Source organism: Streptosporangium oxazolinicum (assembly GCF_039537505.1).
Lineage (GTDB): Bacteria > Actinomycetota > Actinomycetes > Streptosporangiales > Streptosporangiaceae > Streptosporangium > Streptosporangium oxazolinicum.
The window spans coordinates 344,870-387,254 of the sequence record NZ_BAABAQ010000008.1; the positions used below are offsets into that span (position 1 = coordinate 344,870).

Genomic DNA, 42,385 nt, shown 5'->3' on the forward strand with positions numbered 1-42,385 from the left:
GCGAGCGAGATCGCTCCCAGCGCCCACCACCTGCGGGTGTCCGTCATTCCCCGTCCTCTACGTTGTACTTATACGTCGTACATGTACGGTGCACAGTGGAACCCGTACGGCGTATAGTTGTCAAGTGTGATGGGGAAACTGACGCGCGAGGCGGTCGTCGAGCAGGCGCTGGAGATCGGCGACGCCGAGGGGCTGCAGGCGGTGACCATCCGGAGGCTCGCCCAGGAGCTGGGCGTCACCCCGATGGCGCTCTACTGGCATTTCAAGAACAAGGAGCAGCTGACCGTAGGCATGGCCGACCACCTGGTCGAGGGCTTCGTGATCGAGGGAGGCTACGCGGGCCCGTGGCAGGAAGGGCTCCGCGAGCTCGTCGCGGGCCTGGTCAGGGTGCTCAGGCGCCACCCGTGCGCGGTGGATGTGCTGGTCGAGGTGGACCAGCTGGAGGTGCCCGCCTTCCTGCGGGTGTGGGACACGGCCCTCGGCCTGGCCAAGCGCGGCGGGTTCGCCCAGGAGGAGATCTGCATGATCTCCCAGTACCTGCTGCAGGGCGCGATCGCGCTGGCCGGGGGGCCGACGAAGCACCGCACCCCCGGGCTCTCCGAGCGGGACGCGGCCGAGCGGAGGCGTCTCAAGCGGGTCAGGCTCCAGTCGGTGCCGCCGGATGTCTATCCGCACATCGTGGAGATGGCCGTCCCCCTCACCGAGGGCAGCCCTCCCGATCTCTACGACACCTTCGGCGTCGACCTCCTCATCACGGGCATCGAGACGCTGTCCGCCCGCTCAGGGGGTCACTGACGCTGTTCCGGGGTCGCGGGCGGGGCGGGCGAGGGCGGCCGTCAGGGCGCCGGTGAGCGCGACGGCGAACAGGACGGCGTAGGTCCGCTGGAAGCCGGTCATCAGATGCTCGACGGCGACGGGGGAGACGCGCGACAGCGTGCCCGCGTACACCTGCCCGCGCAGCTCGGCGCTGACCGAGCCGGTCAGGACGCTGAGCGTGAGGGCGACGCTCAGCACGATCCCGACGTTCATGATCATGAGCCGGAAGCCGTTCACCACGCCCAGGCTCCCCGGGGGCAGGGCGGACATGACCTGGGTCGTGTTGCCGGTCATGAAGGTGCCGCTGCCACAGCCGCACAGGAACAGGCCCACCCCGATGATCCAGTACGGCGTGGCGGGGTCGGTGTTCAGGAGCAGGACGCCCAGCCCGGCCGCGCTCATCAGGGCGCCGCCCACCGACAGCGCGTACGGCCTGACGCGGCGGCCGAGGGCGCCGGTGATCGGGGAGGCGAGGCCCATGCCGATCGGGACGGGGAGCACGCCCAGGGCCGCGGTGACGGCGTCGACGCCCCTGGCGGCCTGGAAGTAGAGGGCGACCAGCAGGATCAGCGCGGAGCGCGCCAGCGCGTTGCAGAAGGAGGCGAGGTTGGCGAAGGCCAGCGTGCGCTCGCCGAACAGCCGCACGTCGAGTACCGGATGCGACGCCCGGCGCTCCACCACGACCAGTACCGGCACCAGCGCCGCCGCGACCGCCGCGCCGACGACCACCACGGGGCTCGACAGGCCGCGCGATCCCGCCTCGGACAGTGCGATCAGGGCCGCGGACAGGGCGGCGAACACGATCAGGTTGCCGAGCGCGTCCACCGGCCGGCGCGCTCCCCGCGAGACGCGGCGCAGCGTGAACGCCCCCCAGGTGAGGCCGACCAGCCCCGCGGGCACGTTGATCCAGAAGATCCACTGCCAGCCGGCCGTCTCGGCGATGAGGCCGCCCAGGGTGGGACCGGCGAGCTGGGCGATCGAAAGGGTGCCGATGTAGACGCCCATGCCCTGGCTGAGCCGGTCGGGAGGGAAGGCGTCGGTGATGATCACGGTTCCGTTGGCGAGGATCATCGCGGCGCCGACCGCCTGCACCGCGCGCATCGCGATCAGGAACCAGATGCCCGGCGAGAGCCCGGCCAGCAGCGATCCCGCGGTGAACAGGACGAACCCCGCCAGATAGATCTCCCGGCGTCCGAGCAGGTCGGCCACCCGGCCGAAGAACACCAGCGTCGCGGTGTTGACGAGCAGGAAGGCGAGCAGGACCCAGCCCGCGGAGAAGGCGTCGGCGTGGAAGTGCCTGATCACACTGGGAAGCGCCACGTTCAGGGTGCTGCCGGATATGCCGATCAGGACCAGACCGAGGCTGGTGACCGAGCAGACCCGCCACGCGTAGCGGAGTTTGGATAGGTATTCGGGGGATCCGGGTAGGTCTTGGGGGACTGCGACCATGACTCCCAGTTTGACGCACTTTGTACGTCGACCGTGATCCAACTCCACCCGGAGCGCGCGCGTCCGCTGCCGTATCCCGCGTCCGCGTTCCCCCTCGCGTCCCGCGCCCGTCCGCGTTCCCCCTCGCGTCCCGCGCGTGCCGCGTCCGCGTTCATCACCGCGTCCCGCGTCCGTCCGCGCCTCGCGCGTCCGCGTTCATCACCGCGTCCACCCACGCGTCCCGCGCTCACCTGGCGTCCGGCGTCCGGTATCCGGTGTGCGGCACCCACGTCCCGCGTTCGTCCCCGCGTGCCGAGGGCGTGCCTTCCCTTCGCGGGCAGGCACGCCCCTCCGCCGGTCGTGCGGCACGCCCTCAGCGGGCCCGTTTGCGCAGGCCCTCCATGTCGTGGATGATCACGCGGCGCCGGCCCGTCTCGATCAGCCCGCGATCGCGCAGGGAGCGCAGCGCCTTGCTGACCGCCTCGCGGGAGGCCCCGGTCCAGCCGGCCAGCTCGTCCTGGGAGAGGGGCAGCGCCACCCGCACCCCGCCGTTGTCCGGCTCGCCGTACCGCTCGGCCAGCTCGACCAGCCGGGTGGCCACCCGGCCCGTGGTGTCGAACGCGCCGTACTCGATGCGCTTGCGGTCGGAGTCGCGCATCTTGCCGGTCACCATCTGCATCAGCAGTACGGCGACTCTCCCATTGGCCTGCAGGTACGAGGAGAAGTCGCGGACCGTGATCCCTTCCACCGGTTCGAGGGCGGTGACCGTGGCGGACCTGGGCAGCCCGTCGATCGCCGCGAACTCGCCGAGCAACGCCCCCGGTCCTCGCACCGCGAGGACCACCTCGCTGCCGACCGCGGTGTGCGAGGACACCTTGACGCGGCCGGAGGTCAGGATGAGCACCCAGTCGCTCACGTCGCCCTCGGTGAACATCGTGGCGCCCCTGTCCCAGCGCCGGGGGCGCCCGATGGCGTACAGGGCTTTTACCTCGTCATCTGTAAGCAATGTGATGAATTCGCCCGGTTCGGGGGAAGAAGTCATGACCACCTCCTGGCGATCTCGATTGTGTTCGTTCGGTTCCCGCGGCGAAAGGTACTTTTACGAGAGTCCAGACAGTACGTGGGCATAGACGGGCTGTTCCCTCCCCTTGAGGTTGAGCGGGCCAAGGGGCCGGGTCTCGGCTTGGGGGCCGATCAGGTCGAGGGTGCTCTGGCCGATCACGACGCTGCCGGGCTCGGCGATCCCCTCGAGCCGGGCGGCCACGTTGACGCAGTCGCCCATCGCGTTGAACCCGCGCAACTCGGGGCTGCCGATGTTCCCGACCAGCGCCTCACCGGTGTTGACGCCGATTCTGAAGCGAGGATATCCAGGTGCTCCCGCCGCGATCTCCTCGGCCGCCTCCTGCATCGCGAGGGCCGCCCGCACCGCGGCGAGGGCGTGGTCCTCCTGCCGGGCGGGGGCGTTGAACAGCGCGAGCAGCGCGTCCCCCACGAACTGCACGATCGTGCCGCCGTTGCCGAGCACGATGGGCACGGCCGCGGTGTGGTAGCGGTTCAGCATCTCGACGATCTCGCCGGGCGCCACCCGCTCGGAGAAGCTCGTGAAGCCCTTCAGGTCGGCGAAGAGCGCGGTCAGCTCCACCAGCTCGCCGCCGAGCGCCGCGGTCTGCGGGTCGGCGAGCAGCGACTGGGCCACGTCCGGCGACATGTACTGCCGGAAGAGGGTCTCCAGCTCGCTGTAGAGCCGGGCGTTCTCCAGGGAGATGGACATCTGGCCGGCCAGGGTGGCGGCGAGCGCCTCGTCCTGCGGTGTCCTGCCGATCGGCACCTCCAGCGCCCCGGCGAGCCTGCCCTTCACCGTCAGCGGGTGCAGGACCTTCCCCTCCAGCCGGATCGGCCGGTCCTCGGGGAAGTCGCGCTGGCCGTACTCCTTGGAGTTCACGGTGACCCGGCCGTTGTCGACCAGCTTGATCCGGACGTCCCCGTACGCCTGCCGCACCCGGTCGAGGCCCTGGGCCAGCATCTCCTTCTCCGGCAGGCCCACGCGGGCCTGTCTGCCGATGTCGACCAGCGCCGCGAGCCGGTCGCTCAGCTCCCGCTCGTTGGCCAGCGCCTCGCCCGCCCGGTCGAGCACCGCCACCTGCGACTCGGTGAGCCCAAACTTGCCCGCCAGCCTGTTCGCGATCGGGACCCTGCTCTCCTCCCGGCGCCGCAGGTGGCCGACGAGTTCCTCCAGGGCGGCCTCGTAGTCGGCCCTGATCCTGCGGACCGTCGCCGACAGCGCCACCGAGTCGAACAGCCCCGTGCTCGTGCCCTCCCGCCGGAACTGCAGGTAGGCGCTGTAGGCGACGAAGACGAACGCCGTGGTCAGCAGCACGTGCCACAGCCACCACGACAGGTGCCAGTTGCGGGGGAACAGCCCCGCGATCAACGCCTCGGCGAGCAGCGCGTACGCGGTGACCAGGCTGATCAGCACGACCGCCGGACGCCTGCGGTGCAGCTGGAACATCATCGCCGACGCCGCCGTGAAGAGGGCCACCCCGATCCACTCCAGGCCGCCCAGGCCCGTCTCCTCGGGGGGTGAGCCGCTGAGCGGGGTGAGGCCGGGCACCAGGCAGGCCACCCCCCACAGGGTGATCACAGCCGCGAGACCGCTGCGCAGCCACAGCTGGTTCCTCAGCACGGCCTGGGCGGCCCGCTCACCCAGAGGCAGCGCCGACGCGAACGCGAACACCGAGGCCACGAGAAGACCGACGGGGTGGGAGAGGTCGAAGCCGTAGCTCGTCTTGTCCAGGATGACCGTCGGCGTGGTCAGCCCGTGCACCAGGAACGATCCCGCGCCGCTCAGGAAGACCAGCGAGACCAGCAGCAGCCGGGCGTCCGCCCGGCGGGCCGACGCCTCGCCGACCATGAGACCCAGGACCAGGTTGATCCCGGCCACGGTGATGATCAACCAGAAATGGCTGGGATTGTCATGTAAGACGATGTTCAGGTCGGGTTCGGCCAGCAGAAGCCAGAGGCCGAGCAGCGGCATCGCCAGATGCAGCACCCACACCACGGTGCGGATCGGCTGGGTCGCCGGTGGAAGGTACGGTTCCCGCCGGGCACGGTCTTCCGCGACCGCGTCTGTCGGGTTGATGGTCGGCACGGTGGCCTCCGCGTCTGGAGAACCCTGTTGGTTCCCTGTCTTGTTCGTCCACGCCCAGCGGGCGGGTTCCCCCGAACGGGTCTGATTATCCCGTACGCGACCGGTGTCGGCAGGCGAGATAACCGCCGCGTTCCGACGCCGAAGCGTGATGTTCCAGCTGCCAACCGCTGGAACGTTTGAAACGTGTACTACATGTATCTCTCCCATCACACCAGGCTCTGGTGTCGCAGAAAGGAAGCCCAGTGGCTGTCAAGTTGCCGGGCGGACGCACGCTCGCCGTCATGACCGTCGGCGTGCCTGCCGGAACGTCGTTCACCGCGAGCGGCAGCGCCGTCGCCTCGCCGGCGGCCGGGGAGGGAGCCAGAGTGTGAGCTGTGGTTCCGGCAAGGTCGCCACGGGCGGCGGCTTCAGTGGCAGTGCTTCCGGTCAGATCCACACGAGCGCGCCCACCGGCTCCCCCCCCCCGACCGGCTGGACCGTGAGCGGCAAGAACACCAGCGGCACCGTATACGCGATCTGCACGCAGTCCTGATCCCGGATCGGGCGCGGAACGCCGAACACGAGACCGGCAGAAGGCGTCCCCGCCGGTCAAGGGGTGGGAACGACAGCAGGACCCGGGGTGTCGTGCACATGACCCGCATGACGCCCCGGCCGTCTCGGTCATCAGACCCGTTCGCGGAAGGTGACGGAGGCGCGGCGGAGACCCGCCGCGTCTTCCGGACGCCGACCGTGTGATCCATATAGATCGGTCAGGCCCCTCACCGTCGCGCGACGGTGAGGGGCCTGAACCATGAGTGTGCCCCGTACGGAAGACGATCAGCCGAAGATGCCCGGCAGGGTGGACGTGTGGGTCTCCCGCAGTTCGGTGACCGGGATGTCCAGGACACCCTCCACCTTCAGGGAGTCGCCGCCGGTGGTGCCCAGGCCGTAGCAGGGCACCTCGCGGGCCGCGCACAGCTCCGCGAAGGCGTCGAACGACTCCGGCCGGACGGTCACCAGCGCGCGGGCCGACGACTCGCTGAACAGGTCGACGAACGCGTCGCCGCCCGGCAGGGAGACCTCGCAGCCGACGCCCTGGGCCATGCACGCCTCGGCGAGGGCGATCGCCAGCCCGCCGTCCGACAGGTCGTGGGAACCGGTCAGCAGCCCCCGCGAGGCGGCCTCGGCCAGCACGAGGGCCAGGTCGCGCTCCGACTCCAGCCGTGCCACGGGCGGCAGGCCGCCGAGGTGGCCGTGGGCCACGTGCGCCCACTCCGAGCCGCCGAACTCCTCCTCGGTCTCGCCGAGCAGGACGACCCTGTCGCCGTCGCCGGTGAAGCCGGTCCGCACGCGGATGGCCACGTCGTCGATGACGCCCAGCACGCCGACGATCGGCGTCGGGTTGATCGGGACGGATCCCGTCTGGTTGTAGAACGAGACGTTGCCGCCGGTGACCGGGACACCGAGGGTCTTGCAGGCGTCGGCGAGGCCGCGCACGGCCTCGGCGAACTGCCACATGACCTCGGGGTCCTCGGGAGAGCCGAAGTTGAGGCAGTTGGTCACCGCGAGCGGCGTCGCGCCGGTCACGGCCACGTTCCGGTACGCCTCGGCGAGGGCGAGCTGGGCCCCCGCGTACGGGTCGAGGCGGGCGTACCGGCCGTTGCCGTCGGTGGCCAGCGCGATGCCCCGGGTCGTCTCCTCGGCGCCGGGCATCGCCTCGCTGACGCGCAGCACGCCCGCGTCGGCGGGCTGGGCCAGCACGGTGTTGCCGCGGACGTACCGGTCGTACTGGGAGGTGACCCACTCCTTGGACGCCAGGTTCGGTGAGCCGAGGAGCTCCAGCAGTGCCGCGCGCAGGTCGGCGGGGCGGTCGAGGCGGCCGGGGTCGTCGCCGTTCAGCGCGACCTGGCCGGCGGGCTCGTGGAACGGCCGCTCGTAGACCGGGCCCTCGTCGGCCGCGGTGCCCGGCGGGATGTCGACGATGGTCTCGCCGTGCCAGGTCATCACGAGACGGTTGGAGTCGGTGACCTCGCCGATCACGGTCGCGGGGATGTCCCACTTCGCGCAGATCGCCATGAAGGCATCGATGTCGTCGGGGGCGACGACCGCCATCATGCGCTCCTGCGACTCGCTCATCAGGATCTCCTCGGGCCGCAGCGACGGATCGCGCAGCGGGACGAGGTCGAGCCTGACGTCCATGCCGCCGGTGCCCTTGGCCGCCAGCTCGGTGGTCGCGCAGGAGACGCCCGCGGCGCCGAGGTCCTGGATGCCGACGACCACGTTCGCCTGGTACAGCTCCAGGCAGCACTCGATCAGCAGCTTCTCCATGAAGGGGTCGCCGACCTGGACGCTGGGGCGCTTGGCCTGGGACTCGTCCTCGAAGGTGGCCGAGGCGAGCACGGACGCGCCGCCGATGCCGTCGGGGCCGGTGAGGGCGCCGAACAGGACGACCTTGTTGCCCGGTCCCGGAGCCACCGCGAGCTTGATCTGGTCCTTGCGCAGCAGGCCCACGCACAGGGCGTTGACCAGCGGGTTGCCGATGTAGCAGGGGTCGAAGACGACCTCGCCGCCGATGTTGGGCAGCCCCAGGCAGTTGCCGTAGTGGCTGATGCCCTCGACCACGCCGGGCAGCACCCGCCGGGTGTCGTGGGCGTCGGCCGCGCCGAAGCGGAGCGCGTCCATCACCGCGATCGGCCGGGCGCCCATCGACATGATGTCGCGGACGATGCCGCCGACGCCGGTCGCCGCGCCCTGGTGGGGCTCGACGTAGGACGGGTGGTTGTGCGACTCGATCTTGAAGGTGGCGGCCCAGCCGTCGCCGATGTCGACGACCCCGGCGTTCTCCCCCATGCCGACGAGCAGCGCCGCCGACTCGGGGGCCTTGGTGCCGAACTGGCGCAGGTGCACCTTGGACGACTTGTAGGAGCAGTGCTCGCTCCACATGACGCTGTAGATGGCCAGCTCGGAGCCGGTGGGACGGCGGCCGAGGATCTGGCGGACCCGCTCGTACTCGTCGATCTTCATGCCCAGCTCGGCGTACGGCTGGCGCTCGTCCGGGGTGTCCTCGGCCCGCTTGACGGTGTCGAGACTCATGCGTTCACCAGCTTCTTCAGGATGGAGGAGAAGAAGGCGCGCCCGTCCGTGCTCGGGGCGCCGGTGAGGTCCTCGACGGCGTGCTCGGGGTGCGGCATGAGGCCGACGATGTTTCCGGCCTCGTTGCGGATGCCCGCGATGTCGTTCAGGGAACCGTTGGGGTTGCCGCCCGTGTAGCGGAAGACGACCTGGCCACCCGCCTCCAGCGCGCCCAGGGTCGCCTCGTCGGCGACGTAGCGGCCCTCGCCGTGCTTGACCGGCAGCACGATCTCCTGCCCCTCGGTGAAGTCGGAGGTCCAGGGGGTGGCGGTGTTCTCGACCCGGATGCCCTGGTCGCGGCAGATGTAGTGCAGCCCGGCGTTGCGCATCAGCGCCCCGGGCAGCAGGTGGGCCTCGCAGAGGATCTGGAAGCCGTTGCAGGTGCCGAGCACCGGCAGCCCGGCCCTGGCGGCGGGGATCAGCTCCTCCATCAGCGGCGCGAACCTGGAGATGGCCCCGCAGCGCAGATAGTCTCCGTAGGAGAATCCACCCGGCAGGAAGACCGCGTCCACCCCCTTGAGATCGGGGTCCGCGTGCCACAGCGGGACGGCTTCGCCACCCGCGTGCCGCACGGCGCGGGCCGCGTCCTGATCGTCAAGAGTCCCGGGAAAAGTGACCACGCCCACGCGGGCAGCACTCATGACAGCGTTCCCCTCCACAAACGAGCGCCGCGCCGGCGTCTCACACACTCGGACGTCGGTCTGCGGCGGTGCTCCCAGGCTATCCGCTCCCGGTGAGCGGTCAGGCGCCGAGTGTCCGATCGCACAGCCCGGCGGGCGAGGGCCGGGGCCCGCACGGCGGGGGCGTGCTCCGCCTGGTCACGCTCCGCCTGGTCACGCGGGACGGAGCGATCCGGGCGAGGACCGGCCCGGACGGGAGGGTACGGCGGAACGCCGCGAAAGCCCGGTCCGTACGGCCTTGGGGGGCGGTCCTACACGGCGGCGAGCACCCGGTCGCGGAAGCAGGCGGCGTCGTCGTCCCAGTCGAGGTGCTTGCGCAGGTGCACGACGGTGCCCCGGCCGGGCGTGATGTCGAAGGAGATCTCGTCCACCACGGCCTGCATGATCAGCAGGCCCCTGCCGTTCTCGACGTCGATCGGCGGGTAGTGCTCGGGCACCCGGACGAGACCCTGGCCCCTGTCGATGATGCGGACGTCGCAGCGGCCGTGGCCGATGGCGGTCTCGACCTCGTAGCGGTTGGCCGGACCCCCGTGCCGCACGGCGTTGGCGCACGCCTCGGTCACCGCGAGCAGGATGTCGGCGACGCAGTCCTCCGTGACGCCGAGTGAGCGCAGGGAGTCACCGAGCGCCCTGCGGACCATCGGAATACCGACGGCCTGTCGTGGCAGAGCCAGCGAGAACTCCATGTCCACCGGTTTCCTCCCGGGGTCCGACGTCACCTCGTGAAGGCTTCCCTGCAGAATCCGGGCTAACCGCAAAATAACCGTAATGTTATTGACTGGTGGTCAAGCCGTGGGATTGCTCCGTCCACAAAGCCGGATATAGCCGGATCTGGGCGGTTGATCTGCGGGGAGTAGCGGCCTACGACTCGACGGTGACGGTGTAGTCCTCGATCACCGTGTTGGCGAGCAGGGTTTCGGCCATTTTCCGGACGTCCGCAAGTGCCGCCTCGTCGGCGGGCCCTTCGAGCTCCACCTCGAACCGCTTGCCCTGCCGTACCGCTGAGACACCGGAGAAGCCGAGCCGCGGCAGTGCGCGGGCGATCGCCTGCCCCTGCGCGTCGAGAATCTCGGGCTTCAGCATGACGTCGACGATGACGCGCGCCACGGTGTTCCTCCTGGTTGCGATGGGGACGGTCCGGCGCCTCAAGAGTAACGGGCTCCGGCCGCACTCCGGCGCGGGGGCCGAACCCGGACCCCACCCGCGAGGGGACGGACATCATACGGATGAAGAGTCCCGGATCGGGGGAGGAGAGCCGGACCCGCGTCGTACGCGGGGAAAGAGGCCGGGGCGGCTCCGCGCCACGCGGACGAAACGGGTGGGTGAAAGGGAACACGCGGGGAACGGGGAGCATATGGACGCCGAGGCAGGTCTTGCGCACATGTATGTGGCCTCTGCCACGATGGCCACAAGCGCGGACGAACCACCACCAGACGGGTCGAACGCGTCGCGAATCGGCCGGACGGCGGTGGCGAACCCACCCAGACGGCCCCGAGCACACAGGAGTGGCACGTGACAGCCGACGCCTCTCGTGGTGCGGAAGCACCTCCGGAGCTCATCCAACTGCTGACCCCCGAGGGAGAAAGGGTCGAGCACCCCGACTACGACATAGACCTGACCCCCGAGGAGATCCGCGGGCTCTACCGGGACCTGATCATGGTCCGTCGCGTCGACCTGGAGGCCGTGGCCCTGCAACGCCAGGGCGAGCTGGGTCTCTGGGCCTCGCTGCTCGGCCAGGAGGCCGCGCAGATCGGCTCCGGCCGGGCGCTGACCGAGGCCGACATGGCGTTCCCGACCTACCGCGAGCACGGGGTGGCCTGGTGCCGGGGAGTCGACCCGGTCAACCTGCTCGGCCTGTTCCGCGGCGTCAACCACGGGGGCTGGGACCCCGCCGAGCACAACTTCCACCTCTACACGATCGTGATCGGCAGCCAGACCCTGCACGCGGTCGGCTACGCCATGGGCGTCCAGCGCGACGGCGCCGAGGCCGCCACCATCGTCTACTTCGGCGACGGCGCCACCTCCCAGGGCGACGTGAACGAGTCGTTCATCTGGGCGTCGGTGTTCAACGCGCCGGTGGTGTTCTTCTGCCAGAACAACCAGTGGGCGATCTCCGAGCCGCTGGAGAAGCAGTCGCGCATCCCCCTGTACCGCAGGGCCAGCGGGTTCGGCTTCCCCGGTGTCCGGGTCGACGGCAACGACGTCTTCGCCTGCCTCGCCGTCACCCGCAAGGCGCTGGCCGACGCCAGATCCGGGCAGGGGCCCATGATGATCGAGGCGTTCACCTACCGGATGGGCGCCCACACCACCTCCGACGACCCGACCCGCTACCGGGTGGCCGCCGAGCTGGAGGCGTGGAAGCTCAAGGACCCGATCGAGCGGGTCCGGGCCTACATGTTCAAGAACCAGATCGCCGACCAGGACTTCTTCGACGCGGTCGAGGCCGAGGCCGACGAGCTGGGACGGGACGTCCGCAAGCGCTGCCTCGAACTGCCCGACCCCGAGCCGCTGGCCATCTTCGACCACGTCTACGCCGAGCGGCACTCCCTGATGGACGCCGAGCGTGCCGAGTTCGCCACCTACCTGGAGGGGTTCGAGGCATGAGCATTCTCACGATGGCCAAGGCGCTCAACGAGGGGATGCGCAAGGCCATGGAGGACGACCCCAAGGTCCTCGTCATGGGGGAGGACGTGGGCAAGCTCGGCGGGGTGTTCCGGGTGACGGACGGCCTGCAGAAGGACTTCGGCGAGCAACGGGTGATCGACACCCCCCTGGCCGAGTCGGGCATCGTCGGGACGGCCATCGGCCTCGCGCTGCGCGGCTACCGCCCGGTCTGCGAGATCCAGTTCGACGGGTTCGTCTTCCCCGCGGCCGACCAGATCATCACGCAGCTCGCCAAGATGCCACTGCGCTCGCTGGGCAAGCTGAGACTGCCGGTCGTCGTACGGATCCCGTGCGGCGGGGGCATCGGCGCGGTGGAGCACCACAGCGAGTCGCCCGAGGCCTACTTCACCCACACCGCGGGCCTGCGCGTCGTGGCCTGCTCCAACCCGGCCGACGCCTACACCATGATCCAGCAGGCGATCCGCTGCGACGACCCCGTGGTCTTCTTCGAGCCCAAGCGGCGCTACTGGGAGAAGGCCGAGGTGGACGACGATCCCTCCGGCTGGACCCCCTTCGACGAGGCCAAGGTGGTGCGGCCGGGGACGGACGTCACCCTGCTCGCGTACGGGCCGATGGTGAAGACCTGCCTGGAGGCCGCGAAGGCGGCCGAGGAGGACGGCCGTTCCCTGGAGGTCGTGGACCTGCGCTCGCTCAACCCGCTCGACATGGCGAGGGTCGCGGAGTCGGTGCGCCGGACCGGGCGCTGCGTCGTGGTGCACGAGGCGCCCGTCTTCAACGGCTTCGGCGCCGAGATCGCCGCCCGTGTCACCGAGGAGTGCTTCTACCGGCTGGAGGCCCCGGTCCTGAGGGTCGGAGGACCCTCCACCCCCTACCCGCCCTCGCGGCTTGAGGACCACTACCTGCCCGACCTGGACCGGGTCCTGCACGCCGTCGACCGCGCGTTCGCGTTCTGAGGAGGGGCGGAGATGAAGGAGTTCAAGCTCCCCGACGTGGGGGAGGGCCTGACCGAGGCGGAGATCGTCCGCTGGCACGTGAAGGCCGGAGACCCGGTCAAGGTCAACCAGATCATCGTGGAGATCGAGACCGCCAAGGCCGTCGTCGAGCTTCCCTGCCCGTTCGAGGGTGTGGTGGCCGCCCTGATGGCGGACGAGGGCGAGGTCGTGGACGTCGGCAGGCCGATCATCTCGGTGGACGACGGCACGGGTCCCCCCGCGGCCCCCGCCCCCGCCGCGGATCCGGCTGTTCCGGCGGCGGATCGGACGGAGGCGCTCGCCGACGACATGGTGCCGACCCCGCCGGCCGAGGTCCGTCAGCCGGTGCTGGTGGGCTACGGCGTCAAGCCGGGCGCCGCCAAGCGTCGCCCCCGCAAACCGGTCTCCCCGGGCGGTACATCCGGCACATCCAGCACATCCGGTACGCCTTCCGGGGCGACGCGGCTTGGTGAGGAGGCGCCGGGTGCGCCCGCCGGGACGGAGTCCGCGACGCGGGCTCCCCAGGCGGTGCCGTCCGGCGTGACCGGGCCGGGTGTGAGCGGACCCGGTGTGGCCGGGCCGGGTGTGACCGGGCCGGGAGTGACTGGACCCGGTGTGGCCGGGCCGGGTGCGCACGAGCCGGGAGCGAACGGGCCCGGTGCGGGCTCGGCCCCGTCGCCGGTGGGGAGCGCGGTCTTGGCGAAGCCCCCGGTGCGGAAGCTCGCCAGGGATCTGGGGGTCGACCTGGCCTCCCTCGTGGGGACCGGCCCGCACGGCTCGATCACCAGGGACGACGTCCAGGCCGCGCTCGTCGCCACCCCCGCGACGGGTGGCGACGTCCAGGCCGCGCCCGCCCGGCCGTGGGTGCCGGCCGCGACGTGGGAGGGCGAGGACGAGGAGCGGATCCCGGTCAAGGGGGTGCGGAAGGCGACCGCGCAGGCGATGGTGGCCTCCGCGTTCACCGCGCCGCACGTGACGGAGTTCCTCCAGGTGGACGTGACGGCCACCATGGACGCGGTCCAGCGCCTTCGCGGGCTGCCCGACTTCGCCGAGGTCAAGGTCTCCCCGCTGCTCATGGTCGCCAAGGCGGTGCTCGTCGCCGCCCGCCGCCACCCGATGATCAACTCTGTCTGGGACGAGGCCCGCCAGGAGATCGTGGTCAAGCACCGCGTCAACCTGGGCATCGCCGCGGCCACCCCGCGCGGCCTGCTCGTTCCCAACGTCAAGGACGCCCACCGCCTGTCGCTGCCCGATCTGGCCGGTGCCCTCGGAACCCTCGCCGAGACCGCCAGGGCGGGCCGCACCCAGCCCGCCGACATGGCGGGGGGCACGATCACGATCACCAACGTGGGCGTCTTCGGGGTGGACGCGGGCACCCCGATCCTCAATCCGGGAGAGTCGGCGATCCTCGCCTTCGGCCAGGTCAGGGAGATGCCGTGGGTGGTGGACGGGCAGGTCGTGCCGCGCAGGGTCTGCACGCTCGCCCTCTCGTTCGACCATCGGGTGGTGGACGGGCAGCTCGGCTCGCTGTTCCTCCGCGACGTCGGCGCCATGCTTGAGGACCCGCTCCGCATGCTCGCCTGGGGCTGACCCGGCGGCACCCGTGAGCCCGCCCTCTCCGCAGAGGGGGCGGGCCCCCGCGTTTTCCGGGAGACGCGGCTTCCCGGGAGTAGCGGTCTTCCGGGAGACACGGTCTTCCGGGAGTAGCGGCTTTGCGGGAGACGCGGCCTTGCGGAAGTAGCGGCCGATTACGGGAGAAGCAGTCGAGAGGCTTTCCGGGAAAGAATGCCCGTGGACGTCCTTTCCCGTATCCCCGAGGGATCCCCGACGACCCTTTCCCATGCGCTCGTGCCCGTGTGGGCGGCTTTCCCCCTCGTACCCGTCGGGAAGGTGGGCTTTCCGATATCCCGCGAAGTGTGCGCCCGACATTTCCTCGCTTAGTGCGACGTTCCTCAAAGCAGGTCACGAACGGGCGGTCAAGAGCCCAAGGTCGCTGGGGTGATCCTTCCCGGCTATAACCTCCTGGGCCGGTGGGATCTGTACTTCCAGTGAGGAACGCAGCATTAGCCGGTCGATTAGCACGAGGGAAAAGGCGAATACTTCGAGGTGCCTCGTCCGGTCGCCGGGACGTCGCGCGGACGGCAATGGGAAACCCCTTTTTGTCTCCTGTCGATCAGGCTTTAGGGTGCGCGTTCCCGGCCTGGACCAGGCCGCGGGGCGGCGCTGCGAAGTTGGATCAAGCTTTACCCTCGATACGTTTTATGGCTTTTACGAATGGCTTGTTAAAACATCTTTAATGCGCGTCGAATTTGGTGGTTTGTCCGGGTATGGATGCTAGTGTCGTGGTTGGTAAGCGCGACAAGCTCAGTACGAAGGGGGAAGCCATGACCTTCAAGCAGCTCTTCCCGACTGGCCGCTACCTGGACTGGGGGGGCGGCTGGGGATGCTGCCGCCGCCGTCGCCGTTGTGGATGCGGTGGTGGCGGATGGTGGTGGTGAGCCGGATCCGGTGCTAGCGGAGACAAATGAGAGTCGGCGGGTGAACCGTCGGCTCTCATTCTCAAAGTCGCTCTCGCCCTACGGCGCGAGGGCCGCCGTACGCCGTCCTCCGGTGGCGCCGACGGTCTCGATCCGCAGGACCTTCCGGGAGTTCTGGCCCTACACCCGAGGTGTCCGCCATCTGCTCGTGGCCGGTGGCGTGCTCGCCATCGTCGCGGCCGTCTGCGAGGTCGCCGCGATCGGCCTGTTCGGGTACATCACGGACGAGGTTCTCAGCAAGCAGAACCTGGGGGCCTTCTGGTCCCCCGCCGCCGTCTGGCTGGGCCTCGCGGCCCTCGCGGGGCTGGTCTCCTTCGCGGGTTCCTACCTCACCGCCCTGGCCGGTGAGCGTTTCCTGCTGCGGTTGCGCGACAGGGTGTTCGAGCACATGCAGACGCTCACGCCCGACTTCTTCGACAACCGCCGCCTGGGCGACCTGATGGCCAGGCTCACCGACGACATCGAGGCCATCGAGGAGCTCATCGGCTCCGGCCTGGTCAAACTCTTCACCACGCTCATCAGCGTCGTCTTCTTCGCCGGTGCCGCCTTCTACATCAGGTGGGACCTGGCGCTGCTGACGTTCGTGCTGGTCCCGGCCTTCCTGCTGGTCTCCAAGGTCTTCGCGAGCAGGTTCAGGACCGTGTCGGCGCGCGAGCGGCTCAGCAACGGGCTGATGAACAGCGTTATCGAGGAGGGCCTGTCCAATCAGGCGCTCGTCCAGTCCTACAACCGCCAGGGCACCGAGGCCGGGCGGCTGCACTCCGAGGGAAGCACCTGGATGCGGGCCAACGTGGCGCAGGCGTGGCTCTCCTCCCTGTACGGGCCCGCCGTGCAGGTCATCGAGACCGTCTGCCTGATCGTCATCCTCGGGTTCGGCGCGTGGGAGATCTCCTCGGGACGCCTCACCATCGGCGGCCTCCTCGCGTTCGCCGCCTACCTCGCCTACCTCTACCCGGCGGTGCAGAGCCTGGGCGAGATCGCGCTGACCGTCTCCGAGGCGGCGGCGGGCTCCGACCGGATCATCGAGATCCTGACGACCCGGCCGACAGTCACCGATCGCGACGACGCCGTCCACCTGGGACGAGGGCGAGGCCACGTCGAGTTCCAGGGGGTCGGCTTCACCTATCCGAACAGGAGGAGGCCCACGCTGAAGGACCTGTCCTTCGCCGTCGAGCCGGGGGAGCTGGTCGTGTGCACCGGGCCCAGCGGCGTGGGCAAGTCCACGCTCGCGAAACTCCTGCTGCGCTTCTACGACCCCACCGCCGGACGCGTCCTCCTCGACGGGATGGACATCCGGGACCTGTCGCGCGAGTCGCTGCGTGACAACATCACCATCCTGCAGCAGGAGAACCTGCTCTTCTCCGGGACCGTCCGCGAGAACATCGCCTACGGAAGCCCCGGCGCGGACCCGGACGCCGTCGTCAGGGCCGCCGTGATGGCGGACGTCCACGACTTCGTCACCACGCTTCCCCTCGGGTACGACACGCCGATCGGGCAGCGCGGCCGGTTGATGTCGGGCGGGCAGCGCCAGCGGATCGCCATCGCCAGGGCGATCCTGCGCGACGCGCCCGTGCTCGTCCTCGACGAGCCGATGACGGGCCTCGACGCGCCCACCGCGGCGCGGATCATGGAACCGCTCAAGAGGCTCATGGCCGGGCGCACGACCATCCTGATCACCCACGACCTCCGGTTCATCCCCGAGGCGGCCCACAAGATCGTGCTCGAAGCCGTGCCGAGACGCTCCAGCCAGATAAGGATCAAGTCCGCCGGGCGCCGAGGATCCGCGCCGCGTCCGGCGTGAACGCGGGTTCGGCGCCTCCCGTGTCGCCGGGGCGCCGCCGGGTCCCGGCGCGCCTGGCCGTACGCTGGCCGGGCACTCAGGGCACCTGGGGCACCCGAACGAAGGGAAGATCATGTTCCGGCACGTCGTGCTGTTCACCTGGACGGAAGAGGCCACCGAGGAGCAGAGGGCCAGGGTCGCCACGGAGCTCGGCAGGCTGCCCGAGGCCATCACGGAGATCCGTTCCTACACCGTCGGGCCCGACGCGGGCGTGAGCCCCGGCAACCACCAGTTCGCCGTCGTCGCGGACTTCGACAGCGCGGACGACTTCCTCGTCTACCGTGACCACCCGCTGCACCAGGCCGTGATCGCCGAGCACATCAAGCCGATCGTGGCCTCACGGGCGGCGGTGCAGTTCGAGGTCTAGGGCAGCACGCCCGGAGTCCGGGGTCCGGGGAGGTCAGACGTCCGGCGGGTGGTTCTCGCGGTGCATCAGGCGCTCCTCGGACGTGAGACCGCGCCTGGGGGCCATCACGATGCTCAGCACGACCCCGACGGCACCGACGATCATGAAGATCAGGCCGATCACGTCGATGCGCACGGCCTCGCCGAGGACGTCGGGATCGATGGCGAAGCGGAGGATGGCGCCGAGCGTGAGAAAGAAGATGCTGACCCCGACACCCATGAAGTTCCTCCGGGTAAGGCTGTACGCCAGGCAAAGAGACAGTCTGGGGTTGGTCATACCCGCTCAGGCGTGATCACACCTCCGAGGAGGGTCTTGTCCGCGGCGGTGGGCCCCGACGAGCCCAGCCACACCGGCACCCCGAGGGCCTCCGCCACCGCCGAGGGCCAGTCGTCGATCCCGTCGGCGTAGCGCGGCCCGGCCCCGCGCAGCCGTTCCGTCAGCCTGGCCTGCCCGTCGAGGTCGCCCGCCGTGCCCACCGGAAGCTCCCCGATGTCGTACGAGACACACATCCGCGACACCGGCGCGTCCAGGTGGGTGAGCGCGAGGGCGTCGGCCCCGCCGGAGACCGCCAGCGCGTAGCGGTGGGCCACCGCGTCGAAGTGACCGGTGCGAAAGGGCCCCTGCCAGGGGCCGGTCCCGTTGTGGGCCTCGGGCGGCGTGAACGTCGCGTCCTCGGTGACCAGCGGTCCGGGGCCGTGCCGCGGGGTGTAGGTCCGCAGTACGCCCAGCCGCAGGGCGGGCACCCCGTCGAGCAGCTCCAGCGCGTTGGCGAAGGTCGTCGTGCTCCAGGTGGTGTACGGGTGGAAGCCGTGCCACTCGTCGAGCAGCACGCCCTGCGCCCCCTCGAAGACCACGGGCCGCCTGCGCAGCAGCGCGGTCGTGAACGAGGAACCGACCAGGATCACCCGCTCGGCGAACGCCCGGTAGGCGTTGACGCAGTCCTCCACGGGCGGCCCGGTCACCCCCAGGGCCTCGCGGAGCGCGCGCAGCTTGCGGGCGAGCCGGACCGGTTCCTCGCAGTCGCCCGCGACCGGCGCGAGATCGGGGTGCTCCAGGGCGTAGGCCATGGTCTCGCCGACGCCCATCCCGCACGACCCGTGCCGGTCCGCACCGCGCGCCAGCTCCCTGGCCCGCCCCGCCGCCACGTGGTACGGCGTGGCGAGCAGGGCGTCCCGGTCCACGGTGAGCAGGCGGAACGGGTCGGGGACGCCCAGCTTCTCCAGGTGGGCCGCCTCCCCGGCCAGCGACAGCGGATCCACGACCATGAACCTGGACAGGTGGGTCGGCACGCCCCTGAACGTGCCCGCCCCGAACTGCGCGAACGTGTGGTGCCTCCCGTCGGGCAGGACGACGTTGTGACCCGCCTGCCCGCCCCCGTTGAACCTGACGACCGCCTGGACGGGCTCACGGGCGCAGAGCCAGTCGACGACGGTGCCCTTCCCCGCGTCGCCGTACCCGAGGTCGGTCACGATCACGTGCTCACGCATACGGCCACCCGTTCACCCTCGTCTCCTCCGCTTCCTCTTCTTCTCACCGGCTCTCACCGGTTCTTCTCACCGGCGGGCCGTTCCCCGCCCGTATCCCCACCGGAAGTCCTCGTCCGTGCCTCCGGGCGGAGTCCCCGTTTGTCCTTACCACCGGAAGCCCGCACCGGTTCCTCGGCCGGAAGTCTTCACCGGTCCTTTGGCTGAAAGCCTCCACCGGAGGCTCCTCCCCAGCGGGGTGTCGTCCCCGCCGGGGAGGAGCCGTCTCCCTTCGTGGTGGCACTCCCCGCCGCTCTCGCGGTGGCCGCCGCACGGCGGGGAGGTCTTCAGAGCCGCATCACGCCGCTGTCGCCGCCCAGGTCGAGCCCGTCGGCCACCACGAGGGTGCCCCGGTCGAGCTTGGCGAGGGCCTTGCCCACGGCGGTTCCGGCGTTCGAGCCGAGCTCGTCGAGGTCGTCCAGCCCCTCCCGCAGGTCGATGGCGTCCTCGCCGAGACCGACGGTGAGCGCGATGGTCTCGCAGACCGCGTCCAGGTCGTCCAGCTCCAGCACGTTCTGTCCGAGCAACTCGCGCCAGGCGGCCAGCACCCGGCCGTCCCCGGCGTAGCTCGCCCCGGCGGGGAGGATGTAGTAGACGTCGTAGATCCTGGTCAGTTCGGCGACCATGTCCTTGGTCGGGATGTCGCGCTGGAGCCGCTCGCCGACCACCTTCTCGACCTCGCGCCGCTTGACCCGCGGGTAGGGCAGCTCGTCGCCGATGATGAACAGGTAGCCCCGGCGCCCCCGCTTCTCGAAACAGTCGATCGAGGTGTGCCTGGCCATGAAGTACATCGCCAGCTCGTACGACTCGGTCATCTGGCCGCCGCCCCCGCCCTCAAGCAGGATCTTGCCCAGGTGCTCGTCCATCCGGTTGTCGGACTCGAACTGGCCGACCTGCAGCGGGGCCCGGTCGCAGGTGGCGTCGCCGATCGCGCCGAAGAGGATCTGCGGGTCGGTGGCGTACCCCTTGCGGAGCAGCAGCCCGAGCAGGTCGGGCAGCTTGGTCTGGAGGGTGCGGGGCACCCCGCCCATCGAGCCGGTCACGTCGAACAGGACGGCCACGGCGAGGGAGTTGGGGTGCTCGGCGGAGTCGCGGCTCTCGCGGAGCGTCACTCCGTGCGGGTCGAGGTCGGGGTGAGCGGAGCGGGCGCCGCTGTCGCTGTAGGCGAAGGCGCTCGAACCCTTGGCCGCGCGGTAGCTCGCGGCGGCGGAGTAGACGTCGGTGGACCAGATTCCGCTTCCCACGGGTGGATCTCCTCGGATCAGGGGTGGAACGTTCTATGGGGTCGTTTGTGAAGGTCAGAGATGGAGCGGCCGGTATTTCCTCGGCCCGTACAGGTCGTCGAGCAGGTCGTCGAGCTCTCCCAGCAGCCGCCAGGCGTCGTTCGGCGGGCTGAGCAGGCTGCCCCGGACGAAGTTCCTGACCGGGGCGGGGACGCGGTCGCCCATGAGGGCGGCCACGCAGCGGGTGGCGAGGTGGATGTCGGTGGCCGGGGTCGCGGGCCTCCTGGCCAGGACCCCGGCCGGGTAGTCGTCGCGGTGCCTGGCCACGAGAGCGGTGATCGGGGTGCCGAGCGGGACCGACTGGCTCCAGTCGACGAGCACCAGGCCGTGGTCGAGCGGGTGGACGAGGACGTGGTGCCCGAACACCGCGCCGTGCGCGACCCCCGCCCGGTGGGCCGCGCCGACGACCACCAGCAGCCGCCGCCAGATCCACGCCGCGTCCCGCACGTCCAGCACCGGCCGCCGCCGCCGGACCTCCTCCAGGCTCAGGAACCCGTCCGGCACCCGGCTGAGCACATTGGCCTGCCGCTCGATCCCCCCGGAACGGTGCCGGAACGACTCCACCACGCGGGGCACGTACGGCAGGAGCAGCGGGTCGCCGTCGCGGGCGATCGTCTCCAGGGACTCCGCCTCGCGGCGCATGAGGTCGTTGTCCGCGTGGCTGCGCGGGAGCTTGAGCAGCGTGTCGGGACCGCTCTCGTAGAGCACGGCCGACGCGCCCCGCCGGAAGACGCCCCCGATCCGGTAGGTGCCCCGCCTGGTGGTGATCACCGTCTCCTTGGCCCGCTCCGAGGCTCCCTTCGGGGCTCCCTTCGAAGCCGAGGCGCCGTCGCGGGCCGCCCACAGCCTCGCCAGCCGGGAGAACGCCTCGGCGGCCTCCGCCCCCGGCGCGAGGTCGGGGTGGAGCAGCCTCGCCAGCCTCCGGTACGCCCGGTGCGGGAAGTCCCCGCCGAACAGGTCGTCGGGCGTGCGGGCGGTGGTCACCAGCGCGATCGCCTCGGCCGTGGTCATCTGATCTGCTCCTCCCTGGCGGGCCGCAACAGGGCGGGGTGCAGGAGCCGGGCGTCGCCGGCCCGGTAGAGCTTGGCGCGCGGCCCGCCCCTGGCCCCGCCGCTCTCGGTGGTCTCGCCGGTGCTCTCCACGAAGCCGGGCACCGACAGGATCTTGCGGTGGAAGTTGCCCGCGTGCAGCGACACACCCCAGACCGTCTCGTAGACGCCGCGCAGCTCGGAGATCGTGAACCTCTCACCGGCGAACGCGGTGGCCAGCGGGGTGTACTCCAGCTTGCCGCGCGCCCGCTCCAGCCCGTGCGCCAGGATGCGGTCGTGGTCGAACGCGAGCTCCGGCAGCTTGTCGACCGGGTGCCAGGAGGCGTCGGCCGCGTCCGAGCCCGCCCGGGGATCGGGCAGGTCGGGGGCGAACGCCAGGTAGGAGATCGACACGATCCTCATCCGCGGATCGCGCTCGGGCGCCCCGTAGCTGGCGAGCTGCTCGATGTGGACCCGATCCGACAGGCCCGTCTCCTCGGCCAGCTCCCGCGCCGCGGCCTGCGGCAGATCCTCTCCCGGCCGGATGAAGCCCCCGGGCAGCGCCCACAGCCCCGCATGGGGTTGCTCGGCCCGCCTGATCAGCAGAACGCGCAACCCGCCCCCGCGAATGGTCAGCGCCACCACGTCGACCGTCACCGCGACCGCCGGATATGCCCGGGGGTCGTAGCCGGCCAGGAACTCGGATTCATCCATCACATGTCCTTCTCACGTTGAGACAATCTCAGTATGAGAATAACAAAGGGTTGATGTCAATGACTTTGCGGTGATCCATCCTTCTTCGCCCTCCCCGGCCCCCTCCCCGTGATCCGGCCGTCCTCCGTGGTTGGCCCGCCGGGGGCGTCCGGGAGATCGCGTCGCGACGTGAGAGGCCGGGAAACGGATGAGGGACCGGCCCCGTGAGAACGGGGCCGGTCCCTCATCGTGCCTGCCGCGGGAGCAGGTGATCCTCGGGCCCGAACCGGCCTGAAGCGGCCTGGTCGGGATCAGGTCAGAACGCCTCTTCGGGCAGTTCCATCAGGTCCTGGTCGGTGGCGTCGAGCGTACGGCGCTCGGCGGCGATGCGAGGCAGGACGGTCTGGGCGAAGAACGAGGCCGCGGAGACCTTGCCGGTGTAGAAGGCGTGGTCGCCTCCCTCGGCGGCCGAGTCCAGCGCGGCCAGGGCCACCTCGGCCTGGCGCAGCAGCAGCCAGCCGATCACCACGTCGCCCAGGGCGAGCAGGAACCGGGTGGTGTTGAGGCCGACCTTGTAGACCTCCTGCGGGGTCTCCAGCGAGCCGATCGCCCAGCCCGCCATGGTGTCGGCCATGGCCTTGACCTCGTCCGCGGCCTCACCGAGGAGCTTGCGCCCCTCCTTCAGCCGCCCGTTGCCCGCCTCGGAGGCGGCGAAGGCCCTCACGTCGCCGTACAGCGAGCCGAGGGCGGCCCCCTGGTTGCGCAGGACCTTGCGGAAGAACAGGTCCAGACCCTGGATCGCGGTGGTGCCCTCGTAGAGGGAGTCGATCTTCGCGTCCCTGATGTACTGCTCGATCGGGTAGTCCTGCAGGTAGCCGGACCCGCCCAGGGTCTGCAGCGAGCGGGCCAGCAGCTCGTACGAGCGCTCGGAGCCGACGCCCTTGACCAGCGGCAGCAGCAGGTCGTTCATCGCCTCGGCGTGCTCGTCCCTGCGCCCCTCGTGCTCGGCGATCAGCACGTCGTCCTGGTAGGTGGCGGTGAGCATGACCAGGGCCCGCATGCCCTCGGCGTACGACTTCTGGAGCATCAGCTCCCGGCGTACGTCCGGGTGGTGGGTGATCGTCACGCGCGGGGCCGACTTGTCGGCCATCTGGGTGAGGTCGGCGCCCTGCACCCGCTGCCTGGCGTAGGCGAGGGCGTTGAGGTAGCCGGTGGAGAGCGTGGCGATCGCCTTGGAGCCGACCATCATCCGGGCGTGCTCGATGATCATGAACATCTGCTTGATGCCCTCGTGCACCTCGCCGATCAGCGTGCCCACGGCCGGGCGCTCGCCGCCGAAGGTGACCTCGCAGGTCGTGGAGACCTTGAGGCCCATCTTCTTCTCGACGTTGGTGACGTGGACGCCGTTGCGCTCGCCGAGCTCGCCGGTCTCCAGGTCCACGTGGTATTTCGGGACCAGGAACATCGACAGGCCCTTGGTGCCGACGCCGTGCCCCTCGGGGCGGGCCAGCACCAGGTGGAAGATGTTGTCGGACAGGTCGTGCTCGGCGCTGGTGATGAAGCGCTTCACGCCCTCGATGTGCCAGGTGCCGTCGTCCTGCCGTACGGCCTTCGCGCGGCCGGCGCCCACGTCGGAGCCGGCGTCCGGCTCGGTGAGCACCATGGTGGCGCCCCACTGGTTCTCGATGGCCAGCTCGGCGAAGCGCCGCTGGTCCTCGGTGCCGATCGTGTGGAGGATGTAGGCGAAGGCCGGGCCGCTGGAGTACATCCACACGGCCGGGTTGGAACCGAGCACCAGCTCGGCCAGGGCCCAGTTCACGCTGCTCGGCAGGCCGGGGCCGCCCATCTCGGCGGGAAGGCCGAGGTTGGTCCAGCCCGCGTCACGGTAGGCGGCGAAGGACCTCTTGAAGCCCTCCGGCATCGTCACCGTCGAGGTGGCGGGGTCGAACACCGGCGGGGTGCGGTCACCCTCCTCGAAGGAGTCGGCGAGCACGCCCGTGGCGAGCCGGTTGACCTCCTCCAGGATGCTCCGCACGACGTCCTCGTCCAGATCGGCGTAAAGACCGCTGCCCAGGATGTCCCGGCGCCCGAAGACCTCGAAGAGGTTGAACTCCAGGTCACGCACATTGCTCTTGTAGTGGCCCATGGGGTCTGCTCCTTGAAACCGGGGGTCCGGGGCTGTCCATACTCGCCAGTAACGTTACCTGTAATGCTACCCGCGAGTAACCCCTAAAAAACACCCCTGACTGGGACGTTCGTCACGCCGCCCAGGGGGTGTCTCGGGGGGCCGATCGACGGGCGGGGAGAGCTCTCCTAGGCTTTCCGCATGGATGAGCGGTGGCGGGCCGACCTCGGGATGTGGGCCATTCCCGAGGAGATCGCGGCCAGGGCGCCGGTCAGTCCCTGGGGCCACTCTCCGGCGCGGTTCGCCCAGCGCACCGACCTCGCCCTCGCGGCTCCCGAGGGGCCGACCCTGGCGCGGATCGCCGAGGCGCTCCCACCCGGCGGGAGCGTGCTGGACGTCGGCGCCGGGACTGGAGCGGCCTCCCTGCCACTGGGCCGGGACCTGGGGGAGCTGATCGCGGTCGACCCCTCCGGCGCCATGCTCGCCGAGTTGGCCTCCCGTGCCGCGGCGCTCGGCGTCCCCACCCGGACCGTCGACGGCCGCTGGCCCGACGTCGCTGACCGGACACCGGTCGCGGATGTCGCGGTATCCGCCCACGTCGTCTACGACGTGCCCGGACTGGCGGGGTTCCTCACCGAGCTCACCCGTCACGCCCGCGTCCGGGTCGTCCTGGAACTCACCGGGCGACACCCGATGAGCTGGCTCAACCCCCTGTGGCAGCACTTCCACGGCATCACCCGCCCGCGGAGGCCCACGGCCCACGACGTGATCGACATCGCGGAGGGACTCGGTCACGAGGTCCACCACGAGTGGCGCGTGGCCCCGCTGCCCCGTTTCACCCGGCTTGAGGACCTCGCCGAGAGCGCCTGCCGGAGGCTCTGCCTCGGGTGGGAGCGGGCCGACGAGGTCATCGCGGCGGTGGTCGAGCTGGACATGTGGCCGGTGCCCCGCGACCGGTGGTTCACACTCTGGTGGGAATCAAAGTGAGATCCGGCTACGTTCCACGGTAGAACGCTCAAAAGGGCGTTTCCGGACGAGACGCGCCGTACCCGGTAGGCAAAGACGACGCTCCTGATCAAGAAGGAGTCGTCATGGCCTGGGTCTTCATCGTGGTCGCCGGTCTGTTCGAAGTCGCGATGGCGTACTCGCTCAAGCTGAGCGACGGGTTCTCCGTGCCGCTGCCGAGCGTCGGCTTCGTGGTCTTCAGCGTGCTCAGTTTCGGCCTGCTCGCCATCGGCCTGAAGACCCTGGAAGTCGGTACGGCCTACGCCGTCTGGACGGGCATCGGAGCCGTCGGCACCGCCGCGCTGGGCATCGTCGCCCTCGGCGAGGACGCGTCGGCCCTCAAGATCGCCTCGATCCTGCTCATCGTCGCGGGCGTCGTCGGCCTCAACCTCGCCGGCGGCGGCCACTGACCCCCCGCCCGGACGTCTCGGCGCCCTCTGAGGGCGGTCATACGGGTACGTCCGGGTGCCCTGATCCCTGATCCGGCTCGCCCGAAACCGGCTTGACGGCTTTGGTGGTGTCGGGTTGGGTGGGGGGCATGATTGACGTTCACTGCGTGACCTTCGACTGCGCCCAGCCGTACGAGCTGGCGACCTTCTGGCGCGACGCCACCGGCGGGGAGCTTCACCCGGAGACGGAGAAGAACGACGACGAGGTCCTCCTCCAGGGTGGCCGAGTGGACCTGTTGTTCATCAAGGTCCCCGAGGGCAAGACGGTCAAGAACCGCGTCCACCTGGATCTCACCGGTTCGGCGGGCACCACCCGCGAGGAGGAGGTCGAACGCCTCGCCGAGCTCGGCGCCACGATCTTCGAGGACCACCGCAACCCCGACGGCAGCGGCTGGGTCACGATGCTCGACCCCGAGGGCAACGAGTTCTGCGTCTGCCGCGCCGAGTACGAGCGGGTCTGACGTCCCCGGACGGTCCCGGCCCGGTCAGGCCGGAAGGCCCGGCCGGGCCGTGAGGTTCAGCGGCCACCGGGCAGCGAGGTCTGGCCGCGTCCCTTGAGGGTCAGGGCCACGACCGCCGTGATCAGGTAGACCACGACACCCCCCTGGAGCGCGTCCAGCGCCGCCCCGAAGACGCCCTCGCGGTCGAGGACGAGCTGCACCGGGTACAGCAGGATCGCGGAGCCGAGAGCGGGATAGAGGGAGAACCTCCAGGGGTGGCGCAGCGCCCAGAGCCGGGCCTGCCGGGTCACCCGGTCGCCGATGTCGGGCTTGCTGATCGAGCCGATGGCCGCGATGAGCGAGAACAGCCCGATACCGACCGCTACCGCCCAGGTAAGATCCGCACTCCCGGTGAGCAGGCCCAGCCCCAGGCTGGTGGCCGCCACCGCGCCGCCGGTCACCGCCGCGGCCTTCCAGGGAGCACCGCGCAGCGCCGCTCCGGCAAGGGACATCTCGTCACGTCGAGTCAGTTCGTCGTTCATGCCACCAGAGTGCCCCCCGCACCCCCTTGCCCACATCGGGGAGCAACCCTGACTGTCCCCGGAGTCGTCGCATCCGGAGCCAAGCCCGGGACCAGCGGACCGTTGCCGGGTGGCCGGTTGCGTTCGGCATGGGCAGGGCCTCACAGAGATGGCTGGTTGTCGTACTCCCTTGCACACCTATGCCCATCTGGTTAACTTTGAGAGGCATACATCGGCAACACCACTGGAGGACAGGCATGCAACTGGTCCAGCTGCGCGGGTGTGAGGGTGACGACTGCCCCAAGGTGTTCAAGACCGATCGGGGGACGTACGTCGTGCAGGGCGATGTGTTCAACGCGATCACCACGCCGGACGGTGAGATGGCGATCGAGGTCCCCGCCGAGATGCTGCGCGGCCTGTGACCACTGCCAACCTGGGCGAGCTGTTCGCCTCCTCGACCCGCGACGTGTTCCGGCTGGAAGTCCGGCAGGCGTACAAGGTCGCGGGCGAGGAGGCGCGGCTCGCCGCGTGGAGGTCCGGAGCCCCCTGGTCCGATGCGGTCACGCCCTGGCAGGAGCGGCTCACGTCGCTGATCCCCAGAGGCGTCCGGATGCGACGCGTCCACGTGGTGGAGCTGCCCTTGAGCGAGTACGTCCGGTGGGAGATGGAAAGCTACGCCAGGAATTCGGCGTTCGGCGAGGAGATCCGGCTCGTCGAGCGCGAGCGGGTACCCGAAGGCGTTCCGGCCACGGATTTCTGGCTGTTCGACGAGAGCACGGTCGTGCTCATGCATTACAACGACGAGGATGAGTTGACCGGGCGAGAGCTGCACCAGGGTGATGCGCGGGCATATGTCCTCGCTCGTGACCTTGCCTGGCAGGTGGCGCGACCGCTGGCATCATGGCGGGATGGATGATTACCGGTCACGCCAGCTCCGCCAGTTCGGTGGGCGTATGCGCGAGCTCCGCGAGGCCGCAGGCATAAGTGGCAAGCGTCTCGCGATGACGGCCGGAGTCACGCAGCCGACCATCTCAAAGATCGAGACTGGGAAGATGCTGCCCTCGGTCGAGATGGTCACCCGGTTGTCGGAGGCCATCGGGCTGGGCTCCGAGACGCGGGAGGATCTGCTCGAAGAGCTGACGAGGATCAGCACCGACATCGCGACATGGCGAAGGTCCGGCGGCCGAGGAGAGGCCAAGCAGACGATGTTGGCTGAGCGGGAGCGGGCCACGGCGCTACGCCGGTCGTTTCATCCGGCGGTGGTTCCCGGCCTGCTCCAGACCGCCGAGTACGCACGGCAGATCTTCGTCAGGAGCATGTTCCTCAGCGAGGAGGAGATGTCGCGGGCGGTGGCGGCTCGGATGGAACGCCAGACCCTGCTCTATTCCTCCGATCACCGGTTCGAGTTCCTCATCACCGAGGCCGCCCTGAGGGTGCGACTCGGTCCTGCGGCGGTGATGCGCGCACAGCTCGATCGGCTGGCGAACCTTTCCACGCTGACCAATGTCCGGCTCGGCATCGTGCCCTGGTCGGCGGAGCTGCCCCGCGTCGCCCTGCACGGCTTCGCGATCTTCGATGAGCAGCGGGTGGCGGTGGAGACCTACACGTCCGAGCTGACCCTGACCGACTCGCGTGACGTGGAGACGTACGTCCGGTTGTTCGAGGACCTGTCCACGGTCGCCCTCTTCGACGACTCCGCCCGGACGATCCTTGGGCAGCTCGCGGAGTGACGTGAGCCGGAAAGTCCTCGCGGTCGTCCGTGCCGCTTCTCGGGGGTGAGGGTACGGCCTCGGAAAGCAGTGGATACAGCGGCCGGGGTCGCTGGCCGGTGGGCGAGGCCAGGCCCGTGGCCGGGGATGCGCGGGCGGAACACGGGCGTCGTCATCCTCTCGGACCGTAGAGCGTGCCGAGGATGTGCCAGACGATGAAGACGACGACCCACAGCAGGGCGCGTCTGGTCGGTAGAGGGCCGCCGCGCAGCAGGGAGATTCCCAGGGGGATGAGCGCGACGCAGAGGCCGCCCACGGCGATGACGGACTGCGGTTCGGTGCCCTTGAGCGTTCCGAGCGCGAGCGCCGACATCAGGCCGAGTGCGATCGAGCGGCCCAGCCCCAGGGCGCCGGAGCGGTAGGCGCCGATGGCCAGCACGACCCAGCCGAGGAAGGCAGGCCCCGACAGTGCCCTGAACGGGTGCCAGCGCGTGTCCCGCCAGGCCAGGTAGTAGTCGTCGATGCCGGTGATCATCGCTTGCAGGCCGAAGCTGTCGGTCAGGTGAAAGGCCAGGTGGTCGGTGCCGAACTGGAAGGTCCGGGTGAACAGGCCGAGGATCACCAGACAGCCGCCCCACATCCCCCACAGTGGGTTGGTGGCGGCGATCCGCTGCGCCAGCGTCATGATCGCCGGCCACAGCAGGACGATCCCGAAGGCGAAGCAGGCGTAGGAGACGGTGATGAGGGTGGGGTGCTGGGTATAGGCGGTGAGCTGCTGAGGGAAAAAGTAGTGGAACTGGGAGCGCAGGAGAATCCCGGTCATGAGCAGGGTGGGGCCGACGATCAGCGAGAAGGCGCTCACCCACCGTCCGGGAAACGCGGGTTGCCGGTTCAGGTTGGCCTCGGCGTTGGCGGCCCGCCGGTCCGCGTCGGCCTGTCGCCATCGTGTGATTCGTCCGCGCGGCGCGACGTTCATGGGTGTCCGTCCATCCTGTCGGTTGTGGTGCGTTCCGGCGTGGTACGCCGGGCGCATCAGCATGGTGACGGGCGGTGCGGCGGGGACGCGTCTGGCTCGGGTCGCATCTTGGCCACCGCGCACGAACCGGTGGTACGACCCCGGACAGATACGGGCGTCTGACCGTGGGCGGATGCCGGGTGATCCGGCGAGGCGATAGCTTCTCGTCATGGAGTGGGCTCGACGGCTCGGCGGGAGGGGCGCCGCCGACGCGGCGGTGGCGGTTGTCGTGGCGCTGCTCGTCGGATACGCCATCGTCGATCCGCCGGGATCGTCGTCGTGGTGGCCCGCCTGGTCGGCCTGGCCGGTGGCGGCGGCCGTGAGCCTCCCGATCGCCGTCCGGCGGCGCCGGCCACGGATCATGCTCGCCCTGGCGTGCGTCACGGGCGTGCTGGTGACCGTGGCCGGTGCCGTCGCGGTGGGCGTGACCTGGCTGTCCTTCGTGCCGACCGTGCTCGTGCTGTACGTGGTGGCCGCCACCGTCCCGGTCCGATGGTCGGTGACGGGCCTGGCGGCGTGCGTGTTCGGCGCGGTGACCGCGATCCTGGTCTTCTACGAACGGGTGCTCCCCGGCCTCCCGCCCGCGGCAACGCCCAGCGAGATGCCGCCGTCCTGGCCGATCGAGATCGGCGTGATCTGCGTGCTGCTGGTCACCGGATGGGCCGTCGGGACGACCGTCCGCTGGAAGCGGGACATGACCGCTCGCCTCGTTCGCCACCTCTCCGACGCCGCGGTGGCCGACGAGCGCAGGCGCATCGCCCGGGAACTGCACGATGTCATCGGCCACAGCATGAGCCTGATCGCCGTCAAGGCCACCGTGGCCAACCATGTCGCCGACGCCCGCCCGCAGGAGGTACGCGCCGCGCTGGCCGTCATCGAGCAGACCAGCCGGAGCACGCTCACCGAGATCCACCGGGTGCTCGGCCTCCTGCGCTCCGACGGCGACCTGCAGGAGGCCCGCCTGCCCGTCCCGGGTGTGGCGGGCCTGCCCGGACTCGCCGCCGACGCCCGCTCGGCCGGGGTCGAGGTGGACCTGACGGTCCGCGAGGACGCCGCGCTGCCTCCCGCGGTCGCGGTGTCGGTGTACCGGATCGTGCAACAGGCGCTGACCAACGTCATCACCCACGCGGGGCCCACCCGCTGCTCGGTCACCGTGGAGGTCGACGGGCGGGAGGCCGTGGTCGAGGTCGTCGACGACGGCCCCCGCCACGGCCGCCCGCCGCGAGCGGGCCACGGCGGGCACGGCCTGATCGGCATGCGCGAACGGGCCAGGATGTACGGAGGCACGTTCAGCGCGGGATCCCGGCCGGAAGGAGGCTTCCGAGTGGCGGCCCGACTGCCCTACGACCCGAACGGCGGCGTGACATGACCGCCGACGCCACCCCGCACGATCCGCCCCCGCCCATCCGGGTCCTGCTCGCCGAGGACCAGGTTCTGTTGCGTGACAGCCTCAAGGTCCTCATCGACACCACACCGGGGCTGGCCACCGTGGGCGAGGCGGGTACCGGCGCCGAGGCCGTGCTCCTGGCCCGCCGGTGGCGGCCGGACGTCGTCCTGATGGACGTGTCGATGCCGGACATGGACGGCATCGAGGCGACCAGGCGTATCTGCGCCGACCCGGCCGGTGCCGGCGTTCGCGTCCTGATCCTCACCACCTTCGACCAGGACGAATATGTGTACGCGTCGCTCAGGGCCGGTGCCAGCGGGTTCCTCGTCAAGAGCGCGACGGCGACCGAGCTCCTGACCGCCATCCGGGTCGTCGCCTCCGGCGAGGCACTGCTCGCGCCCACCGTCACCCGCCGGCTCATCGCCGACTTCCTGCGCCCCCGCCCCGCCCCGGCCCGGCGGGACCTCGACGACATCACCCAGCGCGAACGCGAGGTGCTCGCCCTCATCGGCAGGGGGATGTCCAACTCCGAGATCGCGGAGCACCTTCACCTCACCGTCGGTACGGTCAAGACCCACATCAGCCGTCTCCTGGCCAAACTGCCTGCCCGTGACCGGGCCCAGCTCGTCATCGCGGCCTACGAGGGCGGGCTCGTCACCGGCCCGCCCTCGTCATGATCTCCAGGGGTGAACGGCCGGCGGGCGCGCGGCCGAGGCCGCCCGCGCCGGGTTCGACGGGTTGACGGGGTTCGACGGTTATCCGGTCACGAGCGGGGCGAGTTCGACGAGGTTGTCGTGGTAGACGGCGCCCCGGCCCATGTCGGCGTCGCGGGCGGCCACCACGGCGTTCGCCGTCGCGCCCCCCGCGCTGAGCTTGCGCCAGTGTCCCTTGGTGGACGCGACCACGCCGGGCCGTACCTTCTCGCTGATCTCCACCACGGCCTCGAACTCGCCGTCGTCGTTGAACACCCGGGCCCGCTGTCCCTCGCTCAGCCCCCTCCGTGAGGCGTCCTCGGGGTTGACCAGGATCCGCGGGCCCTTCGAGCGCTTCAGCAGCTCGGGGTTGTTGCCGAAGGTGGTGTTGAGGAAGGTGTGGGAGGCGGGCGTGATGAGCGCCAGCGGGTACGGCCCCGGCGCGGCCGAGGCCGTGTGCGAGGGGACGTAGGCCGGTCCCGGGCCGAACTCCATCCGGCCCGAGGGCGTCGGGAACCCGTCGGTGAACGGCACGAACGGCTGGGGGACGCTGAGACGAACCCAGCCCTCCTTGCGCAGCCGGTCGAGCGTGATCCCCTCCAGGGAGGGATGCCCCGAGGTGAGCAGCTGCTCGGCCAGCTCCAGGTCGGAGTCGTACAGGGACGGCTCGGTGAGCCCCATGTGCCGCGCCAGGCGGCGGAACGTCTCGGTGGTGGACAGGCACTCGCCCGGCGGCTCGACGGCGGGCTCGTTCCACAGCAGGTACATGTGCCCGTACCCCGCGTGCAGGTCGGCGTGCTCGATCTGCATGGTGGCGGGGAGGACGATGTCGGCGTAGTCGACGGTGTCGGTCGGGAACTGCTCCATCACGACGGTGAACAGGTCCTCGCGCAGCAGCCTCTCGCGGACCCGGTTCTGGCCGGAGGTGGAACCCATCGGGTTGGCCGCGTACACCCACAGGCACCTGACCGACTCGTCCAGCTCGTCGGCGAGCCGGGTCATGGTGAGCGTGCGGACCGGCCCGGGGAGCAGGTCGTCGCGGGTGTCGATGTTCAGGTGGACGTGCCCGCTGGTGGAGTACGCGATCCCGCCGCCCGGGTGGCGCCAGTCGCCGGTCACGCCGGGGATGGCGGCGATCGTGCGCATCGCGGTGCCGCCGCCCGCGTGCCGCTGCACGCCCATGGTGGCCCGGATGCCGGTGGGCCGCGTACGCGCCAGGCGCGTCCCCAGGGCCCGGATGTCGGATTCGGGCAGCCCGGTGATCTCCGCCACCCGCGCCGGGGGGTGGCGCAGGATCTCCTCGCGGAGGTTCTCCCAGCCGCTCGTGTGGTTCTCCAGGTAGTCGCGGTCCTCGGCGCCCTCGGCGAGGACGACGTTCATCAGCCCCAGGGCGAGGGCCGCGTCGGTGCCGGGCCTGATCGGCAGGTGCTCGTCGGCCTGCTCGGCGGTGCGGGTGCGGATCGGGTCGATCGCCACCACGTGCGCCCCGGCCGCGCGGGCGTCCTGGACGAACTTCCACAGGTGGTGGCCGGTGGTCAGCGTGTTCGTCCCCCACAGCAGGATGAGCCTGGACAGGGCGAACGTCTCCGGGTCCATGCCGCCGGGTGTGCCGTAGACCTGCCGCAGCCCGGTGTTCCCGGCCGAGGAGCAGATGTTCAGGAAGTGCCTCGACGCCCCCAGGACGTTCCAGAACCGCCTCCCGGCGATCCCCTCCGACCCCTGGACGTATCCCAGCGTGCCGGTGCCCAGGTAGGGCCAGATCGCCTCGCCGCCGTGCTCGTCGACGATGTCCCGCAGCCGTACGGAGATCTCCTCCAGGGCCTCGTCCCAGCTGATCCGCTCGAACCGGCCGGACCCCTTCGGGCCGATCCGCCGCATCGGGTGCAGGATGCGGTCGGCCGCCCGGGTGTGCTCCAGGTAGCGGTTGACCTTCACGCAGAGCGCGCCCCGGGTGTACGGATGGTCCGGGTTGCCGCGCATCTTGACGGCATCACCGTCCTGGACGGTCACCACCCAGGAGCAGGTGTCGGGGCAGTCCAGCGGGCACGCCCCCAGCACTCGCAGTTCGCCTGACGACATGTCCCGACTGTAGCCGCGCCCCCTGACCGGGACACACGCGACCGTCCCTCTCACACCCGTTCTTCCCGCGCCTGTACGTGGTACGGCCCCCGCGTTACCCGAGCAGGCCGCCGTGCTCGTGGCCGTGCCCGTGGTCATGCGCGTGGCCGTGGCCGGGTTCCAGGCCGCCCGCGCCGGTTCCCGTCCTGCCGGGGACGACGGCGCCCTTGCCGGGCCCCTCGGGGCTCCTGGGACCCCGGGGATCCACCGGGCCGGTGGAATCCCTGGGGAGGTCGCGGGCGTACGCGTAGACGAACGTCGCCGTCGCGATCGCGCCGCTGTTCACCGCCAGCGCCCTGTCGTTGATGTTGGCGGTGGTGTCGCACGCCTGGTGGTAGCACCTGTCGTACGCGACCCCGGCGGTGCCGCCGAACCTCTCGGCCTCGTCGGCGGTCTTGATGCGCTCCGCGCCGGTGAACAGCCCGCCCGAGGGGATGCCGACCGCGATGAAGGGGCCGTAGTCGGACCGGCCGCTGAACTCGGCGTCCTGGTACGGCTCGCCCACCGCCGTGAAGTACGCCTGGAAGAGCTTCTCGATCTGCCCCGATCCGGCGGGCGGGGTCGCGCCGACGGTCGTACCGGACGAGTCGCCGTCGTAGATCCCGAACACGTAGTTGGGCGAGGCGATCATGTCGAAGTTCAGGTAAACCTTGATCTTCTCCCGCTCCGCGGCGGGCAGGGCTGCCACGTAGTACTTCGAACCGAGCAGGCCCAGCTCCTCGCCGCCCCAGAAGGCGAAGCGCAGCCTGTTCTTCGTCCGGAGCGACTTCGCCGCCAGCGCCGTCTCCAGGAGGCCCGCGGTCCCCGAGCCGTTGTCGTTGATGCCGGGGCCCGCCACGACGCTGTCCAGGTGGGCGCCGAGCATGACGACCCTGTCCGGGTCACCCCAGCGGCTCTCGGCGATGAGGTTGCGCGTCCTGCGGTCGGGGACGTTCTCGGCGTCCACGACGAGCGTCGCCGTCGTTCGCGGCGCCGCCAGCTCCTCACCGGTCGCGAAATCGGTGCCGACGACCGGGATGTGCACGGCGGAGGTGTTGATCGAGCCGCCGAGCAGGCCCTTGCGGTCCCCGGCTCCCTGGACCGCCCGGCCGTCGTTGAAGATGATCACACCGGACGCGCCGGCGGCCTCGGCCTGCTCCGCCTTGGCCTGGAAGCTGCAGGCGCCGCGCTGGATCAGCGCGATGTTGCCCCGGACGAAGGTGGAGAAGTCACTCGCCTCACACCCCGAGGTGGATTCCGGCGCCTTCTCCGACGGCAGCACCAGGTCGACCCCCTGCACCGGAGCCGTCACCTTTCCCGAGCCGGAGTACGTCATGGTCCTGAAGTCGGTGCCGGGCCGGTACGTCTTGACCGAGGGCAGTTTCCGCTCCAGCACGGGGGGCGTGGTCTCGCGGAAGAAGGAGATCTTGAACTCCTGCACGGTGACCCGGTATCCGGCGTCGCGGAGCCTGTTCGCTACGTAGGCCAACGAGGCGTCGTAGCCCGGCGTGGCCGCCGCCCGATTGCCGCCGTTGGCGTCGGCGATGGCCTGGAGCCTCTCCAGATGCCCTTTGAGGGCCGCGAGCCTGACCGACGACCCGAACGTCTTCGCGTCCGGCGGCAGAGGGCTCCCGGGCGGCGGTTCCGAGCCGTTCCCGGGGGTCGGCGCCACACCGGCCGGAACGGCGGACGTCGCGCCGGGCACGGAGCCGTCACCTCCCCGAACCGGTGCCGCCACCGTGGCGGGCGCGAAGCCCTCTCCCCGAACCGGTGCCGCCACCGCGGAGCCCTCTCCCCGAATCGGTGCCGCGCCGGCCGGGACGGTGGACGCGGCGGACACGGCGGTCAGGGACACGACCGAGACCACGGTGATCGCGGCCATCAACTTCCCGGGGGCGATGGAGGGGGTTTCCCGCCCCTCGGACGTGACACGGCGGGGCACGGGCGGGTGACGGAACATGATGTTCAGCCTTTCAGGCCGTCCACCATCAAATTGATTGTTTCCGCAGGTAGAATGGTCAATTCTCCATCTGTGACAGGTACGCTATGTTCGCCTGGTCCCCCTCGTCGAGGCTCGGGCTTCCGGCGAACCAGGCGTCGAGGATCTCCCCGAGCAGGGGAGCGGAGGTCAACCGGAGGCTGATCGCCAGCACGTTGGCGTCGTTCCAGCGACGTGCCCCGTCCGCCGTGGCCGCGTCCGCGCACAGCGCCGCCCGCACGCCGGGCACCTTGTTCGCCGCGATCGACGCGCCCGTCCCGGTCCAGCAGCACACGATCGCCTGGTCGGCCGATCCCGAGGCCACATCCCCGGCGGCACGCGCGCAGCACCACGCCCAATCGGCCCGCTCGTCGGCCACGGCACCGTGCGGTATCACCGTGTGACCTCGTTTTTCGATTTCGGAGACCAAGATGGAAGCCACACCGTCAAGACTGTCGGAGGCCACTGAGATACGCATGACTCTGATTGTGGACACTGAAGGAGAAGATCGGTGACGCACCTGTAATGCGAAACGTGCAGAATCGCAGGCGGTGACGAAAATCGGGGAACTGGACGAAACGGCGTCCGTCGACGGCACCCGGCCGACGACGGACGACGATCTCGCCGTGCACGTCGTCGAGCCGCTGCTCCCGCAGCGGATCCGCCGCCCCTCCGACCTGCTGAGGTTCCTGGCGACCCTGCTCGCGCTCACGGCCGTGGTCCTGCTCGCCCTCGTCGCCAAGAAGACCCTGAACGGCCTGGAGGGCGACGTCGCCGACGGCACCAGCCGGGCGCCGTTCCTGCTCAGCGGGCTGGCCGGGGTGCTGAGCGCGTCGGCGATGCTCGGCGTGCCCGTCGCCTTCGCCATCGAGCGGGTGCTCCACCGCGACGGCCTCAGGGTGGCCGAGGGGCTCTTCGCGGCCATCGCCGCGATGGTGTTCTCCTTCGTGCTCGGCGAGTGGATCCTCAACGCGGGGCCCGAGGACCTGCGGGTCCTGCTGACCGGCGGACGGGCCGGGGTCGAGCCGGTCAACACCCTGCTCACCCCGATCATCGCCTACGTCACCGCGGTGCGGATATCCCGCCGTCCCACCTGGCGGGCGGCCCTGTGGAGCGCGGTCGCGCTCAACGCCGTCGCCCTGTTCGCCGGGCTCGCCGCGACCATCCTCGGCATCGTCGTCTCCATCCTCGTCGGGCTCGCCGTCGGCTACGCCACCCTGTACGGCGTGGGCAGCCCCAACACCCGCCCCCCGGGCAGCGCGATCATCGTGGCGCTCCGCAAGCTGGGCTTCGTCCCCGTCAGGGCTCGCAGGCTCGACGACGACCACCAGAGCAGCCGCCGCTACGCCGTCGGCCTCAAGGACGGCAGCCGCCTCGACGTCACCGTCCTCGACCGTGACCGCCAGGTCGCCGGGGTCCTCTACCGCCTCTGGCGGCGCATCCGCCTCAACTCCGAGACCCGCCGAAAGGCCATCCGCTCGCTCCGCGCCGAGCTGGAGCGCGAGGCCCTCATGGCGTACGCCGCGCAGGCGGCCGGAGCGAGCACCCCCAGGCTCGTCGGCACCAGCGAGATCGGCACCGAGGCCGCGCTGCTCGCCTACGAGCACACCCCCACCCGCGCGCTCGACAACATCCCCGACAAGGAGATCGACGACAACCTGCTCGCCCAGATCTGGGAGCAGGTCCTGCTGCTGCAGGTCCAGCGGCTCGCCCACCGGCGGCTGACCGGCGACAGCATCCACGTCGACGGCGAGGGCCGGGTGATCCTGATGGACGCCCGCAGCGGCGAGATAGCCGCCGGTGACCTGCTGCTCCGCCTCGACATCGCCCAGCTGCTCACCTACCTCAGCCTGCGCGTCGGCGCACAGCGGGCGGTCGACGCCGCCGCGGCCGTGGCGGGGGCCGGAGTGCTCGCCGACGCGCTCCCCCTGCTCCAGCGGATCGCTCTCACCCGCGAGACCAGGGCCGCGCTCACCAAGGACAAGGAGCTGCTCACCGAGATCCGCGATCGGATCGTCGAGCTCAAGCCGAGGGCCGAGGCCGAGGAGGTGCGCCTGGAGCGCTTCCGCCCCCGGACCCTGATCACCATCATCGGCACCGCGTTCGCCGCGTACTTCCTGGTTTACTACCTGACCCAGATCAACCTCAACATGATCACGTCGGCCAAGTGGAGCTGGACCGGGGTGGCGCTGGTCGCCGCGACGTTGAGCTACGTCGCCGCCGCCCTCATGCTGATGGGCTTCGTACCGGAGAAACTGCCCCTCGGCCGTACGGTGCTCGTCCAGTTCGCCGGGTCGTTCGTCAAGCTCGTCGCGCCCGCCGCGGTGAGCGGGGTCGCGATCAACACCCGTTACCTGCAGAAACGCGGTGTCCCCCCGGGGCAGGCGGTGGCCAGCGTGGGCGCCTCGCAGCTCATCGGACTGGCCTTCCACATCGCGCTGCTGCTGCTGTTCGCCTACATCACCGGTTCCAACACCGCCTCGTCGTTCACCCCGTCGCGCACCCTGGTGATCACGCTGCTCGCCGTGGCCGTGCTGATCCTGGTCATCGTGAGCGTGCCGCGCCTGCGCCGCATGATCACCGCGCGGCTCCGGTCGCTGTTCTCCGGCGTCATCCCGCGCCTGCTCGACATCCTCCAGTCGCCCAAGAAGATCGTCGAGGGCTTCGGCGGCACCCTGCTGCTCACCCTGTCCTTCGTGGTCTGCCTGGACGCCTGCGTCCGCGCCTTCGGCGGCTCCATCAACTTCGCCGCCGTCGCCATCGTCTTCCTCGCGGGCAACGCCATCGGCTCGGCCGCCCCGACCCCCGGCGGGCTCGGCGCCGTCGAGGTCTCCCTCACGGCCGGCCTGACCCTGTCGGGCATGTCCGCCGAGCAGGCCACCTCGGCGGTGCTGCTGTTCCGGCTGCTCACCTTCTGGCTGCCGGTGCTGCCGGGCTGGGCCTCGTTCACGTACCTGCAGCGCCACGAGGCGCTCTGACCCTCAAGGTTTCACACGGACGGAGGCCGCCGGTCACCCGGACCGGCGGCCTCCGTACGGACGGGTGGGGTCAGGCCTCGCTGGACCTGGCCCAGATGTTGATGCCCGCGTCGACCGCGTCCTTGTCGATCGCGTCCAGCTCCCCGTCGTCGAACGACAGGTTCTCCACCGCCGCGAGGCTGTTCTCCAGCTGCCCGACGCTGCTCGCGCCGATCAGCACCGAGGTGACGCGCCTGTCGCGCAGCGCCCACGCCAGCGCCATCTGCGCCAGCGACTGGCCGCGCCGGCCCGCGATCTCGTTCAGGGTGCGGATGTGCCGCATCGCCTCGTCGGTGAGCATGTCCGGGGTGAGGAAGCGCCCCTGCGAGGCCCGCGACCCCTCGGGGATCCCGTTCAGGTAGCGGTCGGTCAGCATGCCCTGCGCCAGCGGCGAGAACGCGATGCAGCCCACGCCCTCCTCCTCCAGGACGTCGAGCAGCCCACCCTCGATCCACCGGTTCAGCATCGAGTACGAAGGCTGGTGGATCAGCAGCGGCGTGCCCATCTCCCGCAGGATCCGCGCGGCCTCCTTGGTGTGCTCGGGCGAGTAGGACGAGATGCCCGCGTACAGCGCCTTGCCCGACCGGACCGCGTGGTCCAGCGCGCCCATCGTCTCCTCGAGCGGGGTGTCCGGGTCGAACCGGTGGCTGTAGAAGATGTCGACGTAGTCGATCCCCATCCGCTCCAGCGACCGGTCCAGGCTGGACAGCAGGTACTTGCGCGACCCCCACTCGCCGTACGGGCCCGGCCACATGTCGTAGCCCGCCTTGGTGGAGATGACCAGCTCGTCGCGGTACGAGGCGAAGTCCTGGCGGAAGTGCCGCCCGAAGTTGGTCTCCGCGGTCCCGGGCGGCGGGCCGTAGTTGTTGGCGAGGTCGAAGTGGGTCACCCCCAGGTCGAAGGCCCTGCGCAGGATGTCCCGCTGGACCTCGAAGGACTTGTCGTCGCCGAAGTTGTGCCAGAGCCCCAGGGAGACGGCGGGCAGCTTGAGCCCGCTCTTGCCGACCCTGTTGTACGGCTGACGGTCGTCGTACCTGTCGTTCGCCGCGATATACGTCACTGAGCCACCTTCGTCGTGTCGAGGATCCAGGAGAGGGTGAAGGCCTCTTCGCGCCAGGAGTCGTACCTGCCGCTACGGCCGCCGTGCCCTGCTCCCATCTCCGTTTTGAGCAGGAACGGCCCGCCGCTCGCGACGTCGCGGAGCTTCGCGACCCACTTGGCGGGCTCGTGGTAGAAAACCCTGGTGTCGTTCAGGCTGGTGATCGCCAGGATCGGCGGGTAGACCCGGCCGTCCACGTTCTCGTAGGGCGTGTACGACTTCATGTACGCGTACACCTCGGGATCGTGCAGCGGGTCGCCCCATTCGTCCCATTCGATCACGGTCAGCGGCAGCGACGGGTCGAGGATCGTGTTCAGCGCGTCCACGAACGGCACCTCCGCCACCACGCCCGCGAAGGTCTCCGGCGCGAGGTTGGCGACCGCGCCCATCAGCAGCCCGCCCGCGGAGCCGCCCCTGGCGACGATCGCGCTCGACCAGCCGGTGGCGGAGAGGTGCTCGGCGGCGGCGACGAAGTCGGTGAACGTGTTCTTCTTCCGCTGGAACTTGCCGTTCTCGTACCAGCGGCGGCCCATCTCACCGCCGCCCCTGACGTGCGCGACGGCGAAGACGAAGCCCCGGTCGAGCAGGCTGAGCCTCGCGACGGAGAACGACGGGTCGATCGAGATCTCGTAGCTTCCGTAGCCGTACAGCACGGTGGGGGCGGGCCGCTCCGTGCCCTTCCTGACCACGATCGAGATCGGGACGCGGGTGCCGTCCGAGGCGGTCGCCCACTCGCGGAACTGCTCGTAGCCGGCCGGGTCGTAGCCGCCCAGCACGACCTTCTGCTTCAGCAGGACCAGCTCGCCCGCACTCAGGTCGTAGTCGTAGACCGACGGCGGAGTGATCATGCTGGTGTAGCCGAGCCGCAGCCGTCCCGTGACGAACTCCGGGTTGCCCGACGGGGCCACGTCGTAGATCGGCTCGGGGAAGGGGATCTCGTACGCCTCCCCGTCACGGGGCAGGATACGGATGCCGGTGAGGCCGTCCCTGCGGAAGTGCACGACGGTGTGGCCCTCGAAGGCGTCGACGTCGAGCAGCCGGGTGTCGGCGCGGTGCTCGATGAGCGGCGTCCAGTCGCCGGGGTCGTCGAGGGGCGCGGTGGCCAGCTCGAAGTTCTCCGCGTTCCGGTTGTGCAGGACCAGGAAGTGGTCACCGGCGTGGTCGACGCCGTACTCGACGCCGGTCTCCCGGGGCCTGGCGACGCGGAACTCACCGGAGGGGTTGTCGGCCTCCAGGAGGCGCACCTCGCTGGTGATCTTGCTTCCGGCGGAGAGGACGAGGTAGCGCTCGCTGCGGCTGAGCCCGATGCCGACCCAGAACCGCTCGTCGGACTCCTCGTGGACGAGCACGTCGTCCTCGGCCGGGCTCCCGATCGCGTGCCGGTGGACCTGGTTGGGCCGCCAGGCGTCGTCGACCGTGGTGTAGAAGAACGTCGTGCCGTCGGCGGACCAGGCGCCGCCGTAGAAGATGCCGGGGATCTCGTCGGGGAGGGTCTCGCCGGTGGCGAGGTTCTTCACCCGCAGGGTGAAGCGCTCGTCGCCGGTGAAGTTGGTGGAGTAGGCCAGCAGAGTGCCGTCGGGGCTGACCGAGCTGGTGCCGATCGAGAAGAAGTCGGAGTCTCCGGCGAGCTCGTTGCCGTCGAGCAGGATCTCCTCGCCGGGAAGCGCCTCCCCGGCCTTCAACTCGGGCGGCGTCTCGCCGTCCGCCGCGACCCGGCACTGGATGCCGTACTGCTTGCCCTCCTCCGTCCGCGAGTAGTACCACCAGCCGCCCTTGCGGGTGGGGACCGAGAGGTCGGTCTCCAGGGTGCGTCCCTTGATCTCCTGGAAGAGCGTCTCCTGCAGGGGCTTGAGGTGGGCGGTCGCCTCCTGCGTGTAGGCGTTCTCCGCCTCCAGGTAGGCGACCACCTCTGGGTCGTCCTTGACCGTCAGCCACGCGTACTCATCGACCACGGTGTCCCCGTGGTGCACGCGCTCGCTGGGAACCTTCTTCGCCGTCGGCGGCGTCTGACTGCTCACCTGGCCGAGTCTATGTTTCCGCCGGCGCCTGTTCGGATCCCCCCGCTCAGCGGGCTCGCCCCGCCTGGCCGGTGTCGTTCCCTTGGGCTCCTCCGTCTGTGCTCCTCCGGCCGGGCTCCTTCGCCTGGGCTCCTCCGTCTGGGGAATACGGTCGCGGGGTTCGTCGTTACGTCTCGAGCGGTCCGTGGGGGCTGCTAATCTTTTGACGTCGGCAAGGTCCGGCGCAAACCACTCCAATCACTCCGGTGACTTCCGTATGGCTTGTGTCGTGTTTGCCGGTAATCCCTTTGAAACCAACGGTCTCGAAGATCGGTTCGCAGAGCCGCTCGGAGGCTGGTAAGTTTGAGGGGTTGCTCTGGAAACGGAGCCGCCTGAATTCCAGCAGGACCAGCCAGATCGAATCAACCGGATCAAAACAAGCCGGTTTGACACGAAAAAGCGGGCCTGAAAGAATAAAGGCACAACGAAAGAACAGAACAAAATAAAACGAACGCCCCGGAGTTCTACTCGGCTGGTTGGCCGGGTCTGGGTGATGGTGTACGCGTCCGTTTCTTGAGAACTCAACAGTGTGTTAAAAGCCAGTGCATGAAGCACAACCCCGTCCTACCACCCTGTTTGGGGTGGGGGATGGATTCCTTTGGTTGATGACACCCGCCCCTTCTTTGGGTGGTGGGTGGTTTCAGCTGGGTAGGACTGTTCAAGCATTGTTTGGAGAGTTTGATCCTGGCTCAGGACGAACGCTGG

Annotated in this window: 38 protein-coding genes and 1 riboswitch (1 of these 39 only partly in view); of the genes, 17 read left to right on the plus strand and 21 right to left on the minus strand. The window is 70.1% G+C overall.

The window, feature by feature from the left end; genetic code table 11:
* Positions 1–47 carry the start of an MFS transporter gene (locus ABD817_RS22885; RefSeq protein WP_344920118.1) on the minus strand. It extends 1,390 nt beyond the left edge of the window, so the window shows 47 of its 1,437 coding nt (coding positions 1–47); its start codon is at positions 45–47; the stop codon falls past the left edge of the window.
* Positions 48–129: 82 nt separating this feature from the next.
* Here ABD817_RS22885 and ABD817_RS22890 point away from each other — a divergent pair, with 82 nt between their 5' ends.
* Positions 130–795, plus strand: coding sequence for a TetR/AcrR family transcriptional regulator (locus tag ABD817_RS22890; protein WP_344920168.1), 666 nt, complete (start codon positions 130–132; stop codon positions 793–795).
* Here ABD817_RS22890 and ABD817_RS22895 read toward each other — a convergent pair.
* The 3 genes from ABD817_RS22895 to ABD817_RS22905 all read right to left on the minus strand — a co-directional run bounded on the left by ABD817_RS22895 (position 781) and on the right by ABD817_RS22905 (position 5,392).
* Entirely contained in the window at positions 781–2,265 is a 1,485-nt protein-coding gene (locus ABD817_RS22895; RefSeq protein WP_344920120.1) for an MFS transporter, read from the minus strand. The genes ABD817_RS22890 and ABD817_RS22895 overlap by 15 nt on opposite strands.
* A 352-nt stretch (positions 2,266–2,617) precedes the next feature.
* Positions 2,618–3,286 carry a Crp/Fnr family transcriptional regulator gene (locus ABD817_RS22900; RefSeq protein ID WP_344920121.1) on the minus strand — a complete coding sequence of 223 codons (669 nt, stop codon included), beginning with the start codon at positions 3,284–3,286 and terminating at the stop codon, positions 2,618–2,620.
* 57 nt (positions 3,287–3,343) lie between these two features.
* Complete coding sequence (locus ABD817_RS22905) at positions 3,344–5,392, minus strand: adenylate/guanylate cyclase domain-containing protein (protein WP_344920122.1); 2,049 nt, start codon at positions 5,390–5,392, stop codon at positions 3,344–3,346.
* 242 nt (positions 5,393–5,634) lie between these two features.
* Here ABD817_RS22905 and ABD817_RS22910 point away from each other — a divergent pair, with 242 nt between their 5' ends.
* Positions 5,635–5,763 carry a hypothetical protein gene (locus tag ABD817_RS22910; protein WP_344920123.1) on the plus strand — a complete coding sequence of 43 codons (129 nt, stop codon included), beginning with the start codon at positions 5,635–5,637 and terminating at the stop codon, positions 5,761–5,763.
* Positions 5,760–5,924 (plus strand): hypothetical protein, encoded by a 165-nt coding sequence (locus tag ABD817_RS22915; protein ID WP_344920124.1) that lies wholly within the window; start codon positions 5,760–5,762, stop codon positions 5,922–5,924. Before ABD817_RS22910 ends, ABD817_RS22915 begins: the two co-directional genes overlap by 4 nt.
* A gap of 284 nt (positions 5,925–6,208) precedes the next feature.
* Here ABD817_RS22915 and purL read toward each other — a convergent pair whose 3' ends face one another.
* From purL to purS, 4 genes are all read right to left on the minus strand, one after another.
* Positions 6,209–8,464 carry a phosphoribosylformylglycinamidine synthase subunit PurL gene (gene purL / locus ABD817_RS22920; RefSeq protein WP_344920125.1) on the minus strand — a complete coding sequence of 752 codons (2,256 nt, stop codon included), beginning with the start codon at positions 8,462–8,464 and terminating at the stop codon, positions 6,209–6,211.
* The gene (gene purQ, locus ABD817_RS22925) at positions 8,461–9,144 is read right to left on the minus strand and encodes a phosphoribosylformylglycinamidine synthase subunit PurQ (protein WP_344920126.1); all 684 of its coding nucleotides are present in this window, start codon (positions 9,142–9,144) and stop codon (positions 8,461–8,463) included. The genes purL and purQ overlap by 4 nt, the downstream gene beginning before the upstream one ends.
* Positions 9,145–9,434: 290 nt before the next feature.
* Positions 9,435–9,869 (minus strand): ATP-binding protein, encoded by a 435-nt coding sequence (locus tag ABD817_RS22930; protein ID WP_344920127.1) that lies wholly within the window; start codon positions 9,867–9,869, stop codon positions 9,435–9,437.
* Between the two features lie 175 nt (positions 9,870–10,044).
* Positions 10,045–10,290: a phosphoribosylformylglycinamidine synthase subunit PurS gene (purS, locus tag ABD817_RS22935; protein WP_329087025.1), complete on the minus strand. Its 246-nt coding sequence runs from the start codon at positions 10,288–10,290 to the stop codon at positions 10,045–10,047.
* Between the two features lie 405 nt (positions 10,291–10,695).
* On the opposite strand from purS, the gene pdhA reads away from it, so the two are divergent.
* The 5 genes from pdhA to ABD817_RS22960 all read left to right on the plus strand — a co-directional run bounded on the left by pdhA (position 10,696) and on the right by ABD817_RS22960 (position 17,523).
* Entirely contained in the window at positions 10,696–11,787 is a 1,092-nt protein-coding gene (gene pdhA, locus ABD817_RS22940; RefSeq protein ID WP_344920128.1) for a pyruvate dehydrogenase (acetyl-transferring) E1 component subunit alpha, read from the plus strand.
* Entirely contained in the window at positions 11,784–12,761 is a 978-nt protein-coding gene (locus ABD817_RS22945) for an alpha-ketoacid dehydrogenase subunit beta (protein ID WP_344920129.1), read from the plus strand. The genes pdhA and ABD817_RS22945 overlap by 4 nt, the downstream gene beginning before the upstream one ends.
* Before the next feature lie 12 nt (positions 12,762–12,773).
* Positions 12,774–14,369 (plus strand): dihydrolipoamide acetyltransferase family protein, encoded by a 1,596-nt coding sequence (locus ABD817_RS22950; protein WP_344920130.1) that lies wholly within the window; start codon positions 12,774–12,776, stop codon positions 14,367–14,369.
* A 948-nt stretch (positions 14,370–15,317) separates the two neighbouring features.
* Entirely contained in the window at positions 15,318–17,117 is a 1,800-nt protein-coding gene (locus tag ABD817_RS22955; RefSeq protein WP_344920131.1) for an ABC transporter ATP-binding protein, read from the plus strand.
* Positions 17,118–17,229: 112 nt separating this feature from the next.
* Positions 17,230–17,523 (plus strand): Dabb family protein, encoded by a 294-nt coding sequence (locus tag ABD817_RS22960; protein WP_344920132.1) that lies wholly within the window; start codon positions 17,230–17,232, stop codon positions 17,521–17,523.
* 33 nt (positions 17,524–17,556) lie between these two features.
* Here ABD817_RS22960 and ABD817_RS22965 read toward each other — a convergent pair whose 3' ends face one another.
* The 6 genes from ABD817_RS22965 to ABD817_RS22990 form a co-directional block, all read right to left on the minus strand.
* Positions 17,557–17,781, minus strand: coding sequence for a hypothetical protein (locus ABD817_RS22965; protein ID WP_344920133.1), 225 nt, complete (start codon positions 17,779–17,781; stop codon positions 17,557–17,559).
* A 53-nt stretch (positions 17,782–17,834) separates the two neighbouring features.
* A complete protein-coding gene (locus ABD817_RS22970; protein ID WP_344920134.1) occupies positions 17,835–19,049 on the minus strand; it encodes an adenylosuccinate synthetase in 1,215 nt (404 codons plus the stop codon).
* Positions 19,050–19,372: 323 nt separating this feature from the next.
* Entirely contained in the window at positions 19,373–20,329 is a 957-nt protein-coding gene (locus tag ABD817_RS22975; protein ID WP_344920135.1) for a hypothetical protein, read from the minus strand.
* A gap of 54 nt (positions 20,330–20,383) precedes the next feature.
* On the minus strand, positions 20,384–21,379 hold the full coding sequence (locus ABD817_RS22980) for a lipopolysaccharide kinase InaA family protein (protein ID WP_344920136.1): 996 nt from the start codon (positions 21,377–21,379) through the stop codon (positions 20,384–20,386).
* Positions 21,376–22,110 (minus strand): NUDIX hydrolase, encoded by a 735-nt coding sequence (locus ABD817_RS22985; RefSeq protein ID WP_344920138.1) that lies wholly within the window; start codon positions 22,108–22,110, stop codon positions 21,376–21,378. Before ABD817_RS22985 ends, ABD817_RS22980 begins: the two co-directional genes overlap by 4 nt.
* 295 nt (positions 22,111–22,405) lie before the next feature.
* Entirely contained in the window at positions 22,406–24,235 is a 1,830-nt protein-coding gene (locus ABD817_RS22990; RefSeq protein ID WP_344920139.1) for an acyl-CoA dehydrogenase, read from the minus strand.
* Positions 24,236–24,415: 180 nt separating this feature from the next.
* On the opposite strand from ABD817_RS22990, the gene ABD817_RS22995 reads away from it, so the two are divergent.
* From ABD817_RS22995 to ABD817_RS23005, 3 genes are all read left to right on the plus strand, one after another.
* The gene (locus tag ABD817_RS22995; RefSeq protein WP_344920140.1) at positions 24,416–25,201 is read left to right on the plus strand and encodes a class I SAM-dependent methyltransferase; all 786 of its coding nucleotides are present in this window, start codon (positions 24,416–24,418) and stop codon (positions 25,199–25,201) included.
* A gap of 19 nt (positions 25,202–25,220) precedes the next feature.
* Positions 25,221–25,286, plus strand: a riboswitch (guanidine-III (ykkC-III) riboswitch).
* Between the two features lie 19 nt (positions 25,287–25,305).
* Positions 25,306–25,629 (plus strand): DMT family transporter, encoded by a 324-nt coding sequence (locus ABD817_RS23000; RefSeq protein ID WP_344920141.1) that lies wholly within the window; start codon positions 25,306–25,308, stop codon positions 25,627–25,629.
* Positions 25,630–25,757: 128 nt separating this feature from the next.
* Entirely contained in the window at positions 25,758–26,129 is a 372-nt protein-coding gene (locus ABD817_RS23005) for a VOC family protein (protein ID WP_344920142.1), read from the plus strand.
* Between the two features lie 56 nt (positions 26,130–26,185).
* Here the strand turns inward: ABD817_RS23005 and ABD817_RS23010 are convergent, their stop codons facing one another.
* Entirely contained in the window at positions 26,186–26,650 is a 465-nt protein-coding gene (locus ABD817_RS23010; protein ID WP_344920143.1) for a hypothetical protein, read from the minus strand.
* A 236-nt stretch (positions 26,651–26,886) separates the two neighbouring features.
* On the opposite strand from ABD817_RS23010, the gene ABD817_RS23015 reads away from it, so the two are divergent.
* From ABD817_RS23015 to ABD817_RS23025, 3 genes are read left to right on the plus strand one after another with little or no spacing between them, the layout of a single operon-like run.
* The gene (locus tag ABD817_RS23015) at positions 26,887–27,051 is read left to right on the plus strand and encodes a hypothetical protein (protein ID WP_344920144.1); all 165 of its coding nucleotides are present in this window, start codon (positions 26,887–26,889) and stop codon (positions 27,049–27,051) included.
* Positions 27,048–27,545, plus strand: coding sequence for a DUF6879 family protein (locus tag ABD817_RS23020; RefSeq protein WP_344920145.1), 498 nt, complete (start codon positions 27,048–27,050; stop codon positions 27,543–27,545). Before ABD817_RS23015 ends, ABD817_RS23020 begins: the two co-directional genes overlap by 4 nt.
* Complete coding sequence (locus ABD817_RS23025; RefSeq protein WP_344920146.1) at positions 27,538–28,359, plus strand: helix-turn-helix domain-containing protein; 822 nt, start codon at positions 27,538–27,540, stop codon at positions 28,357–28,359. Before ABD817_RS23020 ends, ABD817_RS23025 begins: the two co-directional genes overlap by 8 nt.
* Positions 28,360–28,510: 151 nt before the next feature.
* Here ABD817_RS23025 and ABD817_RS23030 read toward each other — a convergent pair whose 3' ends face one another.
* On the minus strand, positions 28,511–29,314 hold the full coding sequence (locus tag ABD817_RS23030; RefSeq protein WP_344920147.1) for a hypothetical protein: 804 nt from the start codon (positions 29,312–29,314) through the stop codon (positions 28,511–28,513).
* A 208-nt stretch (positions 29,315–29,522) separates the two neighbouring features.
* Here ABD817_RS23030 and ABD817_RS23035 point away from each other — a divergent pair, with 208 nt between their 5' ends.
* Positions 29,523–30,722: a sensor histidine kinase gene (locus tag ABD817_RS23035; RefSeq protein WP_344920148.1), complete on the plus strand. Its 1,200-nt coding sequence runs from the start codon at positions 29,523–29,525 to the stop codon at positions 30,720–30,722.
* Positions 30,719–31,417, plus strand: coding sequence for a response regulator (locus tag ABD817_RS23040; RefSeq protein WP_344920149.1), 699 nt, complete (start codon positions 30,719–30,721; stop codon positions 31,415–31,417). The genes ABD817_RS23035 and ABD817_RS23040 overlap by 4 nt, the downstream gene beginning before the upstream one ends.
* A 78-nt stretch (positions 31,418–31,495) precedes the next feature.
* On the opposite strand, the gene ABD817_RS23045 is transcribed toward ABD817_RS23040, so the two are convergent.
* The 3 genes from ABD817_RS23045 to ABD817_RS23055 form a co-directional block, all read right to left on the minus strand.
* On the minus strand, positions 31,496–33,511 hold the full coding sequence (locus ABD817_RS23045; protein WP_344920150.1) for a molybdopterin-containing oxidoreductase family protein: 2,016 nt from the start codon (positions 33,509–33,511) through the stop codon (positions 31,496–31,498).
* A gap of 94 nt (positions 33,512–33,605) precedes the next feature.
* A complete protein-coding gene (locus tag ABD817_RS23050; RefSeq protein WP_344920151.1) occupies positions 33,606–35,411 on the minus strand; it encodes a M28 family metallopeptidase in 1,806 nt (601 codons plus the stop codon).
* Positions 35,412–35,547: 136 nt separating this feature from the next.
* Positions 35,548–35,985 (minus strand): RpiB/LacA/LacB family sugar-phosphate isomerase, encoded by a 438-nt coding sequence (locus ABD817_RS23055; protein WP_344920152.1) that lies wholly within the window; start codon positions 35,983–35,985, stop codon positions 35,548–35,550.
* Between the two features lie 73 nt (positions 35,986–36,058).
* On the opposite strand from ABD817_RS23055, the gene ABD817_RS23060 reads away from it, so the two are divergent.
* Positions 36,059–38,485: a lysylphosphatidylglycerol synthase transmembrane domain-containing protein gene (locus ABD817_RS23060; RefSeq protein WP_344920153.1), complete on the plus strand. Its 2,427-nt coding sequence runs from the start codon at positions 36,059–36,061 to the stop codon at positions 38,483–38,485.
* 70 nt (positions 38,486–38,555) lie between these two features.
* Here the strand turns inward: ABD817_RS23060 and mgrA are convergent, their stop codons facing one another.
* Both mgrA and ABD817_RS23070 read right to left on the minus strand, forming a co-directional pair.
* Positions 38,556–39,584, minus strand: a complete 1,029-nt coding sequence (mgrA, locus tag ABD817_RS23065) for an L-glyceraldehyde 3-phosphate reductase (RefSeq protein WP_344920154.1) — start codon at positions 39,582–39,584, stop codon at positions 38,556–38,558.
* The gene (locus tag ABD817_RS23070) at positions 39,581–41,641 is read right to left on the minus strand and encodes a S9 family peptidase (RefSeq protein ID WP_344920155.1); all 2,061 of its coding nucleotides are present in this window, start codon (positions 41,639–41,641) and stop codon (positions 39,581–39,583) included. The genes mgrA and ABD817_RS23070 overlap by 4 nt, the downstream gene beginning before the upstream one ends.
* Between the last annotated feature and the right edge of the window lie 744 nt (positions 41,642–42,385).

Coding starts and splice junctions, on each gene's coding strand:
- ABD817_RS22965 (WP_344920133.1), bottom strand. CDS start 17,781: ATGGGTGTCGGGGTCAGCATCTTCTTTCTCACGCTCGGCGCCATCCTC.
- ABD817_RS23010 (WP_344920143.1), bottom strand. CDS start 26,650: ATGAACGACGAACTGACTCGACGTGACGAGATGTCCCTTGCCGGAGCG.
- ABD817_RS22960 (WP_344920132.1), top strand. CDS start 17,230: ATGTTCCGGCACGTCGTGCTGTTCACCTGGACGGAAGAGGCCACCGAG.
- ABD817_RS22950 (WP_344920130.1), top strand. CDS start 12,774: ATGAAGGAGTTCAAGCTCCCCGACGTGGGGGAGGGCCTGACCGAGGCG.
- ABD817_RS23040 (WP_344920149.1), top strand. CDS start 30,719: ATGACCGCCGACGCCACCCCGCACGATCCGCCCCCGCCCATCCGGGTC.
- ABD817_RS23015 (WP_344920144.1), top strand. CDS start 26,887: ATGCAACTGGTCCAGCTGCGCGGGTGTGAGGGTGACGACTGCCCCAAG.
- ABD817_RS23025 (WP_344920146.1), top strand. CDS start 27,538: ATGGATGATTACCGGTCACGCCAGCTCCGCCAGTTCGGTGGGCGTATG.
- ABD817_RS23045 (WP_344920150.1), bottom strand. CDS start 33,511: ATGTCGTCAGGCGAACTGCGAGTGCTGGGGGCGTGCCCGCTGGACTGC.
- ABD817_RS23005 (WP_344920142.1), top strand. CDS start 25,758: ATGATTGACGTTCACTGCGTGACCTTCGACTGCGCCCAGCCGTACGAG.
- ABD817_RS22895 (WP_344920120.1), bottom strand. CDS start 2,265: ATGGTCGCAGTCCCCCAAGACCTACCCGGATCCCCCGAATACCTATCC.
- purQ (WP_344920126.1), bottom strand. CDS start 9,144: ATGAGTGCTGCCCGCGTGGGCGTGGTCACTTTTCCCGGGACTCTTGAC.
- ABD817_RS22990 (WP_344920139.1), bottom strand. CDS start 24,235: ATGGGCCACTACAAGAGCAATGTGCGTGACCTGGAGTTCAACCTCTTC.
- ABD817_RS23050 (WP_344920151.1), bottom strand. CDS start 35,411: ATGGCCGCGATCACCGTGGTCTCGGTCGTGTCCCTGACCGCCGTGTCC.
- purL (WP_344920125.1), bottom strand. CDS start 8,464: ATGAGTCTCGACACCGTCAAGCGGGCCGAGGACACCCCGGACGAGCGC.
- ABD817_RS22985 (WP_344920138.1), bottom strand. CDS start 22,110: ATGGATGAATCCGAGTTCCTGGCCGGCTACGACCCCCGGGCATATCCG.
- ABD817_RS23035 (WP_344920148.1), top strand. CDS start 29,523: ATGGAGTGGGCTCGACGGCTCGGCGGGAGGGGCGCCGCCGACGCGGCG.
- ABD817_RS22980 (WP_344920136.1), bottom strand. CDS start 21,379: ATGACCACGGCCGAGGCGATCGCGCTGGTGACCACCGCCCGCACGCCC.
- ABD817_RS22890 (WP_344920168.1), top strand. CDS start 130: ATGGGGAAACTGACGCGCGAGGCGGTCGTCGAGCAGGCGCTGGAGATC.
- ABD817_RS23055 (WP_344920152.1), bottom strand. CDS start 35,985: ATGCGTATCTCAGTGGCCTCCGACAGTCTTGACGGTGTGGCTTCCATC.
- ABD817_RS22945 (WP_344920129.1), top strand. CDS start 11,784: ATGAGCATTCTCACGATGGCCAAGGCGCTCAACGAGGGGATGCGCAAG.
- ABD817_RS23000 (WP_344920141.1), top strand. CDS start 25,306: ATGGCCTGGGTCTTCATCGTGGTCGCCGGTCTGTTCGAAGTCGCGATG.
- ABD817_RS22995 (WP_344920140.1), top strand. CDS start 24,416: ATGGATGAGCGGTGGCGGGCCGACCTCGGGATGTGGGCCATTCCCGAG.
- ABD817_RS23030 (WP_344920147.1), bottom strand. CDS start 29,314: ATGAACGTCGCGCCGCGCGGACGAATCACACGATGGCGACAGGCCGAC.
- ABD817_RS22930 (WP_344920127.1), bottom strand. CDS start 9,869: ATGGAGTTCTCGCTGGCTCTGCCACGACAGGCCGTCGGTATTCCGATG.
- ABD817_RS22970 (WP_344920134.1), bottom strand. CDS start 19,049: ATGCGTGAGCACGTGATCGTGACCGACCTCGGGTACGGCGACGCGGGG.
- ABD817_RS22900 (WP_344920121.1), bottom strand. CDS start 3,286: ATGACTTCTTCCCCCGAACCGGGCGAATTCATCACATTGCTTACAGAT.